Source organism: Bradyrhizobium sp. CCBAU 53340 (genome assembly GCF_015291645.1).
GTDB lineage: Bacteria > Pseudomonadota > Alphaproteobacteria > Rhizobiales > Xanthobacteraceae > Bradyrhizobium.
Map to the genome: position 1 here is coordinate 2210272 of NZ_CP030055.1, position 55977 is coordinate 2266248.

The window sequence follows — 55977 nt, forward strand, 5'->3', positions numbered from 1 at the left end:
GCCTGCGAGCTGATCGTCGGCGTCTATGCAGTCGGTAGCGCCGCCCCGATCCTGGCGGCCTCGCTTGCCGGCGCGCTGACGGCGCAATGGCTCGGCGGCGCGCCTTACTCGCTCGAAATTCCCAAGGTCAGCGCTGTCGGCGTTGAGCAATATCTGGCGCTGATCGGGCTCGCGCTCGTCACCAGCGGCGTCGGCATCGCCGTGATGCGCTCGTCCTCGGTGTTCGAGGGCCTGTTCAAATGGCTGCCGGTGTGGCTGCGGCCGGTGATCGGCGGCTTCATCGTCGGCGGCTTCGCTCTGGTCACACCGCAGGTGCTGGCGGCCGGTCACGGCGCCATGGTGCTCGATCTCTTTCACGACATGGCCATCGGCCTGATCGCGATCATCATCGCGCTGAAGGTGACGGCCTGCCTGGTCTCGCTGGCGTCCGGCTTCCGTGGCGGGCTGTTCTTTGCCTCGCTGTTCGTCGGCAGCCTGATCGGAAAATTCTTCGCCGCGGTGCTGCTGCTGATCAGCCCGAACTTCGCGATCGACCCGCTGGTGGCGATGCTGACCGGCATGGCGACGCTCGGCGTCGCCATCGTCGGCGGTCCCCTGACCATGTCGTTCCTCGTGCTCGAGATGACCCGCAATGTCGACGTCACCGCCGTGGTGCTGGCCGGCTGCATCGTCACCTCGATCTGCGTGCGCTTCATGTTCGGCCACTCCTTCTCGACCTGGCGCCTGCATCTGCGCGGCGAGACCATCCGTAGCGCCAACGACGTCGGCTGGCTGCGCAACCTCACCGTCGAGCGGCTGATGCGCTCGGACGTCGGCAAGGTGCCGTCGACCACCACCATCGCCGCGACACGGCGGGAATTCGCGTTGGGGTCACGGCCCGGGGTCGTCATCGTCAACAATGCTGACGAATATGTCGGCCTCGTTCTGCTGCCGGATCTGTTCTCCAGCGATCTCGATACCATCGCCGACGACATCCAGGTCATCGAGCTCGCGCGTCTGACCGACATCGTGCTGATCCCGGAAATGAACGTGAAGAGCGCGATGGCGGTGTTCGACGAGGCCGAGGCCGAAATGCTGGCGGTGGTCGATTCCACCGACAGCCGCAAGGTGGTCGGCTTCCTGACCGAGACCTTTGCCCGCCGCCGCTATGTCGAGGAGATCGACAAGGCCACGCGCGGCGTGCTGGGCGCGTTGTCATAAGGCTTCAGCCCCCCGGGCAAGTTGACGCCGGCACGCGCAGCGGACTTGCCAGATCGTTCACAACCTCTAGGCTAGGGGCGCGGCAGGCTGTTGCCCTGGCCGCATTCAGCGACGAGGGACGTGCGATGTCGGACACGCTTCGCCTGTTGCTTGCCTTGCTCGAACTCGGGCCCCGGCTGAAGGGCCTGCTGGGCGACAAATGGCCACCTTATGCCGAGGAATTGCAGGCGCTCGCGGGGCGCGCTGGCCAGGGTGAAGATCCGGACAAGCTTCGCCAGTCGCTGGACCTCTTGCTCGTGCGGCTGCTCGCCGAGCCGCCGGCCATGGAATTGGTCGAGCGCGTGATGGCAGACATGGCAGCGCCCGTTGCTGCTCAGGAGACCGTGACCCGTCGCGGGGGGGTGTCACCGCCCGTTGTTCCCGATACCATCAGGCCGACCACCGATGAAACCACCGGTGTTGTCACGATTCCCGTCTTCTACGGCACCGACCGCGCCCGGGGCGACGATACGCCGGCGGCCTATTTCCGTGGCGAGCGCGGGATGCTGTCCTTCGGCGTCGCCGAGGTCGGCGTGCCCACGCGCGGCCGCGACCTCGGCGAGCTCACCAGCCCAAGCTGGTGGCGTCTCGAATTCTCGCCCAATCCCGAAAAGCACGTGATCCTCAAAAGCGTCGGGCCGCTCGGCCGGGACGCCTTCGTCACGAGCCTGAAGGACTCGCTTGCTGCGGCAGACTTGCGCGACGTCCTGGTCTTCGTGCACGGCTACAACGTGACATTTGCGGATTCGGCGCGGCGGGCGGCGCAGCTCGCGGTGGATCTGAAATTTGCCGGCAGGACGCTGCTATATAGCTGGGCGTCGGCGGCGGACACCAAGAAGTACACGGTGGACGAGAGCACGATCGACTGGTCGCGCGATCATTTCGAGGCGTTTCTCCAGCTTGCGCTCGGCGAGGTCGGCGCCGGCAAAGTTCACATCATCGCCCACAGCATGGGTAACCGCGCCGTGATCAACACGCTCGAACGCGCTACCTCCTGGCAGCTGCCGGCCGGCGCCGCAAAGCTCGGCCAGATCATCTTTGCGGCGCCCGACATCGATCGCGACCGCTTCGTCCAGCTCGCAGCGAAATTCAAGGGCTGCGCCGCGCGTGTCACGCTTTATGCCTCGTCGCGCGACGTGGCGCTGCTCGCCTCAAAATTCGTGCACGGCTATTCCCGGGCGGGCGAGGCCGGCGAGGCGTTGACGGTCGTCGATGGGGTCGACACGATCGATGCCTCGCTGGTCGATACCAGCCTGGTCGGCCTGCACCATTCCTATTTCGGCGAGAAGCGCTCGATCCTGAACGACATGTTCAATCTGATCGCGCAACAACTCGCGCCAGACCAGCGCTTCGACCTCCAGGCCGCAGGCGATGCACTCCGGAAATACTGGAGTTACCGGGCCTAGAGGTCACTCCAGCTTGTCCACCTCGCGCAGCACCGGAAACAATGTCATCGCGATGCGATGTAGAGCAGCAGCGGGGGATGTCGCGACAATGCGACGGATGGGGCGGGAAGTGTGGAAGCTTGGTCCAAGGTAGTCAGCAATCATGGAAGCGGGACGGCGCGCGGGAAGCACTGCCGTCCGCGCCGGCTATCGGCCTGGTTGAGGAGGAGATGCGACGAGGCAGGCCACGATCCGGCGGACCAGTGGCAGCACCATCAGCAGTGTTGGAAAGGCGACGAGCCAGGACAGTGCCCAGGCGCCCGGCCAGGTCGCAAGGAAGGCTGGCGTTGCGCCGAGGCTTCGCAGCGTCGAAATGACCGACACCACGGCCGTCATGAGGGTGGACAGCACGAATGGCATCACGATCGGCGCATAGCGCGCCGGCAGTTTGCGAACCGCAATCATTTGATTTCTCGGAAAGAAAAAGACGCGTCAGTCACGTTGAACCCCAAAATGGCATCGATCCCGACGGCGTCGGTTGATGCGTTGGTTCACGTGAACGCTTACGGCGACCGGAAAACCGGCGCGCCTGTTCATTATCCGCCCAGGTCGAATGGATCAAGCCGGATCTGACGTCTCGGTTTACAATCGTTCAAAGCGTGGCAGATTGCCGCGATCGCGAAACTATTCCAATGCCTTGCGCATTGTCCGTTGTGTTCACATCTCTTTGTTTGGCGAGAGTGGAGGACGTTGAGATGAGTGACAGGTCCGTGAATTCGAGCGGTGGCCGCCGCACCGCATTGGCCGCATTCGCCGGTCTCGCTTTGGTCGTCGCTTCCATCTCGCCTTCGACGGCCGCGGCTCCGACACCGGCCAACGCCGTGTCCGCGGCGGGCACTGCAGCGGGGCCGGGCTCATCCAATGCGACCGATTTCAGCGCCGCCCGGCGTCACTATCGGCATTACCGGCGCGGACCGAACGCTGCGGGCCTCGCCTTCATGGGCCTCGCGGCCGGCCTGATCGGAGGTGCGATCGCCGAGAGCCGCCGCCAGGAATATTACGACAACTACTATTATGGCGGCCCGCGCTATTACGGTCCCGGCTACGGCTACTATGGCGGCCCGCGCTACTATTACAATCCGTACTGACCGCTGGCGTAGCCCGGATGAAGCGCAACTCCATCCGGGCGAACAGGCTGTGTCGCCCGGTTGTCAATCCCGTTACGCCAAAATATTCCGCTTTACCGAAATTCGGAAATGGCGTATGTGTTGCCCATCCCGGCTCGATCTGGAGGGGCGATCGTACGTCGTCACTGATTGCGAGCCGGGTTTGCGGTGGACGCGGCAGCGTCGGCACGAAAAGGTGCGGGCAGGGCGGGTAGTCCCTGTGAGCCCGAAACCGCGTGCGGATGAGCGGCGCTGTGACAATCGTCTCGCCAACATTCTTTCGGCGCGTGTGCACACTGCCGAAAGACCCTGTGGCATCAGGCGATACGCGTACGGCAAAACCGTGTGGTCCTGGCCGTCGTCGCTACGGTCAAGCCTGTCGCGGAGGTGTGGAGCGCCCAACCGGGTTAACCGCATCGCCAATCTGCGGGGCGAGGGAGGCCAGAGGGAATTCGGCTCCCGGGAGAGCACGGCATAAGCCGTCAAACCATCGCGCAGGGAAGGCCGTGTGTTCGGCTCCACCTGTATGCTGCTGTGCGGTCTTCTTGCGCTACACTTCGCGCAGCAGACCGTGGGTGCGAGGTCAGCACCCGGCCTTCCCTGCGCCCTCCTGATTTTTGAGGGGGGAGAGATCAAGCAAAGCTCGGGCGAATTGAGCCGCGAGAACGCGAAGGTGTGTCTACAAATTGAAATGCGATAGAGCGATGTCGCTACTTGCTCGCAATGACTATGTGGAGAGAGCCGTCCGTCAAACTTTGTTGTCGTGCCCCGGACGCAGCGCAGCGCCCCGGCGATGCGAAGCATCGTCCGGAGCGGTGCGCTGCAGAGCCGGGGCCCATATCTCCGAGCAATCCGGGTGGCGTGGGTCCCGGCTCTGCGCAGCAGCGTTGCACGCTGCAGCGCGTCCGGGACACGAGAGCCTCGCCGTATCGCTCCTGCCTCACCGTCCCGCCGGTGCCGACATGGCGCCGTTGGCGTAGCGCGACCAGTCGGGGGCAGTCGGTTGCGATGGCCACATGGCCGCGTTGGAGTCGCGCACCGACTGGGTGATGGGGGCGGGCTGTGCCTTGCGGATGTGATGGCGCTCGCCCGCTGCGGCGGTCTGGACGGTGATGACGGTAATCAGCGTGGCGCCGAGAATGGCAAGAGTCTTGTGCATGGTTGTTTCTCCCGTGACGACGTTTCCCACGGCGAGAGGAATGTCTCTTCTGTGCGTCGTCGCAACTGACATGGCGACGCGTCCGGCCGAATATCACCGTCGCCGGCTTCACGATCGGCAACGCCGCTTCACGATGGGGCGAGCAAATTTTTTGGCCTCGGCTAAATATTCGGCATCCGCCGCGCCGGGCCCGATGGACTTGACCGGCGCAATCCGGTTCAATGGGGCAATGAAGGTTTTAGGCGCGACAACGATGTCGAAATATCTGCTGGTCCTGCTTTTGATCGCCTCGCCGGCCGTGGCGCAGTTGAAACCTGCTCCCAAAAGCTCGGCGGCGCATGCCGACCCCTGCGCTCCCATTGGGCGCACCGCGGACGGCAAGCTGGTCTATTCCATGAAATGCGAGAGCCTGCCGGCGCCTCCGCCGCCCCCGCCGCAGGCGGAACTGAAGGAGGCTCCTGCGCCGGCCGCAGAGCCCGAGCCGGAGGTGCGGCGGAGCGGGGTGTTCGGCTGGTCATACGACCGCAGGTGAGGGCACTTTGCAAGTTCCCGGGGGCTATGGCCCCGAGCCAGAGAAATGAGATGAGCAAACTCGTTATCCGCGCCGGCGATTTCACCTTCGACGCCCGCTTCGAGGAGCAGGCAGCGCCGAAGACCGTCGCGGCGTTCCGCAAGACGTTGCCGTTCGAGAGCCACATCATCCATGTGCGCTGGAGTGGTGAAGGCGTCTGGATGCCGCTTGGCGACCTCGACTTTGGCGTCGGCTACGAAAACCACACCAGCTATCCGGCGCCCGGCCAGATCGTTCTCTATCCCGGCGGGATCAGCGAGACCGAGATCCTGCTCGCTTATGGCAGCGTCCACTTCGCCAGCAAGATGGGCCAGCTCGCCGGCAATCACTTCATCACGCTGACCTCGGGCCTTGATAATCTGGCGACGCTGGGCGAGAGCGTGCTGTGGAAGGGCGCGTTGCCGATCCGTTTCGAGGAAGTCTGAGTGACTGATACAAGCTACCCCCGCGATCTCCGCGGTTACGGCCGCAACCCGCCGCATCCAGAGTGGCCCGGCGGCGCACGGGTCGCGGTGCAGTTCGTCGTCAATTTCGAGGAAGGCGGCGAGAACAACATCCTGCACGGCGACCGCGCCTCTGAAGCGTTCCTGTCCGACGTGCTCGGTGCGCAGCCATGGCCGGGCCAGCGTCACGCCAATATCGAATCCATGTTCGAATATGGCTCGCGCGCCGGCTTCTGGCGGCTGTGGCGGATGTTCAATGAGCGGAAGTGGCCGACCACCGTGTTCGGTGTCGCCACCGCGCTGAAGCGCAATCCGGAAATCGTCGCGGCGATGAAGGAATCGGGCTGGGACATCGCGAGCCACAGCCTGAAATGGATCGAGCACAAGGACATGACGGAAGCGCAGGAGCGCGCCGAGATCGCCGAGTCGATCCGTGTCCACACCGAGGCGACCGGTTCGCGGCCGCTCGGCTGGTACACCGGGCGCTCCTCGATCAACACCAACCGGCTGTTGATGGAGGAGGGCGGCTTCCTTTATCTCTGCGATTCCTATGCCGACGATCTGCCCTATTGGGTCAAGGGCGCGAACGGCAAGCAGCTCATCATTCCCTATACGCTTGACGCCAACGACATGCGCTTCATCAACCCACAAGGGTTTGCCGAAGGCGAGCAGTTCTACACCTATTTGAAGGACGCCTTCGACGTGCTCTATGCCGAGGGCGAGACCGCACCGAAGATGATGTCGGTAGGGCTGCACTGCCGTCTCGCCGGCCGGCCCGGCCGGGCCGCTGGTCTGATCCGCTTCCTGGATTACATCGGCAAGCACGAGCGGGTCTGGGTGCCGACGCGGCTCCAGATTGCGCAGCATTGGTACAACAAGCATGCACATCTTGCGGCCGATGCGTTCGAGATTGGGTGAGGCGCGGTGTCGCAGATAGCTCTTTCCGATCTCAATGCCGCAAGCAAGGACGACTTCGTCGCCGCGCTTGCCAATGTCGTCGAATATTCGCCGTGGATCGCCGAGCAGATCGCGGCGCAGCGGCCGTTCGCCGGTGTCAATCAGCTCCATGCTGCGCTGATGGCGGCGATCCAGGCGGCCGACCCGGACGTACAGCTGGCGCTGATCCGGGCGCACCCCGATCTCGCCAACAAGACCCAGCGTGCAGCGGGCCTGACGGCGGAATCGACCGCGGAGCAGAACAGCGCCGGGCTCGACCGGCTGTCGGAGGCCGAATATTCGGCCTTCGAACGCGTCAACAACGCCTACCGCGAAAAATTCGGCTTCCCCTACATCGTCTGCGTGCGGCGTCACACCAAGGATTCCGTGCTGCGCGACTTCGAGACGCGCCTGCGCAACATTGCCAAGACCGAGACTCGCCGTGCGATCGAGGAGATCGGCCGTATCTCGGCGCTGCGGCTGGATCAGCTCGTCATCGCCGACGACAAGCTGAAAGTGCACGGCCGGCTTTCCACCCATGTGCTGGACAATCACGTCGGCAAACCCGCGGCGGGAATCGCAGTTGAGCTGGTCGAGCTTGCCGCGCTCGGCGAGAACCGCATCATCACGCGTAGCGTCACCAACGCTGACGGCCGTACCGACCAGCCGCTGATCGGCGGCCGCCCGCTGCCGGTTGGCCGCTACGAGCTTCGCTTCAGCGTCGGAAAATATTACGCCGAGCGCAATGTGCAGCTTCCCGACCCGCCGTTCCTCGACGAGATCCCGTTGCGCTTTGCGATCAGCGAGCCCGAGGGACACTACCACGTGCCGCTGCTGGTGACACCTTGGAGCTATTCGACCTATCGCGGCAGTTAGTCGCCGAACTTGTCGTGCAGCGCTGGAAACAGCCGGTCCGGCTTGAAGGGCGGTGCCGTGAAGCGGATGCCGGTGGCATCGGCGATTGCGTTGCCGAGTGCGGCGGCGACCGGATTGTACGGGCTCTCGCTCATCGACTTCGCACCTAACGGCCCGATCGTGTCCGAAGTCTCGGCGAACAATACCTCCGTGCGCGGCACGTCCGCGAAGGACGGCAGATGGTAGTCACGGAATTTGGGATTGGTGACACGGCCCTCGGCGTCGATCACCATCTCCTCGTAGAGCGCTGCACCAAGGGCCTGCGCGACGCCACCCTCGACCTGGCCACGGCACTGCATGGGATTGGCAACGACGCCCGCATCCGCCGCCTGCACGCTCCTGAGAATCCTGACCTCGCCGGTGCCCTTGTTTACCGCGACACGGAAGCCCTGCACGTTGAAGCCAACCGAGCGCGGCGTGCCCTCGGAATTGCCGTGCGCTACGAGCGGCCGGCCCGCCTCGCGCGCGAGCTTCGCCAGCTCGACAAAGGACATGCGACGCACGCCGCTGACGACGAACTCGCCCTCGAGCGTGCAACTGGCCGCATCGCAAAGCCACGCGCCGGCGGCGGCGGCCTTCAGCTCGGTCGCAAGCTGTGTCGCCGCGGCCTGTGTCGCCTTGCCGGCGACGAACGTGCCGGTGCTGCCATAGGCGCCGGTGTCGTGACCACCATGGGCGGTGTCGGACTGGCGCAGGCGGATCCTGTCGACGGTGATCGCGAGGGCGGTCGCGGCGATCTGCCGGTGCACGGTGCTGGTGCCGTTGCCGAACTCGGCGGTGCCAACGGTGAGATCGAAGCCGCCATCGTCGTTCAGCGCGATCACCGCGTCCGCGATGTGGCCGGCCGGCGGCGCCGTGTCGATCATGGTCAGGGCGATGCCGTCGCCGGTCAGCCAGTCCGGCGACAGTGCGGCTGGCGGCTGATCCGCCTGCATCGCGCGCTCGACGAGGTCGATGCACTGGTCGAGCCCGTAGGAACCGTAGAGTACGTCGTGATATTCGGGCTCAGGCGGCGACAGCATGGGATCGCCCTCCCTGACGATATTGCGTCGTCGCATGTCATAGGGGGTGATGCCGAGCTGCTTGGCCAGCTCGTCGATCGCGGCCTCCACCGCGATCAGGGCTTGCGGCAGCCCATAACCGCGAAACGCGCCGGCAGGTACCGTATTGGTGTAAACCACGAAGCCGTCGACCCGTTTGTTCGGACAGTTGTAGACGGCGATGGACTCGGACACCGCGTGGAACATCACGGAGCCGCCGTGATTGCCATAGGCGCCGGTGTTGGAGAGCACGTCGAGCTGGAGCGCAGTGAGCTTGCCCTCGGCATCGGCGCCGGCCTTGATGTGGACGCGCATCGGATGCCGCGTCGAGGTCGCGATGAACTGCTCCTCGCGGGTGAGCTCGAGCTTGACGGGACGTCCCGTCTTGAGCGCGGCGAGCGCCAGAATATCCTCGACGAACATCTCCTGCTTGCCACCAAACCCGCCGCCGACGCGCTCGCAGAACACGCGGACCTTGTCCATGGGAAGCCGGAAGATGTCCGCGAGCGCGCGCCGGGTCAGGAACGGCACCTGCGTCGAGGTGCGGACGTTGAGCACGCCTGTCGCGTCGAGCCAGGCGAGGCCGCCATGGGTCTCCAGCGCCGCGTGCTGCACACGATGGCTGTTGAAGGTGTCCTCGTAAGTGACGGCGGATGTGGCGAGTGCCGCGGCGACATCGCCGAACTCGCCATGAATCTCCGCGACGAGGTTGCGCTGCGCGTCCGCGACGCGGTTCGCGCTGGTGCGGTCAGGATGAACGAGCGGCGCGCCCGGCGTCATCGCCTGCTCCGGATCGATCAGCGCGGGCAAGATTTCGTACGCGACCTTCATCCGGCGGCAGGCCTCCTCGGCCGCGCCTTCGCTCTCGGCGACGACGGCCGCGACCTTCTGGCCGACGAAGCGGACGACATCGTCGAGGATGCGGGTGTCCTCGGGATCCATCCAGTCCTTCTCATGCCGCGCGGTCGAGAACAGCACCGATGGCGCATCCTCATGCGTCAGCACCGCATGCACGCCGGGCACGGCCATCGCCGCCGATCTGTCGATCGAAACGATCCTGGCATGCGCATGCGGCGAGCGCAGCAGCTTGATGTGCAGCAGACCCTCGATCTCCGTGTCGAACGCGTAGCGCGCCGTACCGCGAACGACGTCGGGGCCTGCGGGCGCCGGCAGACTGCGCCCGAATGCGCCGCCGGCCTCGACAACCTCGTCGATATTGCTCTTGCCGTGGATTGCGTCCTCGATCGCGCGATAGCCGGTGCAGCGGCAGATGTTGCCCTTCAGCGCGGCACCGAGATCGGTGCGCTGCGCCTGGTTCAGCGAGGCACAGGTCAGGATCATGCCGGCGGTGCAGAAGCCGCATTGAAACCCTTGCGCGTCGAGGAAGGCCTGCTGCATCGGATGCGCCCCGTCCTCACCGCCGAGACCTTCGATCGTGGTGATGGCGTGCCCGTCCGCGCGAAACGCAGGGATCAGGCAGCTGTGCACGGGCTCGCCGTCGAGCAGCACGGTGCAGGCGCCGCAATCGCCGGCATCGCAGCCTTTTTTCACTCCGAAATGGCCGAGCTCCCGCAAAAACGAGCGCAAGCATTGGCCGGCGCGCGGCGCTTGCGGAAACGGCTTGCCGTTGATCTCGAAGCTCATGGCTGCGCGATGTCCAGCAATTCACTGCGAATCTCCTCGGCGAGCCGCAGCGTCATGTGCTTGCGCCAAAGCGGTTTGCCGTGGATGTCGGTGTGGTACAGGTCATCCGTGATCTGCTGCGCAATCGTATCGCGAAGCGCGCTCGCGTCAGGCGGCTTGGCCAAGGAAAGCTGGATCGGCCGCACTGTCGATGCGGTGACCGTGAGCGTCAGTTTGCCATTGGCGTCCAGGCTGCCGATCACAAGCGCCGCGGAGCGGCCGACCGGCGCGAGCGAGATCTGGCGAAGTGCGGAGCGGCGCTTCAGTGCGGCAAGTGGAATGTCGATCTGCCGCAGCAAATCGCCCGGCGACAGGCGGTTGCGCTGGTTGCCCGTGACGAATTCGGCGACGGGAATCCTCTGCTCGCCGCCGCCGGCCTTCCAGATGGTGCAGACGCCGTCGAGCGCTGATGTGAGCGAGATCATCGGTCCCGCCGGCAGCGACATGCAGAGATTGCCGCCCACCGTTGCCGTCTTCCAGATCTTGAACGAAGCGAGAAAGGCGCGGCAGCATTGGCCGATCAGCGGTGCGGCGAGCCAGTCGGGCGGGCAGGTGAACGCATCGAGCTGCGAGATGGTGCAGGTGGCGGCGATGCTGAGATGATCAGGCATGATTGTCAGCGCCGGCCATTTCAGATCGGTAAGATCGATCAGCCGCGTGAGGTGGACCTGCGGCTCCGAGAACAGCCACGTGCCGCCCGCGAGCCAAGCATCACCTGGCGTCCAAACGGGCAGTTCGGAGCGCGTTTGCGGATGGGAGACCGCTGTGATGGTATTCAAGTCCATGGCTGCGAGAATGCCTGCACCGGGTGATTTGACTTAAGGGAAAGTCTTGCAAGACCAGCGCCAAGTGGCAACAACAAGTCGCAGCAATAACGCTCTCGGGATGGCCTCTGGCTTGCAGGTCATTCGTTAACGAGGGCGAGGAGAAACAGAGTTATGGGTGACTCAAAGCCGATCTGGATCAGGGATCCCTTGGCCATCCTCGCTGACGGCGCGGAGCGCGGGATCGTTGTTAAGGGTGGCCGTATCGTCGAGCTCGTGCCTTCAGGCGGAACGCCGGCGACCGCCGATATCACGGTGTTCGATGCGCGTGAGCATGTCGTGCTGCCGGGCCTCATCAACACCCATCATCACTTTTATCAGACGCTGACGCGGGCATTGCCTGCCGCGATGGACCGCGAACTGTTTCCCTGGCTTCAGGCGCTCTATCCGGTGTGGGCGAAGCTGACGCCTGAGGCGCTGGAGCTCGGCGTCACCGTGGCGATGTCCGAGCTCTTGCTCTCGGGTTGCACCACCACGACCGATCATCATTATGTCTTCCCGGCGGGGCTCGAAGAATCCGTCGATATCGAGGTCGCCGTCGCAAAGCGGCTCGGCGTGCGCGTGCTGTTGACGCGCGGCTCGATGAACCTGTCGCAGCGCGACGGTGGCCTGCCACCTGACAGCGTCGTGCAGGACGAGGATACGATTCTCGCCGATAGCGCGCGCGTGGTCGCCAAGCATCATCAGCGCGGTGCGGATGCGATGGTGCAGATCGCGCTCGCGCCATGTTCGCCGTTCTCGGTGACGACCTCGCTGATGCGCGCCACCGCCGATCTCGCCGACAAGCTCGACGTGCGCCTGCACACTCATCTGGCCGAAACCGAGGACGAGAACAAATTCTGCCAGCAGATGTATGGCTGCCGGCCGCTCGATTATCTCGAGCAATGCGGCTGGCTCAATGCGCGGACCTGGCTCGCTCACGGCATCTTTTTCAACGCCGACGAGATGAAGCGGCTCGGCAAGGCGAAGACGACGATCAGCCACTGCGCGTGCAGCAACCAGTTGCTGGCGTCGGGCTGCTGCCCGGTGTGCGAGATGGAGGAGGCGGGCGTCGGAATCGGTATCGGCGTCGACGGCTCGGCCTCGAACGATGGATCGAACCTGATGCAGGAGGTGCGCGCAGCCTTCCTGCTGCAGCGGGCGCGCTATGGCGTGACCAAGGTGAGCCACAAGGATGCGTTGCGCTGGGCCACCCGGGGCTCGGCGGCCTGTGTCGGTCGCCCGGAACTCGGTGAGATCGCGGTCGGCAAGGCTGCCGACCTCGCGCTGTTTAGGCTCGATGAGCTGCGCTTCTCCGGCCATGGTGATCCCCTGGCCGCGCTGGTCCTGTGCGGGGCGCATCGGGCTGACAGGGTAATGGTGGCGGGGAACTGGGCCGTGATCGACGGCGCGATTCCCGGACTGGACGTTCCGGACCTCATCCGCCGGCACAGCGCCGCGGCGCGGGCGATACAGGCGGGATAGGAAATAAATAGAGGGGGCGACCACAAGTGCCGGGTGCTTCTGGCCACCCCCTCCGAACCTCCTCCGGGAGGAGCAGGTGATTTAGTCGATGCAAGAAGCGTGCTACTTGCCCGGCAGCTTGTCGTCGATGCCCTTGACGTAGAAATTCATGCCGAGGATCTGGCCGTCGGCGAGATTGGCGCCGCCCTTGCACTCGATCTCCTTGCCGTCCTGCCCAATGACCGGGCATTTGAACGGGTGCAGCTTGCCGGCGGTGATCGCCGCCTGGGCATCCTCGGCGATCTTTTTCACGTCGTCAGGCATGTTGGTGTACGGCGCCATCGCGAACATATGGCTGTCGAGGCCGCCCCATGTGTCCTCGGACTTCCAGGTGCCGTCGAGCTCGGCCTTGACGCGGGCGATGTAGTAGGGGGCCCAGGTGTCGAGGATCGAGGTGAGCTGGGTCTTCGGACCGAACTTGATCATCTCGGAGTCCTGGCCGAAGGCGAGCTTGCCGCGTTCGCTGGCAATCTGCATCGCGGCCGGCGAATCCGTGTGCTGCATGATCACGTCGGCGCCCTGGTCGATCAGCGCCTTGGCGGCGTCAGCCTCCTTGCCCGGGTCGAACCAGGTGTTGGCCCAGATGATCTTGACCTTGATGTTCGGGTTGATGCTCTGAGCCGCGATCATCGTCGCGTTGATGCCGGAGACGACCTCGGGAATCGGGAACGAGCCGATATAACCGAGCACGCCTGACTTCGACATCTTGGCCGCAATCAGGCCTTGAATGTAGCGGCCCTGGTACCATTTCGAAGAATAGGTCGACATGTTTTTGTCGCGCTTGTAGCCGGTGGCGTGCTCGAAATGCACGTTCGGATATTTCTTCGCGACCTTCAGCGTCGGGTCCATGTAACCGAACGAGGTCGTGAAGATCAGCTTGTTGCCGGCGCGGACGAGCTGCTCGATGGCGCGCTCGGCGTCGGGGCCTTCGGGCACGTTTTCGAGATAGGTGGTTTCGATCTTGTCGCCGAACTCCTTCACCAGCGCCTGGCGCGCAAGCTCGTGTTGATAGGTCCAGCCGAGATCGCCGATCGGGCCGAGGTAGATGAAACCGACTTTCAGCTTGTCGGCAGCGGAGGCTGCGCTGACGCTCCCGGCGAGCAGAAGCCCGGCAGCCAGCGCAAGAAGTGATTTCCTCATCATTAATCTCCAAACATCAGGGGAAAGCCACGATCCGCAACGTGCGCGCCCCATCGCGCACGCTGCGGAAATCAAAACTCTAGCGATCAGGCACGAACACGGTGCCGAGCGCGGCCGGTGCGGTCGAGCCGCCGGTGCGCGCTCGGGAGAGCAAGACCAGCACGATGACGGTTGCGAGATAGGGCAGCGCCGACATGAACTGCGAGGGAATGCCGACGCCCCAGCCTTGCGCATGCAGCTGGAGGATCGTCACCGCACCGAACAGATAAGCGCCGACCACGAGCCGGCCCGGCCGCCAGGATGCGAACACGACCAGTGCCAGTGCGATCCAGCCGCGGCCCGCGGTCATGCCGGGAATGAAGAACGGCGTATAGGCGAGCGGCAGATAGGCACCCGCAAGTCCGGCGCAAGCGCCGCCGAACATCACGGCGAGAGTGCGAATGCGCAGCACGGGATAGCCGAGCGCGTGTGCGGAGATGTGATTGTCGCCGCACGCGCGCAGAATCAATCCCGCGCGCGTGCGGTACAGGAACCACCACACGCCGACGATGAGTGCGATGGAGAAATAGACGAAAGCGTCCTCGCCGAACAGCACGCGGCCCATCAATGGAATGTCGGTAAAGCCGGGAATGTACAAGTGCGCGGCTGGCGTCAGTCGCTCGCCGACGAAACCTGCACCGATCAGGCCTGACAGGCCGATGCCGAAAATGGTCAGCGCGAGTCCCGTCGCGACCTGGTTGACGGCGAGGCCGAGCGCCATCAGCGCGAAGATCAACGACATCAGCATACCCGCGACGATGCCGAACAGCGCGCCGACGAAGATTGATCCGGTCAGCCAGGCGCCGCCAAAGCCGCAAGCGGCGCCGACGATCATCATGCCTTCGACGCCGAGATTGAGCACGCCGGAGCGCTCGGTCACGAGCTCGCCGGTTGCCGCGATCAGGAGCGGTGTCGAGGCGGCGAGGACCGACAGGATGATGGCTTCAACCAGCTCCACGGGTCACCTGTCGGTTCGGGAAGGCCAGCTTGAAGCGGTAGAGAATGAGAGAATCGCAGGCGAGCACGTAGAACAGCAAAATGCCCTGGAACACCTTGGTGACGTCCAACGGGATCTTCATTGCGATCTGCGCCTGCTCGCCGCCGATAAAGGTCAATGCGAGAAAAAGGCCTGCAATTAATATTCCAAGCGGGTTCAAGCGGCCGAGGAAGGCGACGATGATCGCAGTGAAACCGTAGCCGGGCGAGATGCCGGGCTGGAGATGTCCGACGGGACCTGCGACCTCGATGATGCCGGCAAGGCCGGCCAACGCGCCTGAGACCGCGAAGGTCAGGATAATCAGCTGGTTGGCGTTGAACCCACCGAACCGAGCGGCGCGCGGCGCGGCACCCACGACGCGGATCTCGAAGCCCTTGATGGTGCGTCCGAGCAGGATTGCTGCGGCTGCAACGACCAGCAATGCGATGATCGAGCCGAAATGCAGCCGGCCGCCTTCGATCAACAATGGCACCGTCGCCACAGGATCGAATTCAGCCGTGGTCGGGAAGTTGAAGCCGTTCGGGTCGCGCCAGGGACCGCGCACGAGATAATCGAGGAGGAGATCGGCGACATAGACCAGCATCAGGCTGGTCAGGATTTCACTGGCGCCGAATTTCACCTTGCAGATCGCCGGGATCAGCGCAAAGAGCGCGCCAGCAGCGGCAGCAAGCACCAGCATCGCCGGCAGCACCCAGGCGCCGGCGTCGGTGCCTTGCGTCTTCACAGCGATCCAGCTTCCGGCAACAGCACCGATCAGGAATTGCCCTTCGGCGCCGATGTTCCAGGCATTGGCGAGATAGCAGAGCGACAGCCCGATCGCGATCATCACCAGCGGCGTCGCCTTCACCGCGATCTCCTGCAGCGAATAGCCGTCGGCCAGGGGCGCGATGAAATAGGCGTGGAGCGCGAGCAGCGGATTCTTGCCAAGGATCGCGAACAGGATCGTCATCGTGACGATCGTGAGCCCGATCGCGATCAGCGGCGAGACCAGCGCGATCGTGCTGGAGCGCTCGGTGCGCTTCTCAAGCACCAATTGCATGCGCGGCCTCCTTCGGCTCAAGACTGCTGCCGCCCATGAGAAGCCCGAGCTTTTCGCGTGTGGCATCGCGCGTAGCGAGCGGCTCCGACAGCCGGCCGTGGAACATCACGGCGATGCGGTCGGCGATCTCCGTGAGCTCGTCGAGATCCTGGCTGGTCACGAGCACGGCGGCACCTGCGGTAGCAAGATCGAGCAGCGCCTGGCGGATGACGGCGGCGGCGCCGGCGTCGACACCCCAGGTCGGCTGGCTTACCACCAGCACGGCCGGGTTGCGCAGAATCTCCCGGCCGACGATGAATTTTTGCAAGTTACCGCCAGAGAGGCTCGCTGCTTCCGGATCGCGCTTGGCCTTGCGCACGTCGAAAGTCTCGGTGGCCTTGTCCACCGTCTTCAGTGTGGCCGCTGTGTCGATGAAGCCATGATTGACCATGCCGCTGGCGGCATGTCCCGTCAGTAGTGCGTTCTCCGACAGTTTCATGCGCGGCGCGGTGCCGTGGCCAAGCCGCTCTTCGGGCACGAAGGCGGCGCCGAGCTTGCGGCGCTTAGTGATCGAAAGGTGGCCGGCGGCGATGCCTTCGATGACAACGGTGCCGGGATCCTTCGACAGCCGCTCGCCGGATAATGCCGCGAACAGCTCATCCTGACCGTTGCCGGCGACGCCGGCGATGCCGAGGATCTCGCCCCCTTTCAGCTCGAACGAGATATGCTCGAGCCGTACACCGTGCGCCTCGTCGGGTGCGAGCGAGAGATCGTTGACGACCAGCCGCGGGATCGTGGTCTGGCGGCCGGGGGCCGACCTCACTTCCTTGATCTCGCCCCCAACCATCATGCGGGCAAGCGAGGCTGCAGTCTCGACCCGTGGATTACAGGTCTGGATCTTCCGGCCGCCGCGCAGAATTGTGGCGGTATCGCAGAGGCGCTTCACCTCCTCGAGCTTGTGGCTGATGTAGAGGATGGCGCGGCCTTCGGCCTTGAGGCGCTCCAGCACGACAAAGAGCTGGTCGGCCTCCTGCGGCGTCAGCACCGCGGTCGGCTCATCCAGGATGAGGAACTTCGGGTCCTGCATCAGCGCCCGGACGATCTCGATGCGCTGGCGTTCGCCGACCGACAGCTGCCAGACCTCGCGCTTGGGATCGAGCGGCAGGCCGTAGGTCTTCGACACCTGTTCCAGCCGTGCCGACATGTCCTTGAAGGATTCCTTGCCGTCGAGGCCGAGCGCGACATTCTCGGCGACGGTGAGATTGTCGAACAGCGAGAAGTGCTGAAACACCATGCCGATGCCGCGGCTGCGCGCCTCGGAGGGACCGGACAGCACGATCGGCGCGCCCTGCCAGCGGATCTCGCCGGCGCTGGGCTGGATCAGACCGTAGATCGCCTTCACCAACGTCGACTTGCCGGCGCCATTTTCGCCCAGCAGCGCGTGGATTTCCTTCGGCCAGACGTCAATGTCGATGGTGTCGTTGGCGAGGAAATCCCCATAGCGTTTGGTGAGGCCGACCGTTTGAAGCAACGGGGCCTCACCGGAATGCAGGCCGTTAGGCGTCGAATCTAACATTCGCTGATACGCTGGCATGGGACGAGTTGCCTCAATAGTGGGCTAGTTTAAACCGCCGCGTAAGGTGTGAAAAAGCGTCATCCCTTGCTCAACGCTTCGGCAGGAAGCCGGTGTCGCGAGTCGCGGCCGTTTTTGCACGCGAGTTCTCCCCAATCCGCGCCTTGCAGGGCCGTCCCAGGCTCGCCTTCCACGACCTGGCTGTTGCAAATTTGTGACGGCTCAAACCAAATCGGAACTCGCTGTGCAGGCTTGACGTGAAGTTGAGCAGGGTGGCGCCATCGCTCGTATGCACTGGACCGCGGCTCGCCGATCGCTTCGACGGGCGCGCTTGGATCCTGGTCTCAACGCAAAAAGCAAGCAGAATCAAACGGGATAGTTCGGCAATGGCGTCCTGGCGTCGTCGATCGACGGGGAGGGCTCTCGTACAAAATTTCGCAATATTCGGCTGCGCCATGTCGCGTGCTGCCAAAACAAGCGGCATGCCTTGAAAAAAGTTGAGGCTTCTCACCTCGGGACTTCGGCGCAAGTGTCGCACCCAAGGGACGTTCATTTCTTACGCGTCCAAACTTGGGGGTATTCAGGATGTCGTTTCGTTTCAGGGCGATTGCAGCCGCAGCGCTGTCACTTGCTACGCTCGCCGCTGGTGGTCTGGCCAAGGCTGCGGATCTGCCGGTCAAGGCTGCAAAGAAGGCGCCTGACCTCCCATTCTTCCTGGTGATCGACGACCGCGTGTCGTTCTCCTGGATGCCGAAGGGCACCGACCCCGGCATGTGGAGCGTGCGCCCGGATGGCAGCATCAATGGCAAGACGGCCAAGCAGGTGTACTCGTTCACCCACTTCGACCTGTGGGCCTACGGCACCAACTTCTTCACCATCTCGATGTTCAAGTCGGGTCACAACGACCCTGCTTCGCCCTGTGTCGCGCCTGGCGTGACGATCACCGGCGGCGCTGCCGATTGCGCCGGCGCAACCGAGATCTACGGCCTGTTCCGCTCGACCTTCGGCTGGAACGAGTTGTTCAACACTAAGGCCTTCACGATGGGGCCGTTGCACAACATCTCGTTCGAAGTCGGTATGGACGGCAACACCGAGAACAACTTCCTCGCGCCCGCCAAGCGCGACGTCGTTGCCGGTCTGCAGTTCGCCTTCGATCTTCCCTACAAGGGCTACTTCAACGTCGCGCCGTTGATGTACTACGAGTTCCTGAACCACAACGCGTTCACCCAGTGCGGCTTGTTCGGACCGGGCGTGGCGGGCGTGACCTGTAACTCGGACGGCAATGTGAGCTATCGTCCGACCTGGGCTGTCGAAATCAACTACTACATGGATCTCGGCTTCCTGCCGCCGAACATGCAGTTCTGGTCAATCAGCGGCCGTGCTGGCTGGTATGGCCCGAAGGGCGACTCGAACGGCCTGCCTGCGCTCTCCGGTATCGGCCGGTTCTCCACCTCGTCCAAGACCGAACTGAACAGCGAACCGGTCCGCCTGACCTTCGACGCTTCGAAGGCGGTCTGGGGCGACAAGTACTCGCACTTCGTCGACCTTTGGGTCGCCTACCGCTACTGGCAGAACAAGTTCGGCCTCGATCACAACGCCATGCCCGGCGTCTGCACGGTCGCGGCGACTGGTCAGAGCACCAATAGCTGCACCGAGTCCACGGTGTATGGTGGTGTGACTGTGAAGTTCTGATCGTCTGAGGATCTCCAAGGTTTGGATGACGCCGCGCGGAGATGCGCGGCGTCATTCATATTTGCGGAGAGAAACGCTGCCGTAGGGTGGGCAAAGCAAAGCGTGCCCACGCATCTTTTGCGATCAAGAGAGATGGTGGGCACGGCGCAAACGCGCCTTTGCCCACCCTTGTATTAGCGCGATCGCCTATAGTGAGCCGTTCCATGAGGAATGGCCCAGCCCGGGTAGCCGCCCGAGCTGGGTCGCCGTTCGATCGGATCGGTGCCCATCGAAGCCTTGAGGGCTGTCTGACGTAGGAATTACGGTGACAGTGCACTAAATTGACGCCGCCCGCCTTTGCGAGCATGATGCGGCATGGCTCGTCTTGCCCGTGTCGTCATCCCCGGCCATCCCCACCATGTCACCCAGCGCGGCAATGGCCGGGCCCGCACTTCTTCGGCGATGACGACTATGCGCTGTATCGCGACTTGCTCGCGGCGAATTGTAAGGCCGCCGGGGTCGAAGTGTGGGCCTGGTGCCTGATGCCCAACCACGTGCACCTCATCCTGGTGCCATCCGATCCCGACGGGCTGCGCCATGCGCTCGCACGCGTACACCGCAGCTATGCCGGGATCATCCAGGCGCGACGCAAGCGCACCGGCCATTTCTGGCAAGGCCGGTTCGGCGCCGTCGTCATGGACGAACAGCATCTTGCTGCGGCGCTGCGCTACGCGTCGCTCAATCCGGTACGGGCGCGTCTGGTGCAGCGCGCCCAGGATTGGCGCTGGTCGAGCACGCGCGCGCATTTGCGCGGGCGCGACGATGGCCTGACCGCGCAGGCGCCGATCCGCGACCGTTTTCCGGATTTCGCCGATCTGTTGGCATCCGAACCGGAAGCCGATCTGTTCGGCGCGCTGCGTTCCGCGGAGAGTGTCGGGCGACCGCTGGGAGATAGCCGATTTCTCGCCCGTATCGAACGCCAGACCGGACGCGTCCTCAAGCCGGCCAAGCGCGGGCCAAAGCCCTCCGTGGAAGACGAATGATCTATTTAGTGCACTGTCACCGTAATTCCGTAATTCTAGGATAGCAGCGATGATACCTTTTGGTTTCGCTGGCGTGTTGCTCGTTCCTCTCTCTACGTCTGCGCAAGTGTTAGCTCTTAGAGATAAAATTGCTGAAGCGCTTCGTTCCGAAGGCGCGAGAGGCATAGGGGTTGGTGAAACACGGATTGTGTTTTCCGGACTCACTGGCACTCGTACTCTTCGTCCGTTGGTGAACATTCAAAAGTGCGAAATCTGTTTCGAGAAGGAGGCGGAATCAGCGCGTGTTAGCTACATCTGTTCGGTAGAGTGGTGGCCGTTTCTTGGCGTTGTCCTCATTTCATTTGGATTTGCGATACTCGCCGTCAGTGGATCGCCGGCTGCTTACCATGCGGGTATATTCGCATTGATTGCGTTTGTTTTATTCGTTGCCAATTCATTGATTGTGCGTCGGCGATTTCGGCGCTGGCTAGCGAGCATAGTTACCCGTCGTGAGGCACCCTGACCTGCCTGAACTAGGGAATTACGGGAATTACGGTGACAGTGCTGGACCGCACCCCTGAAGTGAGACACGATAATTTCAGTGACAGGCATTCCGAGGATGACCTGTGGCAGCTCTTAGGATGGGTTGAGCCCTTGCGAAACCCATCGCTCCTCCATCACCGCTCTCCGTCGTCGCGGTCATCATCGGACTGCCTTGGCGTCCAGCTCGTGCCGCCCCGAAAACGGCCAGCATGGCATAGTGCCATTGTTTTGCCCGACGGGTCAAACGATATTCGTTAAAAACGAAATTTTGTCCAGCTGAAGTGCTGCCGACTGGCGGTGCGGCTGGTTGCGAAAACGAACCTGTGCCGCGTCCAGGACGATCCTCGCCGGTTCGCTGCGGATTTGCTCGATGCTGCAATGACTTGCCGATCGGATTGCCGATTGACACCCGTGCCGGCCAGCAATCGCGCTTCTACTGTGCATGGGGTTGTTTTCATTTTTTTGCCGGAACGCGAGCCGGCGAGGAGGGAAGGGCGCGTCGCCCTCAAGCGAAACCCATCAATAGCTGTCGCGGAATGATGGGTTTCGCAAGAGCGCAACCCGTCCTGCGGTATCGGCACTTGGAGAACCTACTTCGTCCATGCGCCGTCGTGCAGCGCGGCGGCTTCGTCTTCGAGCAACGGCCCCACCACGTCGGTCGGCCGCTGGCCGCTCGCAAACACGTCGCGGCAAGGCAGGTCGAGTGTCGGATTCTCCGGATGGTTAGCGGTGATGCCGCGCAGGCGGTGCTCGCTGAGACCGTAGACCACGCGGCCGATGCCGGCCCAGTAGATCGCGCCTGAACACATCGCGCAGGGCTCGGCGGAGGAATAGAGCGTCGACTGCGCGAGCACGTCGCGGCTGAGCGTGCGGCAGGCCTGCGTGGCCGCGAGGCGCTCGGCATGTGCGGTGCCATCGTGGTCCGGCATGTAGCCGTTCTCGGCCTCGATCAGCACCTTGCCGTCGGCATCGACGACGATGCAGCCGAAAGGATGGTTGCCATGAGTGAGGGAGCGGCGGGCGACCGCGAAGGACAGCCGCAAGAAATGCTCGTCGCGTTCGCTCACGCCGTCCATCGCTGCTCCGCGGTTAGTGTCCCGCCATGTGCCGGCCGACCTCGGTGAGATCGGCCTCGCTGGTCCGTGCTTCATACACGAATTCGCCGTGGAACATTACCACCAGCCGGTCGGACAGTTCGAGCAGTTCGTCCAAGTCTTCGCTGACGAGCAGCACAGCGGCGCCGCGGTTGCGGGCTGCCATGATCTCGGCGTGGATTTGCGCCACCGCGGCAAAGTCGAGGCCGAAGCAGGGATTGGCTGCGATCAGCACTTCGACATCGCCCGCAAGCTCGCGGGCGAGCACAGCGCGTTGGACGTTGCCGCCAGACAGCGCCGAGATCGGCGTATCCGGCGTGCGGGTCTTGATCTTGTATTGTCCGATCTTCTTCTTCGCGTCGTCGCGAAAGGCGCCGCGGTTGAGCCACCAGCCGCCGCTGGCAAAGGGCGCGCGGTCGAACTCGCGGAAGGCGATGTTGTCAGCAACGCTCATGCCGCCGACACAGGCGTTCTTCAAGGGCTCCTCGGGCAGGAGCGACATCTTGTGGCGGCGCATCTCCTCGCGGCTGGCGCGATAGGGATCACCGGCGACACGAATCTCGCCGCCCTCCGCCTCGCGCTGGCCGGCCAGAACTTCGACCAGCTGGCGCTGGCCGTTGCCGGAGACGCCAGCAATGCCGACGATCTCGCCGGCGCGGACGGTCAGTGAGACGTCGTGGACAGCAACGGCGCCGGCATCGTCGAGCGCGCGGAGCTTTTCCAGCTCAAGGCGCGCCTTCCCGGCTTCTCCGGTGCGCGGGGGCTGGACCGTCAGTTCCTCGGCGCCGATCATGGTGCGCGCCATCGCGTCGGGCGTCAGCTCGGAAACCTTACCGGCGCCGGCGAGCTTGCCGCGGCGCAGGATGGTGACCTCGTCGGCGAAGGCCATGACTTCGCGGAACTTGTGCGTGATCATCAGGATGGTCAGCTCGCCCTTGACAACCATGTCCCGGAGCATGCCGAGCACTTCGTCGGCCTCGGCCGGCGTCAGCACCGAGGTCGGCTCATCCAGGATCAGGAAGCGGCGCTTCAGATAGAGCTGCTTCAGGATCTCGCATTTCTGCCGCTCGCCGGCCGAGATGTCGGAGACCTTGGCAGAGAGCGGCACCTTGAAGGGCATCCGCGCCAGGAAGGCCTCGAGCTCCTTCATCTCCTTCGGCCAATTCACTATGGCCGGCACATTGTCGCGGGCCAGCACCAGGTTTTCGGCAACGGTCATGGCCGGCACCAGCGTAAAATGCTGATAGACCATGCCAAGACCGAGTGCGTGCGCGTCCTTCGGGTTGGCGATCACCTGCTCGCGGCCGCCGATGAGGATGTCGCCTTCGGTGGCGTGATAGTAGCCCATGATGCATTTGACGAGGGTCGACTTGCCGGCGCCGTTCTCGCCGAGCAGCGCGTGGAACGAGCCGGGCCGCACCTTCAGCTCGACATTGTCCAGCGCCAGGAAGTCGCCGAAGCGCATGGTCATGGCGATGGCATCGACGCCGAAGGCGCCGACAAGTGGCGGCGATTCGCCGATAATCACGAAATCGCTCCGATGAAGGCGTCGGAGGTCGAGACCGCGCCGAACACGCCGCCCTGCATCTTGATCATCTTCAGCGCGTGGTCGTGGTTGCTCTTGTCGGTCGCGCCGCAGCAATCGTGCAGCAGCACGCATTCGAAGCCGCGGTCATTGGCCTCGCGCATGGTGGTGTGGACGCAGACATCGGTGGTGATCCCTGTGAGGACGATGTTCTCGATGCCGCGTACGCGCAGGATCAACTCGAGATCGGTGGCGCAGAACGAGCCCTTGCCGGGCTTGTCGATGATGGGCTCGCCCGGCAGGGGGCTAAGTTCCTCGATGATGTCCCAGCCGGGCTCGCCGCGCACCAGGATACGGCCGCACGGGCCGGGATCGCCGATGCCGGCACCGATCTGACGCGAGCGCCAGCGCTTGTTGGCGGGAAGATCAGAAAGATCGGAGCGGTGGCCTTCGCGGGTATGGATGATGTGAAAGCCTTGGGCACGCATCGCCGCGAGCAGTTTCTTGATCGGCTCAATCGGCGCCCGTGTCAGCGAGAGATCGTAGCCCATCTTGTCGACATAGCCGCCGACGCCGCAGAAATCGGTCTGCATGTCGATGATGATGAGCGCGGTATTTTCAGGGCGGAGATCGCCGTTGTAGGGCCAGGCGTAAGGCTCGGACTTGATGTAGCGCTCGGGCATGATTTCGCTCTCTAGCGGGTGATCGACAATTCGGCCGGGGCTCCGGTCAGCGTGCGTTTCGGCGAGCAGGTGATGATCATGATTGCCAGCGTCAGGATGTAGGGTGCGGCGTTGAAGAGGTGATAGCCGGAGGTGACGCCGACCGATTGCAGCGCCGGTCCCAGCGCTGCGGCGCCGCCGAAGGCGAGCGAGGCCCACAGGCAGAGCAGGGGATCCCATCGCGCGAAGATCACGAGCGCGACCGCGGTGATGCCTTGGCCCGAGGAGAGGCCTTCGTTCCAGCTGCCGGGGTAGAACAGCGACAGGAAGGAGCCGCCGATGCCGGCAAGGAATCCGCCGACCATGGTTGCGCGCAGGCGGATCAAAAGCACGGAATGGCCCATCGCGCGGGCGGCGTCCGAGCTCTCGCCGGCAGTGCGGATGAGCAGGCCCCAGCGCGTGGTGCGGAAGGCCCAGTAGAGGATGGGTGCAAGCGCGACGCCGATCAGGAACAGCACGTTGACGCGCAGTGCGGCGCGCACCTGCGGGATATCGCTCCACCAGCCGAAATCGATTGCAGGCAGGCGCGCCGCGGTGGGCTCGATCAGCGGCTTGCCGAGATAGAACGCGAGGCCGGTACCGAACAGCATCAAGGCGATGCCGACCGCGACATCGTTGACGCGCGGCAGCGAGCAGATGCCGGCATGCAGCGCGCCCAGCAATGCGCCGGTGATGCCGGCGGCGAGCACGCCGAGCCAGGGCGATCCCGTCAGATAGGAGATGCCATAGGCGCTCATAGCGCCCATCACCAGCGTGCCCTCGAGGCCGAGATTGATGCGGCCAGAACGCTCGGTGATGCATTCCCCCAGGCTCACGAACAGGAAGGGCGTCGAGACGCGAATGGCGCCGCCGAGTACGGCGAGCGGGACTGTCCAGAGTCCGATCGATCCGTCAGCCATCAGGACTTGCCTTTCAGGAATCCGATGCGGCCGTAGAGCGCATCGCTGGCGAGGACGAAGACGAAGATGATGCCTTGCAACACCAGCACTGACGCATCGGGCAATCCCAGGCGGCGCTGCAGCAGGCCGCCGCTGGCGCTGATGCCGCCGAGCAGGATCGCGACAGGAATGATGGCGAGCGGATTTTGTCGCGCCAGGAAGGCAACCAGGATGCCAGTGAAGCCGTAGCCGGCCGCAAGGTTGGCGTTGGTGCGGCCCTGGACCGCCGCAACTTCAACCATGCCGGCAAGGCCCGCGGCGCCGCCGGCAAGAAAGCAAACGGTGAGGATCAGCTTGCTGACGCCAAGTCCGACGATCTTGGCGGCGCGGATGTTGCCGCCGGCAACACGCGCGGCAAACCCGAACACGGTGTGATAGATCAGGATGTAGGCGGCGACCGCGGCGATCAGGCCGAAGACGAGGCCCCAATGCACGTCGGTGCCGGGGATCGAACCGATCATGTTGGCCGCGCCGATCTCGCGAGTCGACGGCTTGTTGAGGCTGGCGGGATCGCGCATCATGCCTTCGACGAGGTGATTGAGGATTGCGAGCGCGATGTAGACGAGCAGCAGGCTCGAGATCGTCTCGTTGACGCCACGATATTGCCGCAGCGCCCCCGCCAGCATGATCCACAAGCCGCCACCGATCACACCGGCGATCACCATGGCAATCTGCACGAAGAGTGGCGGCATGCCCTGAAGCAACAAGGCGACGCTGGTCGCCGACAATGCGCCGATCAGCAGCGCTCCTTCGCCGCCGATGATGACCATGCCGAGCTGCGCCGGCAGCGCCGTGCAAAGGGCGGTGAGAATGAGGGGCGCAGCACGCGTCAACGTGTTCTGCCAGGAGAACCAGGTGCCGAAGGCGCCGTAGTACATGTAGAAATAGAGGTCGAGCGGGTTCTTGCCGAACAGCATGACGAAGATGCCGAAGACCGCGAGCGCGCCGGCCATGGCTGCGCCGGGGATCAGGACATATTCGATCGTGCCGCCGTGGCGTTGGAGAAATCCAGGGTCGGCGGCCGGGGCAACTGCCCCGACCGCCTCGGCGGAATCCGCGGTCTCCGATGTCACGAAGTCGCTCCGATCACGCCCTCGACGAGATAGTCCATCTTCTCGAGTTCAGGATCCTTCTGGCCGCGATCGGTGCCGGCTGGAATGACGGTCTTGCCCTTGTTGTCGACGAGGCCGCCCTTGAAGATGGCGTAACCCTCTGCCGAGAGGAACTTTGCCTTGACCTCGTCGGCATGCTTGCGTGCCTCGGCCGAGACGGCTTCGCCATAGGGCGAGGTCTTGACGATCTCTTCCTTGAGACCGCCGCGGTAGAAGTTCGGGATGCTTTCGCCGGCGGCGATCATCTTCACGAACTTCGGATATAGCGCTTCCCAATTCCATTCGGCGCCGGTGAGATACGCCTTCGGCGCGAGCGGCGACTGGTTGGTGTGATAACCGCAGACGAAGGCGCCGCGGCGGGCGGCGTTCTCGACCATGGTCTTGGGGCCGTCGACGTGGCAGGTGAGCACGTCGACACCCTGATCGATCAGGCTGTTGGTGGCCTCGGCTTCCTTGACCGGCATCGACCAGTCACCGGTGAAGATCACCTGGGTCGTCGCCTTCGGATTGGCGAGCTTGGCGCCGAGCGCGAAGGCGTTGATGTTACGCAGCACCTGCGGGATCGGCTTGGCGGCGACGAAGCCGAGCTTGCCGCTCTTGGAGGTGTAGCCGGCGACGATGCCCGAGATGTATTGGGCTTCGTCGATATAGCCGAAATAGCTGCCGGCGTTCTTCGGGTCCTTGTCAGTCCAGAGGCCACCGCAGTGCTCGAAGCGCAGCTTCGGGTATTTGGTGGCCATCTTGATCATGTGCGGATTGTAGTAACCGAACGAGGTCGGGAAGAGCAGGGTGGCGCCGTCGAGATTGATCATGGACTCGATCGTCTTCTCGACCGCATCCGTCTCCGGCACCTTCTCTTCCTCGACGACCTTCAGCCCGGGAATCTTCTTCAGCGCGGCGGCGCCCTGCGCGTGCGCCTGGTTGTACCCATAGTCGTCACGCGAGCCGACATAGATGAAGCCGATGGTCGTGTCGGCTGCGAAGGCCGGCCGGGCGCCGGCCGCCGCGCCGAGGGTGAGGGCCGCGCCGCCCTGCAACAAATGACGTCGTGAAATCCTGCCAAAATCCATTGCTTGCTCCCCTTGGCGGAATGGACCGCCCCAATCTCGCGGCTGCGCCGGTCTGGCGGAACCGGGGATAGGATGTCGCAAGCTTTGTGCCAGAGATCAGAGAGGTGGCATGTTCACATAAGTAATTGAAATAACTAGATTATATAAATTGGTCGAATCTTGGTCAGCGATCCAAATGATTAAATTTTGATCATAATATTCGTATTGTATGCAATGGACTTGGGCAGGCTTGCCGCCGAAGGCGCTGCGTCATCGCGGTGAGACACGAATCAATCATCTTCGACATGGCAATCGGCCATTGCCGGGATCACGAGATACCGTCCCAAGTGAGCAGCGATAAATTCCTTGTCGTCACATCGTGGAAATCGGTTTTACCAGGGCGTGGCCGCCACCTTCATCGCCAACGCACTTCAGGCGGTCAATTTTCTAGGTGATCGATTCCTGAGGAAGTCGCATCATTCCTCGACGCTCATCGAGGACCTTTACCGCTACGCGATGGAGAGCGCGTTTTCGGTCACCGAGGCGTTCCTCGTGACGGGCGCGCCGCACGCTTCCGCCTACTATCCGCGCGACTTTGCCTGGTTCTATCCCGATGTGCTCGACCCCGAGACCATCATGGATGCGCAGGACGCGGTGCGGCGGGCGCGCCTGCTCGAAAGGAGCGTCCGCCTGTTGCTGGAGGCCGTTCGCGCCGAGGTCGTCACGACGACCATCGTTCCGGCAGGGCGCGACCGGTATCTCGGGGTGAACTATTTCTCGCGTCCCTCCGATACGCTGCTCGGCATTCTGGCCGGTCTCCAGCAGATGCTCTCTGCCGAAGAGAGGGTGTCGTCCTTTCTGGCGATGTCACAATGCGCCCATGCCGGCCGCCTGCTGCTGGCCGAATATGGCGGCGACCTGAAGCGCGCGATCCTGAAGCTCGCAAGCGAGCTCGAGTCGTTCGACGACAATGGCACCAGGTATCTGTTGTGCGATACCCGCGCTCCGCGTTCTGCGGCGACCGACACGCGTGCGGAGCGCCGGCGTTTCGTCACCAATGCATGCGTCTACACGACCTTCGTCTGGGCCATGCAGTTCGGAATCGTTGATGAAAGCGAGCTCAAGCGGCTGCTCGGGCGCGACCTCGGGCAGTACAAGCAGGACCTGCTTCGGCTGTTCGGCAAGGACGGCTATATCAGGCATTCGCTGGATGGCCCGGCGGGCACACCGGCATCCCAGGTCGCGCTGGATTTCGTCGGCGTGCATCGCGGCTTCTGGAATATGAGCGATGCGAACGAACGCGCGCTGTTCGCGGCCACGACGGATCTGATCATCGCCGAGCCGCGCTTCCGCATCCCCAGCACATTTCACTTCTTCGTCTCTGCGGATAATCCGCGGAACAAGATGATCCACAAGATCGCCGCGCCGGCCTACCAGGGACGCTCTGCCTGGCCGACGTTCAACGTCGAGTTCGCGGATCGCATGCTGGACTTCGACGAGTTTGCAGGGAACGAGACCTACCGGGCCTGCGCGCAAGCAATCTTGAAGGACATCCGCACCGCGACTGAGGTCCACGGCGGGTATCAGGAGTTGATCTCGGAGCAGGGACTGAAATATCGCACCTGGGCCTATAAGGGCGCGGTCGCCCATTCCTGGTTTCCGCGCTTCCTGTCGGTCTGGAGGAGGGCGTATGGAGCGCCGCTCCTCCAGTGGAACGACTGAGCTTCGATCTCGCCCCGCCGGTCGCGGATGGAACTCCATGCCGAAATCTGCAGCAAGCCATTGACAGCGATCCTGAAGCGCTCGCCGGTTGCGACAATCGGCCTCTGCACGTCGTCACAATCTCGTAATGGAAGTGACACGGCCGAGCAACAGGTCTGACAAGCGCGCCCCCTAACCTGACATGCGTCGAAACAATTCTCTGCATTCAGGAAACGAACGGAGGGGTGTGCAATGCTTTCAAAGATCACACGACGTCTGCGTGACCGTACCGTGGTGACAGCCGCGATCCTGTCGCTGATGGGACATGACGTCTATGCGATGGACATGCTCGGCGGCAGCAACAAAAACGGCGACCGTACCGAGAGTCCGATCAAACACGTGATCGTCATTCTCGGCGAGAATCGGACTTTCGATCATGTCTTCGCCACCTACGAGCCGCGTTACCCGGGTGAGCGCGTCGACAACCTGCTCTCCAGGGGCATCATCACCAGGGACGGGCAGCCTGGTCCGAATTACGCCAGGGCTGCCCAGTCTTCCGCGGTCGTCAACAACACCTACTCGATCAGCCCCGGCCAGAAGACGCCATACAACCTGACGACCAACAAGGTGCAGACGCCAGGTACCTCCTACGCGCCGCAATCCTGTTACACCTCCGTCGATCAGGCTGCGCTCAACGGTCCGGGGTGCCTCGCCACGCTGCAGATCGCCGCGCAGGGGGACTATGGTCTCAGCCAACAGGATCTGCCGCTGCTCACGACCGGTGCGACCGGTCTGCCGGGCAATTCGCCCGACACGCGCATCCTGGACTCCGACAATCTGCCGAACGGTCCATATCCGCTCGTGACCCTGGCGCAGGGCGGCGAAGCTCCGACCAGCCTCTACAAGACCTATGGTGGCAGCCCGGTGCACCGGTTCTACCAGATGTGGCAGCAACTCGACTGCGACGTCGCCAAGGCAACTCATCACAACCCGAGCGGCTGCCAGGCCGACCTCTTCACCTTTGTGGAACAGAGCGTCTCGTCGGGCAGCAATGGCAACCCGACCCCGCACGCGCTCAAGGAAGGCGGCATCGCGCTCGGCTTCTATAACGTCGCCAAGGGCGATGCGCCTTATCTGGCTGAGCTTGCGCGCAAGTACACAATGACAATTTCCATCAGAGCGTGATGGGCGGCACTTTCGCCAATCACATGATGATCGGCTATGCCGACGCGCTCTACTATGCCGACGACAAGGGCGACCCTGCCAAGCCCGATCACGTGCTCGTACCTGGTTCCAACCCTCCGCAATATGTCAATGAGATCGAGAACCCGAACCCGGCGCCGGGGACCAACAACTGGTATCTCAATGACGGCTATGGCGGCGGCAGCTATTCGAACTGCTCAGATCCCGGACAGCCGGGCGTGGGCCCTGTTGTCGCCTATCTCAACGCCATCCACGTGTCACCGCGCTGTGCGCCGAACGCCTATTACCTGCTGAACAACTACGTTCCGGCTTTTATCGGCAGCGGTGCCACCGATCCGATCAACAATGGCCCGTTCACTTTGCCGCCTGTCATCAAGCAGCGGCATATCGGCGATGCGCTGACCCAGGCCGATGTCTCCTGGGCCTATTTCGGCGAGCGCTGGAATGACTTCAAGACGGCCCCCGGCGAGGGCACCAATTTCGGTGCGCTGGACCCGGTTGCCTATCTCTATTGCAACATCTGCAACCCGTTCCTGTTCTCCGCGTCGGTCATGACCCATGCGGCGCAGCGCGATGCGCACATGAAGGACACGCTCGATCTCTACGACGCCATCGCCAATGGCAATCTTCCCGCGGTGTCGTTCGTCAAGCCGAGCACCTTTAACGACGGTCATCCATCCTCGTCCCGCGTCGATCTCTTCGAGGCTTTCACCAAGAAGATCGTCGATCAGGTGAAGTCCAACAAGGAGCTGTGGAAGTCGACGGCGATCGTCATCACCATGGACGAAGGCGGCGGTTACTACGATGCCGGCTATATTCAGCCGGTCGATTTCTTCGGGGATGGCACGCGCATCCCGCTTCTCGTCGTCTCGAAATACTCGCGCGGCGGTCACGTGTCGCATGAATATGGCGACCACGTCTCGATCACCAAGTTCATCGAACGCAATTGGCACCTCAAGCCGCTCGGACCCAAGACGCGTGACACCTTGCCGAATCCGATTGCATCGGACGACAACCCCTACGTTCCCGTCAACCGGCCTTCGATCGGCGATCTCTTCGGCAACTTCAACTTCGCCGATCGTCACGACGACGATCACGACAACGACCAGGACTGATCGGAGCTGATAGCCTTCCTCAGCATGACCCGGCGGCTGCCCAGCCGCCGGCTCGATCTCGTCTGAATCGCATGGAGCAATACGCGTGGACGCCACCGGACAGCATATCGCCAGTGCCGCATCGATCGAGGCGGCGCGCCGTGCCTTTGCAAGCGGCGATCTGAGCTCAACCGAAACGATCTGTGCAGGGGTGCTCGCGGGCAATTCGTCGGATTGGCGCGCCTGGGCACTGCTGACCGAGACTGCGCTGATGCGTGATCGCCTCGATGCGGCAACGGTCAGCGCTGAACGTGCCGTCGCTCTCGCTCCGACCAACCCGATCGCGCTGGTGTTGCGTGCGAAATGCCTCTTCGTGAAGGGGGAGGCACGTCAGGCCAGCGCAGCGACGGACGTCGCGGCCAGGCATGCCGGCGAGGAGGCCGACGCGCTTGATGCTGTCGGTGCCATGTTTGGCCTGCTCGGCCTTCAACAGCAGGCCAGGGAGCTTTTCCGCCGCGCTGTCGCGCTCAAGCCCGGCGTGCCGCAATATCTGTTCAATCTGGCTGCCGCCGAGCGGATGATCGGCGTACTCGGCGACGCCGAAGCGCATTGCGATGCCGCGATCGCGTGCGACCGCCGCTACGGATTGGCGCACTACCTGCGTTCGGATTTGCGAATCCAGAGCCGCGATCGCAACCATGTCGACGAGATGGAGGCCGTGATTGCCGACGGGCGTTTGTCGGCGCCGAGCGAAATCATGCTGCGCTTTGCGCTCGGCAAGGAGTGCGAGGATCTGGAGCGCTGGGACCGCGCTTTCACGCATGTCGAGGCGGGCTGCAACTTGCAGCGCCGATCGCTGCCGCGCGATCCCGCCGTCGAAATTGGTGAGGTCGATGCGATCATCCAGACGCACACTCGCCGCTGGATCGAAGCTGCGCCGCGTGGCTACCCCGATGCCGCGCCTGTCTTCGTCACCGGCCTGCCACGCACCGGGACCACGCTGGTGGAGCGGGTTATCGCCAGCCACTCGGTGATGCATTCCGTCGGAGAGACCAGCGCGTTCGCCGCAGAGGTGCGCCGCACCATGGCGGAAAGTCTAAGGGGACGCGACCTCGAGGGTATCGGCAGGCGCTACCTGGATCAGGCCACGGCGCTCCGTGTGCCGGACAAGGTCCGCTTCGTCGATAAGACGCTGGAGAACTACCTTTATTGCGGCCTCATTCACGCGGCGTTACCCTCGGCAAAGATCATCCTCGTTCAACGGCATCCGGTGGATGCATGCTGGGCGATTTACAAGGCGCACTTCCGCAACAAGTTCGCGTTCTCCTACGATCAAATCCAGCTTGCGGAATACTATCTCGCCTATCGCCGCCTGACCCGGCACTGGCGCGGCGTGTTGCCGCCCGATGTGCTCATGGAAATCAACTATGAGGACGTCGTTCGGGACCAGGCTGCGGCGAGCCGGGACATCATACGCTTTTTGGAGCTTCCCTGGGAAGAAGGGGTCATGCGTTTTCATGAAAGCCCGGCGCCATCGGCGACTGCCAGTGCCGTTCAGGTGCGCCGTCCGATCTACGCATCCTCGGTCGGGAAGTGGCGCCACCATGCCGAACGATTAGGACCGCTCCGCGAACGCCTGGCGCGCGAAATTCCGGAGGCGGAGCTGGTATGACGACGCGTCAGTTACTTTTGGTCTCCGTGATCGTGTCTGCCGTTGTTTTGGTCTTCGGTCGAACTGCATCGGCGGAGGTGAAGATCGAAGGCCGACCAGATGCCGTCCATCTCGAGGTGCACGCGGCGTCCCTCCATGACGTGCTGGCCGCGCTGCAGGAGCGGTTCAATCTGCGCTATCGTACGGTCGACGCGCTCGAGGCCCAGATGACGGGCGTGTTCGATGGGCCGCTGCGTCGCGTGGTTGCCCGGCTACTCAGCGGCCATGATTATGCAATGCAGGTCACCGCCGACGGCGTCGACGTCCTGGTGCTGGCCTCGCAGAGGCCCAGCGTCGCCGTCGTTGCTGCGGTGACGCCGGCAAGTGCAGTCCGGCCGCCGCTCACGGCAGCCGAGCGTAGGCATTACGACAGCGGGCACCTGCGCTAGGACGACCGGCTTCAGCCCACCGTCACATCCACCGTCTTGCCGCCTTCGAGCACCTTGGCCGCCTTGGCGCGGTCGAGATCGCCTTCCCAGGCGGCGACCACTACGGTCGCGACGCAATTGCCGATGAGGTTTCCGACTGCGCGGGCCATGCCGATGAACCAGTCGACCGACAGCACCAGCACGAGGCCGATCGCCGGAATACTCGGCACCGCGTTCAACGTCGCGGCCAGGATCACGATCGCCGAGCCGGGGACGCCGTGCGCGCCCTTCGACGTGATTAGGGAGACGCCTAGCACCAGCAGCAGATCGCCAAAGGATAGTGGCGTGTTGGTGGCTTGCGCGATGAAGACAACGGCGAGGGTGAGGTAGATCGAGAAGGCGTCGAGGTTGAAGGAGTAGCCGGTCGGAATGACCAGGCCGACCACGGAATCCTTCACGCCCATGTGCTCCAGCTTCTTCATGATCTGCGGCAGCACCGCGTCGGACGACGCGGTCGCAAGCACGATGGTCAGTTCCTCGCGCAGGTAGGACAGGAATTTGAGAATGTTGATGCCGGCGAGCGCCATCACGCTGCCGAGGACGCCGAGTACGAAGATCCCGACCGAGACGTAGAACAGCATCACCAGCGAGACGAGCTGTTTCAGTGAGCCGACGCCGTATTTACCGACCGTGTAGGCGACCGCGCCGAGCACGCCCAGCGGGGCCACGCGAACGATCAGCCCCATGACGCGGAACAGCACGGTGGAGGCCGCGTCGATGACGGAAGTGACGAGCGCGCCCTTCTCGCCGCCGACGAGCGCAAGGCCGACGCCGAACAGCACGGCGAAGAACAGCACCTGGAGCACGTCGTTGCGCGAGAGCGCGTCGAACGATGTGGTCGGGATCACGTTCATCAGGAAGGCGCCGATGCCGCCGCCGGACAGCTTGTGCGCGTTGTCGGCGTAGGTGCTGAGCGCCTTGGCATCGAGGGTCGAAGGATCGATGTTCATGCCGTGGCCGGGCCCGAAGATGTAGGCGAGCAACAGGCCGACCACGAGTGCGATCGTCGTCATGACCTCGAAATACAGCAGCGCTTTGACGCCGACCCGACCGACCTTCTTGAGATCGCCGGCGCCGGCGATGCCGTGCACGACAACGCAGAATACGATCGGCGCCACGATCATCGAGATCAGTTTCAGGAAGGCGTCGCTGAGAATCTTCAGACTGATCGCAAAGTCCGGGGCGGCCACGCCGAGGATGATGCCCAGGACCAGTGCAGCCAGGACCTGGACGAACAGGGACGTATAGAGCGGCTTGGGATCGGCGGCGGGCGCCGCGGCGATGGTCGACATGTTGGATTCCCCAGGTTTGACGCGTTTTGGGCGTCAAAAAGGAGCAACAACCGTGCCAGATTGTCGTAGTGCAAATCGAAAGAGACCTGAAGCACACCGGGAAGTGTGCGGACGCGAAACAGCGTGTCTTCGGGGCCTCGCATGGCGCGGTCTCATCGCATCGGCGACCTAGTCCAGGCTCAGCAGCGCATCATGAACAGCGCGCCGTTGGAGTACGAAGGGTCACCCCATCGCCTTCATTTTTCACTCGGCAGACATCATGCGACAAGATCGAGGAGGCGACACGATCCCCTCACCAGTACCCTGCGGCCGGTCGCAGTCATTGCGGGCGTGCCCTCATGCACAACGACGAGCCCGAGCTTGACGAGACCTTCGAGGAGATAAGTCTTCGCGAGGCGACCGTTCGACACCGGGTTGCGAAGCGCACGCAGCGCCTCCCACTGGTCCGGCGAGAGATCCAAGTCGATGTCGTTGCTCATGTTGCCTCGAGCGATAGTCACGTTCGCGCGCCCCTGTTAGCGGCGCTGCATGAAGACCATGCGACGACAATGAGTCGGGAATTCGGTGAGCTGTTTAGAATTTCTCTTCACGAATTGCCGCAGTCTGTTGCGCCACAATAGTTAAGATCGACCAGACGCAACTATCGTCCCGATCGCCGATCACTAATTGATGATCTTCATTTGATGCTGCGTTGCGACAGCCGCAGTGCACGGGAAGCGTTGCTGTCTCATTCTGCGTCGCGATATGCACAGAAATGGTGAGACGCTGGGTTCATGACTCTGCTAGGCTGATCCGTGGGGAATGGCTTCACACGGCAAGGAGTGTGAGTGCATGAACAGGCTGGTGGAAATTCGCAGTCAGGAATCCCTGTGCCGGGAACGCGCCGCACTCGATTTCGAGCGGCGGGTTTTCTGGCTCGCGCAAGCCCAGGAATGGGAACAGCGCGCGCTCGACGAAATTGCCTATCACTTTCGTGAGTGCAATGTTGCGCATGCGGAGCTTGCGCGAAACTGACGTTCGCCGCGAGGCCAAGACTTACTGACCAAGACTTACTGATAAGTCGCAACGATATCCGAGACCGCGCGCTCGAGCTGCTGTGCGGTGGCGCATTGTCGCACCACGCTGCAGAACGTCGCATAACGCGGCATCTCGGAATCGCCAAAGCCCCAGGCGAGCCGCCCTTCGGGGTTGAGCCAGACCAGCCGCTTCGAGCGTTCGGAGATGCGGCGCAGGATGTCGGCGCGCGGATCGAGATTGTTGCTGCGGGCATCGCCGAGCACGATCACCGTGGTCTGCGGCGTCAGCGTGCTCATGAAATCCTTTTCGAAGTCGACGAGCGAGGAGCCGTAGTCGGACGAGCCGAAACCGACCTTGGACATGATCTCGGCCATCGCCTCTTCAGGCGACTTCTTCTCCAGGATCCCGCTGACCTCGATCAGGTGTGACGAGAATGCAAAGGAGCGGACGTCGTCCACGACCTCATGCAGCGAGTGGATCAGGAGCAGGAAAAAGTCCGAGACCTGAGCGACCGAGCCGGAGACGTCGCACAGCGCCACGATTTTCGGCCGGTCACGGTGCTTGCGTTTCCACGCGGTGAGGAAGGGCACGCCGCCCCAGGCAGCGTTGCGGCGAAGCGTGCGGCGGACGTCGAGATGGCCGCGGCGCTGGCGCTTGCGCGGTTTTGAATAGCGCTCGCGAAGGCGGCGCGCGATCTGGCGAATGAGGGCGCGCATCTCGGCGACCTGGCGCCGCTCGACGCGGGCAAGAGGCGCGTTACGCAAGATCTCATTGCGGAGGTTTTCGGCCTCTTCACGGGCGTAGAGCGCAAGTCCCTGCGAGACGGTATCACGCACCGCTTCACGCAGAGCGTCGAGTGCAGAACGCAGGCGCTCGGCCAGCGTTGGATTCGTCGCGGTCAACTCATCGAGATCGTCGCGCAGGCGCTGGAGGCCCATGGCGTCGAGGATGCGGCTGGAGAAGATGCCGCGCTGGGTGGAATAGCGGATGTCGGAGAGTGAGGCTGCACCGGAGGCGCTGGCGATGGCCGCTTGGATTGCGTTGCGATCCTGGGATAGCAGCATCTGCGCCAGCGGGCCAAGTCCTTCCGTCGGCTGGCCTCCCCCCGCTTCGCTGGCCGAGCCAGAGGAGGGGGACTGGTCCGCGTCCTGCGAGGCGTCTTCGTTATTGTCGGCCTCAGGTTGAGCCTGCGGTGGTTCGGGCTGGCTGAAGAACAGATCAAAGCAGTCGCCGAGTGCGAGCTTCTCATCCTGCGACTTGGCGAGCGTCAGGAGCAGCGCGTCGCGCAGGATGGCGCGGTCGGTTATGCCGACTTGTGCGACCGCGCGCATCGCATCGATGCTTTCGGCGGGCGAGACGTGAACGCCGGCGCCCCGCGCGGCCCGAAAGAAGCGATGGAGGTTCTCGCGCATCGGTGTCAACCGAAGACGTTGGACCGTGCCGCCTTGGCAATGAAGGTCGTCACTTGCGGCGATGCGGCCTCGATGTCGGCCTCGTATTTCAGGAGCACGTTGAGCGTGTCCTTGACGATCTCGGTGTCGAGTTCGCTCGCTTGCAGCAGCACCAGCACGCGGGCCCAGTCGATAGTCTCGCTGACCGAGGGCAGCTTCTTCAGATCCAGGGAACGGATTTCGTGGATGAAGCCGACCATCTGCCGGCGCAGCGTCTGCGAGATGCCAGGCACGCGGCTCTCGACGATACGCTCTTCCAGTCGCTGCTCGGGGAAGCCGATATGCAGATGCAAGCAGCGCCGCTTCAAGGCGTCACCGAGATCGCGCTCGCTGTTGGAGGTGAGAATGACGGTCGGCGGCGTGATCGCCGAGACGGTGCCGAGCTCGGGAATCGTGACCTGGAAGTCGGAGAGGATCTCCAGCAGCAGCGATTCGAATTCGGCGTCCGACTTGTCGATCTCGTCGATCAGCAGCACGCAGCCGCCCGGCTGCTCCAGCGCCTGAAGCAGCGGCCGCGGCTCGACGAATTCCTTGGAGAAGAACACGTCACCGAAATCGTGAAGCTGATCGAGGGCTGAGTGCAGCGTTTGCGCGCCGCCGAGGACCTCGCCGAGCTTGTCCTTGAGAATCTGGGTGTAGAGCAGCTGCTTGGCGTATTTCCACTCGTAGAGCGCCTTGGCCTCGTCGAGGCCTTCGTAGCACTGCAAGCGGATCATCTTCTTGCCGCGCCAGGCGGCGATCGCCTTGGCGAGCTCAGTCTTGCCGACGCCCGCGGGGCCCTCGACCAGGATCGGCTTCTCGATCTGTTGCGACAAATAGACGGCGGTCGCGATCTGCCGGCTCGCGATGTAGCCTTGCGCGGCGAGGCCGCTCTCCACTGCCTCGATCGAAGTCGAGGCCTTCTGATCTGCCACGAAACGGCGCTCCCAAAGGTCTTGCTTGAGGCTTGTTCTGCCTGCGTTCCCGGCAAAGAACAAGCCTCGTTTGGGACGGCCTGACCCGCGCTGACATCAGCTTTTTCCGTTCAGCGCAAATACTTAAGGGCAGCTGATCGTGCAATCAGTGCCGCAGCAGCTCCGGCTTGCGGATGGTCTGCCTGACCTCGGCGCCGCAATCGGCGCATTCGTAGACGAAGTCGATCTTGGCAAGGCTCCAATGCGGCTCGATCTCGCGCACATACATCGGCAGGAACCCCATGCATGTCGGGCAAATCACAGGCGCGATTTCGATGTCCTGATGATGCTGTACATAAGCTGGCATCTCGGCTCTCCTTCGCAGGCGACTACCAAACCCCGCGCAGAGGCTACTGCCGGTCGCTCCGAGACCGTCATCAACTCTTTCGAACAGAGGCGGAACGATGAGGGTTTGTCGTCCGCTGTGACATTCTTGTTACGGCTTCCATACTGTAACGAGCGGACCAAATGCCTATTTCTCCAGCCGACCCGCTTTTTTCTAGGACCACCAACGCAACAATAAGGGAGCAACGCCCATGACCCATGCCATTCGTTTTCACAAGACCGGTGGTCCGGAAGTCCTGGTTTGGGAGGAGGTCAGTGTCGGCAAGCCGGGACCGGGCGAGGCGCGCATTCGGCATACGGCCGTGGGCCTCAATTTCGTCGACATCTACAACCGCTCCGGCGTGTATCCAGTGCAACTGCCAAGCGGGCTCGGCAGCGAAGGCGCCGGCGTCGTCGAGGAAGTCGGGCCTGGAGTTACCGATCTCAAAGCCGGCGATCGCGTCGCCTATGGTGCATCACCGCTTGGCGCATATTCCGAGGCACGGCTAATCCCGGCCGACCGGCTGTTGAAGCTGCCCGACGGCGTCGACGACAAGACCGCCGCAGCGATGATGCTGAAGGGCCTCACTACGCAATATCTGATCCGTCAGACCTATCGCGTGAAGGCGGGCGACACCATCCTGCTCCATGCCGCCGCTGGCGGCGTCGGACTGATCCTGGGCCAATGGGCAAAACATCTCGGCGCAACCGTGATCGGCACCGTCAGCAGCGACGAGAAGGCCAAGCTCGCCAAGGCGCATGGCTGCGACCACGTCATCATCTACACGCGCGAGGATTTCGTGAAGCGCGTCGACGAGATCACCGGCGGCAAGAAGGTGCCGGTGGTCTATGATTCCGTCGGCAAGGACACATTCCTGAAGTCGCTGGACTGCCTCGCGCCGCTTGGCGTCGCTGCGCTGTTCGGTGCATCGTCCGGCGCGGTCGAGCCGCTCAATCTCGGCCTGCTCGCGCAGAAGGGCTCGCTTTATGTCACCCGTCCGACGCTGTTCACCTACGCTGCCAAGCGCGAGAACCTGGTCGCCATGGCGAACGAGCTGTTCGACGTCGTCAAGTCCGGTGCGGTCAAGATCGAAGTGCACCAGACCTATTCACTGAAGGACGCTGCCAAGGCTCATGCCGATCTTGCCGCGCGCAAGACCACAGGATCGACTGTTCTCACGGTGTGATTTCCGGCACGCGCGTGGCGCAGGCGGCTTAAGCCTGCGTCACGTCCGCTCGTGCTTGCGCAAGTCGCCGGCGTGATCGTGGTGAAGCGCCTGGAGATCGACATCTTCAGTCGGGATTTCGGGGAGGGCGGCCTCGGCCAAAATGGCTTCGGTCACGTCCTCGACCGAATTCTCCGCGATTTCGTGAATGAACGAGATGTTCTGATATTCGCCGGAGCTGACGCGGGAGATGACCTCGCGCCTGGTGATTTCAGGATCGACGACCGCCTCGCGACCGCGTCGCCCGTAATCGATCATCACGACGAAATACTGCATTGAACGATCCTGCCGCGCCCCCAAGTCCGGGTGCGCGGCAGAGTATTTCTGAAAAACGAAATTTAGTCAAGATCCATTTCCGCAAATCGGAAATCGATCGCTTACCGGCTCTTCTTGCGCGGCCGGGCCGACTTGGCGCGCAGCCGCTCGAGCTGGCCTTTGGGCATCGAGAGGCAGATTTCTCCGACCCAGTCGAGCTTGACGCCGACGATTGGCTTGGCATTGAAGCTGACGAGGTTGACGACGGAGGGAGATTTGCCCCGTTCGATGGTCTTCAGATAGCGCTCGCCGGTCTTGAGCCGGACCACGGCCTCTTCGCCGTAGAAGCTCGACAATGGATGACGCTGGTCCTTGTAGACCACGATCACGTCGCCGCTTTCATATTTGGGCAGCATCGAATCGCCGACGATTTCGAAGGCCACGGTCTCTTCCATGATCGGGAACGGCAGCGCGATGTCGCCCAGCCCTTCCGGCGGGACCTGCTCGACATCTGGCTCGATCACCGCGCCGGCGCCGACGCGGCCCATGATCGGGGCGAGGTTCAGCTCAAGGTATTGCATGATCGGAATGATTTCCGAAGCTTTCACCAGGCGTTCGCCGCCGAGGATTTCCGACACCGCACCCGGGCGGACGCCCATCGCCGCGGCAAGCCCGCCCTTGCTCTTGCCCGTCTTTTCCAGGCCCCGCTCGATCATCGCAACGTCCAACATGGTGATTCCCTCGATTGCCCATGGCTCTGCCCCTTGTAATCCGAAATTCGGAATTAATGCAATTATGAATATCAGAATTCCGGCTTGACTTTGCTTTCGGAATAACGGAATGTGTGTTCCGCCTTTGGATCGTGTGATCGGGGCGCATCACAGGACAGCAGCATGGAACCGGGCCATTGGTCGTCGGAGCATTCCGACGCGCTTTGCGACTATTTCTTCAAAGGACTGTCATATGCGGAGATCGGAAGACGGATTAACGCAAGGTTTGGAACGGCTTACACGCGCAACGCGGTGATCGGTCGCGCCAAGCGGCTTGGGCTCGGGATCGGCACGCCCGAACGAATGATAAGCCCGTCGATCGTGCCGTCCTTACCAGGCGAGTCTACTCCGCTGACACCGCCGCGTGCCGCGCCACCCGGCCTGAATCTGCCGCCGCCATCGGCCTTGAAACCGGCCAATCCGGTCAAGCTGCGCTGCGTCGGTGTCCAGCCGCGCCTGATAACGCTGGACGAGCTCGAACGAGGCGATTGCCGCTACCCCTATGGCGGCGACAAGGAGGGCGAACTGATCAGCTTCTGCGGCCACCCGCGTCAAATAGGCTCAAGCTACTGCACGCCGCACGCGCGCCTCACTCGCGGCCCCGGCGCGGCCCGTACGGCTGCTGCCGCCGTGCTGAGGCTCGTCTCCGCCGCCTGATCAGCGCACGACCGTCCATTTTCATGTCAATTCGCAAGGAGTTTCCGAGTGGTTCGTGCCAGACGCAACAAGTCCTACAGGTTGACCGAACTCCACGACCGGCGCTCGCGCGACCTGCCGTTCAATGCCGAGGTCATGGAGGCAGAGGTCGATAACCCGCTCGCGCTTGATTCCGGTGAGAAGATCATGGCAATGCGGTCGATCCGCAACGACCCGCTCGGCCGGCTGCACTCACATCACCAGATCGACGAAGCGCAATATCGGGGCGGGCGCGCCTACCAGAACGACTGGGAAAGGGCAGAGCGCGGTCCTCAGGCCACGGATCCGACCCGCGAATATGTCGACGGCACCGGTTTCCGTGAACCGGTGACCGAGAGCCAGCGCCAGGCTGTACTGCGGCTGAACCGAGTCGAACGCGAGCTCGGAACCGACGGTGCGGCGCTGGTGCATGACGTGCTGGTGCTTGGTTTGACCATGGACCAGATCGGGCAGCGGCGTGCCGTCCGCACCCAGCGCTGGAATGATTATTTTGCCCGGCGATTTCGCGAATGCCTCGACCGGCTGGCGCTGGTCTACGGCTTTGCGACCGACGTATCGGCGCGGCGGCGCTGAACGAAGCTGCCGGTGGCGTTGGCCGCCGGCAGCTCTCCGTCGCGTGTTACGGATGCGGCATGATCTGGTAGGGCGTGATGTAGGGCTCAACGCGGAGCGAGGCGTTGGCCAGCAGGCCGATCTTGGCGGTCGGTGCCTGCTGCATTTCACCGTTCTGTCCGCGGTGCACGTTGTACTGCCAGACGGTGAGATCGCCCTTCTGCGCCAGGGCGTGCGCGACCACGCTGGCGTCATTGCCGCCGAGTGCCTGGAGCTCTTCGGGCGACAGTCCGATGATGATCTCATCCTTGATGGTGACGATCTTGAACAGGTTCATTTTGGTCTCCTGCGCCCATGCGCTCTGTGTCGAGAGTGTGAGAAGCGCAACCGCGGCGCCCTTGATGAGATCGCAGCGAGAAAGCATGCCATGGTCCTTTGGTGCTGACGCGCGCCCGAATCGAACAGTCCATCAGCCATGGCGCCCGTGATCTGCGTGGCTGTTTCGCAGCCGCTTGGTCGCGCCATCTTGAACGAGGGTTCATGGCACGAGAAATATCTGGCAATGATGAACCGTGATGCGGAACGGTGAGTCCAAACCGAGAGATAGAGGGGACTCATCGAATGAAATCGACTGCCATGGCCTGTCTGTTCGCATCGCTCTGCGTGGTTGGCCCCGCGGCGGCGGCTGATCCTTTCTATATCGGAAGTTGGACATTGACCGGGGCCGTGGTGGCACCATGGGCAGATCCGCACCGCAAGCCCGATGATGCCGAGCGCACGCGGTTGATGGGCAAGACGGTGCTGCTGAAGACCCGGGAAATCTCCGGTCCGCGTCCGTTTGCCTGCGCGAAACCGCAATACGAGGTGACAGACTACGGTCCCGACATGATCTTCCAGGGTGCATTCGACGAGATGCAGCGTGCCGACAAGAAGGCCGATCCGCAGGCGCTTGCAGCTTCGCTCGGCTTCACCGGCAGCCGCATCAGGACGCTGGAGACCGGCTGCGAGATCGACGTTCATTTCGTCGACGATACAACCGCCGAGATCGGACTCAACGATTACGTGTATACGCTGAAGAGGCGCTAGTCCGTAGTTGCCGGATTCCGATCATATCAAACGCGAAACGTTGGTCGAATTGACAACATTCGGGGCTGTGTGATCACTGGTGCTGCTTCTTGACGCAGGTGAGTGACGGCGGCGCCTATTCCTGTTATCCGGAATTGCCGTGGCACGATGCCGACGAAGCATCGCTAAGCTTACGGTTTGGCTTGCCCGATGGGTTGTTCCTTGCCATAATTGCAACCTCCCGGGTCGGGCCGAGTCCGCTCATTGCGGAGCTCCGGCGTGCTAGACGTTGGGGCCCGACCTGGGGATGTCGTCGCCATCGCGTTCGGTGACGGCACCCCGTCCTCGATCGGGCCTCCGACGTCTGTCCCGGAAAGGCCGAATCTTGTCATAGGTGCGAGATGAAAAACCTCAATTTCGCGGGCGAACTGCACCTCAAGCTCGGCGCACCTGCGAACAGTACAGTCGAGAGTCTCCGCCTGCTGCGCGCTTTTCTCCAGCTCGCTCCCCGCCAGCGCTTCGAGGTCATCAAGCTGGTCGAGGACCTCGTCACTGACGAAACCGTCCCCGAACATCCCTTGTCTTGAAGCCGGCCGCACCGACATTACGCTTTGCCCATCTTTCAGGCCTGACGTCGACCGCCAGATAGGGGCGGCTGCCACAGCTTGGCCGCTGGAATGCGGTGCGAGAAATGTGATAATTAGTCAGGAAAAAGTGGAGGAGTGCGACCATGATCGAACCGAAGCTCGAAGTGCCGGCTGAACTGCGCGACCTGGCTGAGAAGACGATCGACCAGGCGGAGAAGGCCTTCGGCATGTTTTTCGATGCCGCCACCAAATCCATGTCGTCCGTTCCGGGAGCGGGCGCCGACGTGTCCAAGCAGGCGCTTGCCTTCACCGAGCAGAACATGAAAGCGGCATTCGAACATGCCCGCAAGCTGGTTCACGCAACCGATCTTCAGGAAGCGATGCGAATCCAGTCCGAGTTCCTGCGCAGCCAGTTCACCAATGCCGGCGATCACATGCGCCAGATGACCGGCAACTTCATGCAGCCGGGCAAGGGCAAATCCTGACTGGGTTGGTCCTGGTTGGGCGCGCCGCGGTCTGCTCACAAATTGGTCTTGCGGAGCAGCGCGAAGCGCATTTCAATTCCGACGCAGGTCCATGGTGGGCCACCGGATGTGCGTCATCCGCCGTCCATCATCCTTTCTGCTGATCCCTGTCGGTTCACCCGGCAGGGATTTGCATTTTGAGCGCTTGGCACGGCCTATTGGCGCAGCGATCCGATGTAGGCCGCGATATCGGCGGCTTCGATCCGGCTCAACGGAAAGTTCGGCATTTTCGGATGTGGATCGAGCAGGAAGAAGGCAAGCCTGTCGGCGTTGAAATCAGGCTTGCGTGCAACCGATGCGAAGGAGGGCACGTCGGCGCTGGCTTGGGTCTGGCCGCTCGTCACGACATGACAGCTGGCGCACCAGCGCCGGGCGAGATCGGCGCCATGAGTGGGATCAGCCGCAAAAACAGGCGACGCATTGAGGCCCGAGATTGTCGCGAGCAGAAGCCAAGTTCGTCTTATATGTTCGCGCATCTGATCCCCTGACTGGATTCGACTATGGGTCGGATGCTCAGCCGCAGCACGATCCCGGAAATTGCGAAAGGTCGATGCGGGCAATGATTGACCGCAGCACCTTACGGGCCGAACGATAAAGATGCCTGGCGAATCCCGGCACCCTCGCCGGAGGCAGGCCAAGACTCTGCGGATCGAGCCCCTGAATATGATGCGACATGAGCATCTCCCATGCTGTATGGGCCTTCTACCGCGGCCCGCATGGAGCTGCGTTGATCTGCCGCAAGCTGTCGAGGCTAGTAGTCGCCCGGGTTCATGATCATCGGGGTGGCCGTATTGGCCGGCGCCAGCGCGCTGCTGGCGCTGTCCCGCAGAAAGCGGTCCAGGGTCGCCTGGATCTTTTCCTTGACGGCATCGGGACCGCGGTCGCTCATTTCGGTGTGCTGTGCGCCGGTATGAATGATGTCGATGCCGCGCGCCTTGGCCTCTTCCGGCGTGGGCAGCACGCCGGGGTCAGTCAAGAAATGCGGATCCTTTGAGCGGAACGACAGGATCTTCATATGGTCGTTGAGCACGAACGGCACTCTGAGATTGTCGAGCGTGATCACCTTCGACACGAGCTCGGGATGCTGCTTGGCGACATACATGGAGACGTCGCCGCCGTTGGAATGACCAACCAGCGTGATGTGGTCGTAGTCGGCATTTTCCTGCCGTCCCTTCAACGTGTTCAGCACGAAGAGGATGTTCGCCTCGCACCGCATATAGACCTCGCGCCGGCCGACATATTGCTGGCCGACATGGGTCATCAGAGGCGGATCGCTCGGCAGATCCTGCTGGATGCTGGCGACGAGATAGCCGCGCGCCGCGAGCACGTTGGCGAGAAACGAATACTCGGTGGCCTTGACCGTGTTGCCATTGCTGATGATGGCGACTGGAAGCTTCCAGAGGCCGAGATTGGCCTTCGTCTCGTAGTCGCGCCGCACGGCGATCTCGACCGAAATCGGCCGCTGGCGCGAAGCGTCGAACAAGGACAGCATCTCGTGATGGATCGCGAACTTGCTGACGATGATGTACTGGCCCGCCGCGAGGACGCAGAGAAACGCCAGAATTGCAAACACCCTCTTCATGGTTCCGTCTCAATCACTTTTGACTGAACATGGCTATTGAAAACCCCCGGATCGAGCGAACGTGAGCACGTTACGGGATTAAATTTAGGCAAGTCTGTGAGGGCGGCCCAAAAAGGGCCGCATCAAGGCGAAGGCCGCGCAGCTAGAGGCAGCCGCCTCTACCGCGCTCGGGGCAGAGCCTGAAGGCGCTCGAGAGGGTGAAGAGAAAGCGCGGACTGCGACGCTCATTGTCCGGTGCCCGGTAGCTCAAGGGGACAGCTACGCCGAAATCCGCCTGCAGATCCTGCGGCAGGAAGAACCGCACGCCGACGCCAGCTGACGTCAACGCCAGGCCATCGCTCAGCCGGTAGCCGTCGTTCCAGACGGCGCCGGCGTCGCCGAAGGCATAGAGCTGGTAACCGCTCCAGTAGCGGTAATTGAGCTTTTGGTCGAAACGCAGCTCGAGCGAGCCGGCAAGGCCATTGTCGCCGCTGATCTCGGCTGCACCATAGCCGCGGCCGAAGGCTGCGCCGCCGAGATAGAACTGCTGCGAGATGAATAGCGGCCGCGACGCGGTCTGGCTCGCCGCGGACAGCTTGAGCGACCATGCATCGTTGAGGGTCTGGTACCGCGTGAACCAGAAGTTCAGCACCGAGAAATTCGAGGCTGCGCCCACGTGGGACAACAGATCGTCGCCGAAATGCGATGCGCCGAAGACATCGAGGCCCTGGCGATAGGTCATGGTCGCGTAATTGGTGCCGCCGAAACCGTCCTGGAGGCGATAGTCGGCGGTGAGGCTCGCAGTCCTGATGTGGTCGTTGTACCAGGGGCCGTAAAGATCGTGCTCCGACACGTTGCTGAAGGTCGTCGCGGCAGTCAGGACGAGCGAAGAAGATTGCGACTGCAGGGGGACGATGCTGGCGCGCAGCTCAAACGCTTCGGTCGTGGTGATGTCGCTGTCAAGCCGACGTGCATCGCCCGGCCGCACCGCGCTGTAGAGAACGGACGCACCAAGGCGTACGCCATCGACTCCGACCGGCGTGTCGTAGGAGAGCCGCCCGAAGCCGAGCTCGCGCGGATCGTTGGCAATGGTCGACAGGTTGACCGCCAGCGTGTCACCGGGGGTGAGGTAGGAGTTGAAAGCGCCCGTCGCGTAGGTTTGCCATGGACCGACCGACGATGAGCCGAGATTGTCCAGGCCGAACGAGGTGAAGACGTGCCACGTTTTGAGGTAGACGGTGAGGCGGAAGCGGCCGGTCGCACCGCCGATCTCCTCCAGCGCGGTGTCGGTGATCCGAACACCGGCCGTGCCGTTGATGAGGAAGAGCTGGCGTTCGAGGGTTGCGAGCCGCGACGGCTGCTCGGCCAGGACCGGCCCAAGCATCGGCCTCACGCCGAACTGCTCGGCGCCATCGCCTTTCAGATCGGCCTCGACGATGGAACCTTCAATCACCTGGATCCGGACGCGCCCGTCGGGAACGTCCTGCGGAGGCACGATCGCCCGGCTCAGATGGTAGCCCTGGGTGCGGTAGAGATCGCTGATTGCACCGGCGATTGTGGCGAGGTCGGCCTGTGAGACCTTCTTGCCGAGATAGGGCTGGTAGATTGAGGCGATGCGATCGTGCGGAACGGCGTGGGCGCCGCTGACGCTGATGCCGCGCAGCACGAACTGCGGCCTGGTATCCCCGCCAATATTGGGTTGGCCGACCGAGGGCAGTTTCACCGGAGGCCGACCGAGGGATTCCTGCTCGGTTTGGTTTTCAAAATATTTCTCCGGCTGGCGAGGATCGAACCCTGGCTGGTTCGCCTGTTGTGCGAGCGCCTGCGGAGCTCCCGCGAGTGCGGGCGCGATGAGCGCGAGCACGGCAGCGAGATACCGTGCGGCCGTGCCGCGCACGGGCCGTTCTCCGTAATTAGACGGAGAAGTCTCCAGCCGATGGTGAGGAGTCGGTAGTCGCATGATTTTTCATAGTTTTTTATGGTCAACGATAGGTTAATGCACCCGCGGAACTCCCTGGCTCCTGCTAAGCCAATCTTGAGTGATTTCGGATACGCATCAGGCTCGCAGTAACTCACGCTGGGGGTCCATCATGCTTGTTCGAACTGGAATGCGGTGCGCCTTGATGGCAGCGCTGATCCTGGGAACGGCGTCTGGTGCATCCGCTGCGGATGACGGCGTCTGGTCGGTCAGCAAGTCATCGGGCGAGGTCTGGCTCGCCACCAACGGCGCCCAGCCCGTGTCGTTGAACCAGGAAGAGACGCTGAAGCCGGGCGATACCATCCGCACCGGACGTAACGGGCGCGTGCTGCTCGTTCGCGGCGAGGAGACGATCCTGATCTCTCCCAACTCTGTGGTCGGCGTGCCGGCCGAGAAGAAGGAGGGGCTTTCGACCACCATCATCCAGCAGGCGGGCTCGATCCTGCTCGAGGTCGAGAAGCGCAACGTCAAGCATTTCGAGGTCGAGACGCCTTATCTCGCCGCCGTGGTCAAGGGGACGCATTTCAGCGTGACGGTGGGCGCAGGCAGCACCAAGGTTGGCGTGCTCCGCGGCCAGGTTGAAGTCTCCGATTTCAGGACGGGGCAGATCGCCCAGGTGATGCCGGGACAGGCGGCCGCCGCCTTCGAGCACGGCAAGGCCGGTCTTAGCCTGAGCGGCGCCGGTACGCTCAATCCGATCGAGCAAGGCAAGCCGCGCGCCTCGACGATCGAACGCGTCCCCGTGCCCAAGTCGGGCCTGTCGGCGCCGCGCGATGCGGGAGGCGGCCATGCGATCCATGCGCTTGGTCCGATCGACAAGGGCACCAAGACGGCAGGTATGCCGACGCCGTCGCATCAGGTCACCGGAGCTCACCCGCCGAAGGCCGGCGTCGTGCACATCTCCAGCTCGCTGGGCGAGGTCAAGCTGAACTTCCACAAGGTCACGCACGGACTGGCCCACAGCGCTGCTGCACCGGGGCAAGTCCGCAATGCGAATGCCAGCACCGATACGGTGTGGAGCGATAATAAGTCGAGCACGACGACCACTGCGTCCAACAGCTCGTCGGTCACGGCAGTCACCCTGAGCAGCAGTGGATCCGCAGCCAGCGCCTCATCGGGTGCAACAAATGTTGCGACCACCGCTGGGTCGACCAAGGATAATTCCGGCGCCAATAACGACAACAATGGCAACGGGACCATGGGCAACGGGAATGGCGGTAACGGCAATAACGGTGCCACCGGCAACGGTATCGGAAACGGCGGCGGCAATGGCAACGGTGGTGGCCACGGCAATGGCCACAGACACTAGGGCGATTTCCTAGGGGACGAGGGGGCGCACCTGCAGAAGCGGGTGCGCGGGAGGATCGGGTGAAACGCTATCGGCCACACATCCTTGTCGTGATCGCGCTGGCGGTCGTGCTGTCCACGGGATGGCACGGCGCGCTTCGCAATGCGCTCACCGATCTCCGCTTCGCCTGGGAATCTCGTTCCGCCAGCGGCAACGTCGTCGTGGTGGCGATCGACGCCCCCTCGATCGCTCAGATCGGCGTGTGGCCGTGGCCGCGCCGCCTGCACGCCGACCTTCTGCGCAGGCTCGAGAGCGCCGGTGCGCCGGACGTGGCCTTCGACATCGATTTCAGCACGCCGTCGGATCCGGCCTCCGACGAGGCCTTCGTCACCGCGCTCCGGGAGGTCGGCGGCTCGACCATTCTGCCGTCCTTCAAGCAACCGACGCCCAATGGTGGTCCGGCTCACATCAATCGTCCGCTGAAGCCTTTCGGCAATCAGTCGTGGCCGGCCCTCGTCAATGTCGCGGTCGAACCCGATGGGCTCGTTCGCCGCTACCCGGTCGGCGAGAAGCTCGGGGATGTCCAGATGCCCTCGATGGCCGTCGTGCTGGCCGGGCAGGACGCCAATCGGCGGCCGCCCTTCCTGATCGACTTCAGCATTCGGCCGGGATCGATTCCAGTTGTTTCCTATATCGACGTGCTGCGGGGGAATGCCGCGGCACTCAACAAGCTGAGGGACAAAAAGGTCATTGTCGGTGCTACGGCACTCGAGCTGGGCGACCGGTTCAGTGTCCCGAATGGCCGCATCGTCGCTGGACCCGTCCTCCAGGCCCTGGCGGCAGAATCGGTGCTTCAGAACCGCATGCTGCGCTGGACGTCCGATGCCGGCATGGTCGCCGGTCTCGGCCTGATCTGCCTACTGATGATGTATTCATGGCGCCGTGTCGCGCCGGGCGTCCGCGTCGCGATCCTGATCGCGGCCGGAGCCGGCATCGAACTGACCGCGGTCCTCGTGCAGCAACGATGGCCGCTTGTGATCGATACCTCGCTGTTCCACATCGCGATCGTCGCCTATCTGACGGCGATCGCGCTGGATGAGATCGATTTCCGGAGCCTGCTGGGGCGCATCGCCGAAAGTCGTTTTCATCGTATCGCGATGTCGCTCGGCGATGGCTTGGTCTGCACCGACGAAGATCACCGGATCACGGTCTGGAATCCCGGCGCGAGCGCGATCTTCGGCTACATGCCGACCGAGATGATCGGTCGCCCGTTCGAAATACTTTGCGCAGTTCCGGCCGACGCCGGCACGAAGACTTTCGCCATTCGCGACGCCGCGCGCCAGGCGCTGCTGGTGCCCGGCGGTGCCGTCGTCGTCGAGTTCGAGGGCCGGCGCAAGAATGGCGAGATTTTCGCGGTCGAGGCGAGCTTCTCGGGTTGGCAGGGAACGGACGGCTTCCAATATGGCGCGATCCTGCGCGACATTTCCGTGCGCAAGCGCGAGGCAGAACGCGTCAGGTATCTGGCCGAATATGACGCACTGACGGGGCTTGCCAACCGCAACACGCTGCACGCGGGCCTTGTCAGTCTGATCGCTGCGGCCGAGCGGCGCTCTTCCGAAGCTGCGCTGCTCGTGCTGGGGCTCGATGGCTTTCAGCAGATCAACGACATGCTGGGACACGCGGCCGGCGACCTCGTGCTGCGCGCGGTGGCCGAACGGCTACGGACCGAAGCCGATAGCAATGCGGTCGTCGCCCGGCTCAGCGGCGACGAGTTCGCGATTGCGCTGGATGGCGCAAGCATCGGCGAGCCGATTGCAGCGTTTGCCGAGCGGATTGCGCGCTCGTTCGAGACGCCGCTCGCAACGGGTACGCGCCAGCATCGGGTCAGGATCAGCATAGGTGTTGCGGTCTATCCGGATGGTGGACAAAGCGCCGATGATCTCCTGGGCAACGGCCACCTTGCGCTGAGCAAGGCCAAGCTGACGCGGCGGGGCGGTCATGTGATTTTCAAGAGCGCGATCCGGCAGGAGCTGGAGAATCGGCTGACCTTGGAGAGCGAACTGGCACTCGCCGCCGATCGTGGCGAGTTCGAGCTGTTCTACCAGCCTCAGGTTCGTCTGATCGATGGCGGTCTAATCGGAGCCGAAGCGCTGATCCGCTGGCGGCATCCGGTTCGCGGCTACGTCTCGCCCGGAGAGTTCATGCCGGTGGTCAATACCTCGGCGCTGTCCGAGCGGATCGCGGGCTGGGTGATGGAGACCGCCGTCCGACAGGCGCGTGCCTGGGAATTGTCGGGCAACGCGGTGCGGGTTGCGATCAACCTGTCGCCGTCGCAACTGCACTCCGGCGATCTCGCGCATTCGGTCGCGGAGCTGCTGAAATCGACGGGATTGACCCCCTCGCTCCTCGAGATCGAGGTCACCGAGGACATCCTGCTGCACGACGAGGTCCGGGTGCTCGACATGTTCAAGCGGATCCAGCAGCTCGGCGTCCGCATCCTGTTCGACGATTTCGGAACGGGTTATGCAAGCCTGAGCTATCTGAAGAAGTTTCCGCTCGATGGGCTCAAGATCGACCGCTCGTTCGTGCTCGACCTGCTCGCCGATTCCGACGACGCCGCCATCGTCGGCTCGACCATCGGCCTCAGCAAGCAACTTGGCCTGACGGTCGTTGCCGAAGGTATCGAGAATCGCGCCACGGCGGATTTCCTGATCAGCATGGGATGCGAGGAAGGGCAGGGTTATTTCTTCGGCCGTCCGATGCCCGCCGAGACGTTCGAGAAACAATTTCTGGCGGCTGAGCTTGAAGCCGTCAGCGCTGCGTGAACCTCCTCAGGTTGAGACAGCAGCTTCACTGTCGTACCTCCGGCAGCACAGATTCCCATCACATGTGAAGGGCCGCAATGTGCGGCCCTTCTTGTTCGATCAGGCAGCTCCTATCGGATCAATCGATCTCTTCGATCACGCGGCGTTCTTGCGGCTCGACGATGTAGGTGCGGCTGTCCCGGTTGATGTACCGGTACTCGCGAAGGGTCGGAGCATCCCGATACACCTCTTCCGGAAATGCCTCGATCTCCATGCCCTCCGGCACGCGCTCGCCGGTCCGGATCTCGGTGCGGACCGTGCTGCCGGTCGTCCGGCGCTCGCGCTCAACCGGTCGCGCTTTCGCGTGCTTGCGGATCACCTCACGGTCGTGATCGCTGAATGTTGTCTTGCGCTTCTCGATGGGTGCGGGCGCCGATGCTGTCGAGCGGCCGGAGTAGGGCAGGACCGCCACGATCTTGTAGCTGGACGGCTCTATGATCACGATCTCGTCCTTCACCAGGACGAAGTTGTAGCCACGATACTGCGGCATGATCTGGACGACGTCGGCCGGCAGCGGCTGCAGACGGACATCGCGCGGCACGACCGTACCGACCGATAGCGAGAAGTTCACCTTGGTCAGCGGCTGCACGTTCAGGTGCGAAATCGACGAGCTGATGCGTGTCCGCTGCTGATCGTCGATGTTCGCCGACGCATTCACATTGGTATTCGACGAACGGTCGGCCGTGTTCTGCTGATTGTTCGGCTGCTGGGCCGTATTGGTCGCGTTGCTGCCCGTCGGCGACTGTGCCTGGTTGGTGCCCGATGCCGGCGGATTTGCGCTCTGGGTATTCGAGGGAGGGGGAGGATTGGTCTGTGCCTGGTTCGAAGGCGTCGTGCTCTGATTGGAGGGCTGACTGGTTTGTGCCTGGTTGGTCGAAGTGCCCGAAGTCGGGGCCTGCGTGGTGTTGGTGCCCGAATTTGGGTTTGACGTCTGGCCAGCAGCGGTCTGACCAGTCGACGGCGGAGACTGCGTCTGAGCCGAATTCGTCGAAGGATTGGTCTGCGCAGATCCCGGAGACGAGTTGGATGACGGGGCGGACGTCGCAGGCGACGGCGTCGTCGTCGATGTGGAGTCCTGCTGACGCTGCGCAGCCGACGGGTTGGAGTTCGATGTGCTCGGAGAAGATTGCGCGAGCGCCGAAGTCGCGATCGCGACAGCGGCGGTTGTAGCCAGGAATAGACGCTTGTTCATTTGAAACCTCCTAAATGCGGATGTCGATCAACCCTCGCCGTGCTGCGCGGTTCCGATTCGGGAAGATTCGGCAATAGCGGGAGTTGTGTTTGTTGAGGGAGACCGCGGATTGCTGCTGTAGCGAAAGGACTGAAGCCGCCGCCGGAGCGGAACTTCAATCCCCGCCGGCCATCGGCAGTGGCGCACACGCGCGCATCAGTTGGCGATATCGACCTTCATACTCGCGCGCCATTCGGCTCGCGGCGAACCGCTCCTCGAAACGGGCGCGCACCCTCCTTCGATCGAGTCGACCAACTTCGTTGACTGCGGCGATCGCCTGTTCCTCGCCGTCCACGATAAAGCCCGTGACGCCGTCCTCCACGACTTCCGGCACCGATCCCGAACGGTAGGCGATGACGGGCGTTCCGCACGCCATCGCTTCGATCATGACCAGCCCGAAGGGTTCCGGCCAATCGATCGGAAACAGCAAGGCGGCTGCACCGGCGAGAAACGGCTGCTTGCGAATTTCGTCGACCTCGCCAACAAGCTGGATCTTCTTGCCGTCGATCTCCGGTTCGAGTCTTTTCTTGAAATAGGCCGTCTCCGCGCGGGGTATCTTGGCGGCGATGCGCAGCGGCATGCGGGCGGCGCGCGCGATACGGATGGCGTCTTCCGGCCCTTTCTCTGCGGTGAGCCGTCCGAGAAAAGCCAGGTACGAACCACTCTCGTAGCATGGCTGAAACAGATCCCGGGGCAGCCCGTGCGGAATCGTCGCGAGCCAGTTCGCGTCCGGAAGCGGACGGCGCTGGTTGTCCGAGATGGCAACGAATGGGGCTTTGGAAAACCTCGCGACTACATCGGATAGACCCGGAAGGTCGAGCCGGCCGTGCATCGTCGTCAGAAACGGCACCCCGGTCCGGCTCAGCACGGGCAGGGGCAGCCAGTCCACATGGGAGTGGATCACGTCGAAGTCGCGGGCACGCTCGGCGATGGCCTCAATCAGCAGCGCGCGGGCGGCGCTCGGATCGACGCCCCTCCGCCCCAGGCGGAGAGCCCGCGGCCAGACCGCGTGAAGCCTTCCCTTCGTATTTGAATCGCCGCTTGCGAACAGGGTGACGTCATGACCAAGCGCGACCAGCTCGTCCACCAACCAAGCGATCACCCGTTCCGTGCCGCCGTAAAGCTTGGGAGGAACGCTCTCGGCCAACGGTGCAAGCTGGGCGATCCGCATCCGACTAGGCCCCAAATGCGATGCGCAAGCCGATTACGATGATCGCCGAGATAACGAATGAAATGGCAAGCAACGTCCAACTCGGCCTTGTGCTTCCGCGGGCCACGCGCGCGACGAGCATTTTCATGCTCGTCAACATTCGTCTTCAGAGAGTCGGTGCAGGTAGGCTATCCCGAAGCTGGCGAGTTCTTCGGTATCGCTTTCGCGCTCTTCTCCTCTTCTGTGCAGGTGACGCTCCAGCAGACAGCGCCGGCTGTCGTGAGCGTCGATATCGGGACGCTGGGCCCGGTACACCGTCCATGCGGTCTCCGTTGCGTTCTTCAAGACGACTTCGTCGACCATGCTGTCTCTCCAAGGCGGACCCAGTCGCTGCCAACTCAAGGCACTTCGGAAGGTTTCCAGTTTTTCCCGCTCTTTAGACGAAGAGAGGAGACACACGCGGTCAGCAGCAACCATTGCCTATTTTTCCCGTTATCCACGGGGCGCAAGCAATGTGGATGTGAAAGGAAATTTCGATGAATAGGATCGCAATGTCGACACTGATGGTCGGCGCACTCGGTCTGAGCTCGGTAGCGGCAACGTCTCCCGCCGAAGCTCAGTGGCGAGACTGGGGACCGGGTATCGCCGGCGGCCTTGTTGCGGGCGCCGTGATCGGCGGGCTAGCCTCCTCGGCCTATGGCTGGGGGCCGGGCTACGGCTATTACGGATACGGTCCAGGCTACTACGGTGCTGGCTACTATGGCGGCCCCTACGCATACGACTACGACTATGGATATGATGCGCCGTACCGTTGGGGCAGCGGATACGCCACGACCACCTACTACACGCGGCCGGTCACATACGGCTATCGCTATCGCCGCGTCGTGCGCCCCGCCTATGCCTATTACCGCGGATCCTATCCCGTGGTGCGGCACCGCTGGCATCGCCACCACTGGTGAGCTCCTCGCTCCAGATCATGGGCCGTGCTCCGGATGGCGCGGCCTTTCTGGATCAGACGGCATTGGCCTCGGGCGATGTGAGACAACAAGCTGGCTGCCCGCGTCTTGTCCCGCGGCCAACTCGCTTCAATAAGAATCAAGGCTTCACGCTAATCGTTCGAACGTCCTAGCGCCGGCGCGCAACCGCTACGCCAAACAGGAAAGCCACGAACAGGCTGGCGAGGGGGGCTTCGCGTGTGATCGCCGCCACCGTGGAGAGCGGCCGTCCGGGCTTTCGCGCTTCATCTATGGCGTAGGTGAGCCGATCGACCGCCGCACGCAACCCTCCCGCGACCTCGCCGATCGTGTGGGACACATCGGTCGCTGCATCGATCGCGCGCTCGGTAATGCCGGGCTCGGAATTAGGCTGCGGTATGTCCATGCTCAAGCTCGCGGCTTCCAGACTCGACGAAGAACAGAGGCCGGCACCTTTGGCTATCCGCGCGTGCGCTCGTTTTGAACAGCGGGCCCGTAGACCTTTGGCTATCCGCGACAGGCGCCGTTTTGAACGGCGGGTGCCGACCTTGTAGTGAAAATGCCGCCCGCGGGAATTTGTTCCGGCTCCCCGTGAAACGACGGGTGCGAATCTCTGTTACGCTGGTGCAGCCTTGCTGACCTCAGGAGATTGCCGTGACCGATCGAACCACCATGGATCGAGCCCGGCGCATCGCGTTGCTGGGCGCGCCAATCGACATGGGCGCCTCGCAGCGTGGCACCTTGATGGGTCCCGCGGCGCTGCGCACCGCCGGCC

At 63.0% G+C, this 55977-nt stretch carries 56 protein-coding genes and 1 pseudogene (2 of these 57 cut by a window edge); 28 read left to right on the forward strand and 29 right to left on the reverse strand.

What is annotated here, in order from left to right; all coding sequences use genetic code 11:
• Window positions 1–1200 carry the 3' portion of a chloride channel protein gene (locus tag XH89_RS10360; RefSeq protein WP_194466967.1) on the forward strand. Its footprint begins 588 nt before the window's first position, so 1200 of the gene's 1788 nt are visible here — the last part of the coding sequence; its start codon lies off the left edge, out of view; the stop codon is at window positions 1198–1200.
• Window positions 1201–1325: 125 nt separating this feature from the next.
• Window positions 1326–2645, forward strand: a complete 1320-nt coding sequence (locus tag XH89_RS10365; RefSeq protein WP_194466968.1) for an alpha/beta hydrolase — start codon at window positions 1326–1328, stop codon at window positions 2643–2645.
• 186 nt (window positions 2646–2831) lie between these two features.
• On the opposite strand, the gene XH89_RS10370 is transcribed toward XH89_RS10365, so the two are convergent.
• Complete coding sequence (locus XH89_RS10370; protein ID WP_194466969.1) at window positions 2832–3089, reverse strand: DUF2798 domain-containing protein; 258 nt, start codon at window positions 3087–3089, stop codon at window positions 2832–2834.
• Between the two features lie 290 nt (window positions 3090–3379).
• On the opposite strand from XH89_RS10370, the gene XH89_RS10375 reads away from it, so the two are divergent.
• Entirely contained in the window at window positions 3380–3772 is a 393-nt protein-coding gene (locus XH89_RS10375) for a hypothetical protein (protein WP_194466970.1), read from the forward strand.
• A gap of 958 nt (window positions 3773–4730) precedes the next feature.
• Here the strand turns inward: XH89_RS10375 and XH89_RS10380 are convergent.
• On the reverse strand, window positions 4731–4949 hold the full coding sequence (locus tag XH89_RS10380) for a hypothetical protein (protein ID WP_194466971.1): 219 nt from the start codon (window positions 4947–4949) through the stop codon (window positions 4731–4733).
• 253 nt (window positions 4950–5202) lie between these two features.
• On the opposite strand from XH89_RS10380, the gene XH89_RS10385 reads away from it, so the two are divergent.
• Genes XH89_RS10385 through uraD form a run of 4 tightly spaced genes read left to right on the forward strand, consistent with a single transcriptional unit; the run spans window position 5203 to window position 7775 of the window.
• Window positions 5203–5481, forward strand: coding sequence for a hypothetical protein (locus tag XH89_RS10385; RefSeq protein ID WP_194466972.1), 279 nt, complete (start codon window positions 5203–5205; stop codon window positions 5479–5481).
• 50 nt (window positions 5482–5531) lie between these two features.
• On the forward strand, window positions 5532–5945 hold the full coding sequence (locus tag XH89_RS10390; RefSeq protein WP_194466973.1) for a DUF3830 family protein: 414 nt from the start codon (window positions 5532–5534) through the stop codon (window positions 5943–5945).
• Entirely contained in the window at window positions 5946–6881 is a 936-nt protein-coding gene (gene puuE / locus XH89_RS10395) for an allantoinase PuuE (RefSeq protein WP_194466974.1), read from the forward strand. It abuts the gene before it with no gap.
• 6 nt (window positions 6882–6887) lie between these two features.
• A complete protein-coding gene (uraD, locus tag XH89_RS10400; RefSeq protein WP_194466975.1) occupies window positions 6888–7775 on the forward strand; it encodes a 2-oxo-4-hydroxy-4-carboxy-5-ureidoimidazoline decarboxylase in 888 nt (295 codons plus the stop codon).
• Here the strand turns inward: uraD and XH89_RS10405 are convergent.
• Both XH89_RS10405 and XH89_RS10410 read right to left on the reverse strand, forming a co-directional pair.
• Window positions 7772–10498 (reverse strand): molybdopterin-dependent oxidoreductase, encoded by a 2727-nt coding sequence (locus XH89_RS10405; protein ID WP_194466976.1) that lies wholly within the window; start codon window positions 10496–10498, stop codon window positions 7772–7774. The two genes, uraD and XH89_RS10405, sit on opposite strands and share 4 nt — an antisense overlap.
• Window positions 10495–11322 carry an FAD binding domain-containing protein gene (locus XH89_RS10410; RefSeq protein WP_194466977.1) on the reverse strand — a complete coding sequence of 276 codons (828 nt, stop codon included), beginning with the start codon at window positions 11320–11322 and terminating at the stop codon, window positions 10495–10497. Before XH89_RS10410 ends, XH89_RS10405 begins: the two co-directional genes overlap by 4 nt.
• Before the next feature lie 153 nt (window positions 11323–11475).
• Between XH89_RS10410 and XH89_RS10415 the strand changes: the two genes are divergently transcribed.
• Window positions 11476–12825 (forward strand): 8-oxoguanine deaminase, encoded by a 1350-nt coding sequence (locus tag XH89_RS10415; RefSeq protein ID WP_194466978.1) that lies wholly within the window; start codon window positions 11476–11478, stop codon window positions 12823–12825.
• A 102-nt stretch (window positions 12826–12927) separates the two neighbouring features.
• Here the strand turns inward: XH89_RS10415 and XH89_RS10420 are convergent, their stop codons facing one another.
• The 4 genes from XH89_RS10420 to XH89_RS10435 all read right to left on the reverse strand — a co-directional run bounded on the left by XH89_RS10420 (window position 12928) and on the right by XH89_RS10435 (window position 17634).
• Window positions 12928–14004: a BMP family ABC transporter substrate-binding protein gene (locus XH89_RS10420; RefSeq protein WP_194466979.1), complete on the reverse strand. Its 1077-nt coding sequence runs from the start codon at window positions 14002–14004 to the stop codon at window positions 12928–12930.
• Between the two features lie 79 nt (window positions 14005–14083).
• Window positions 14084–15001, reverse strand: coding sequence for an ABC transporter permease (locus tag XH89_RS10425; RefSeq protein ID WP_194466980.1), 918 nt, complete (start codon window positions 14999–15001; stop codon window positions 14084–14086).
• Entirely contained in the window at window positions 14988–16079 is a 1092-nt protein-coding gene (locus XH89_RS10430; protein ID WP_194466981.1) for an ABC transporter permease, read from the reverse strand. Before XH89_RS10430 ends, XH89_RS10425 begins: the two co-directional genes overlap by 14 nt.
• Window positions 16063–17634 carry an ABC transporter ATP-binding protein gene (locus XH89_RS10435; RefSeq protein ID WP_194468434.1) on the reverse strand — a complete coding sequence of 524 codons (1572 nt, stop codon included), beginning with the start codon at window positions 17632–17634 and terminating at the stop codon, window positions 16063–16065. The genes XH89_RS10430 and XH89_RS10435 overlap by 17 nt, the downstream gene beginning before the upstream one ends.
• A 582-nt stretch (window positions 17635–18216) precedes the next feature.
• Here XH89_RS10435 and XH89_RS10440 point away from each other — a divergent pair.
• The 3 genes from XH89_RS10440 (at window position 18217) to XH89_RS10450 (ending at window position 20847) form a co-directional block, all read left to right on the forward strand.
• Window positions 18217–19323, forward strand: a complete 1107-nt coding sequence (locus XH89_RS10440; protein ID WP_194466982.1) for a hypothetical protein — start codon at window positions 18217–18219, stop codon at window positions 19321–19323.
• A gap of 467 nt (window positions 19324–19790) precedes the next feature.
• The gene (locus XH89_RS10445) at window positions 19791–20345 is read left to right on the forward strand and encodes a transposase (protein WP_246767787.1); all 555 of its coding nucleotides are present in this window, start codon (window positions 19791–19793) and stop codon (window positions 20343–20345) included.
• Between the two features lie 49 nt (window positions 20346–20394).
• Window positions 20395–20847, forward strand: a complete 453-nt coding sequence (locus XH89_RS10450) for a hypothetical protein (protein WP_194466983.1) — start codon at window positions 20395–20397, stop codon at window positions 20845–20847.
• A gap of 610 nt (window positions 20848–21457) precedes the next feature.
• Here the strand turns inward: XH89_RS10450 and XH89_RS10455 are convergent.
• From XH89_RS10455 to XH89_RS10480, 6 genes are read right to left on the reverse strand one after another with little or no spacing between them, the layout of a single operon-like run.
• On the reverse strand, window positions 21458–21943 hold the full coding sequence (locus XH89_RS10455) for a nucleoside deaminase (protein WP_194466984.1): 486 nt from the start codon (window positions 21941–21943) through the stop codon (window positions 21458–21460).
• 13 nt (window positions 21944–21956) lie between these two features.
• Window positions 21957–23489, reverse strand: coding sequence for an ABC transporter ATP-binding protein (locus XH89_RS10460; protein WP_194466985.1), 1533 nt, complete (start codon window positions 23487–23489; stop codon window positions 21957–21959).
• On the reverse strand, window positions 23486–24169 hold the full coding sequence (locus XH89_RS10465) for a cysteine hydrolase family protein (RefSeq protein ID WP_194466986.1): 684 nt from the start codon (window positions 24167–24169) through the stop codon (window positions 23486–23488). Before XH89_RS10465 ends, XH89_RS10460 begins: the two co-directional genes overlap by 4 nt.
• 11 nt (window positions 24170–24180) lie before the next feature.
• The gene (locus XH89_RS10470; RefSeq protein WP_194466987.1) at window positions 24181–25107 is read right to left on the reverse strand and encodes an ABC transporter permease; all 927 of its coding nucleotides are present in this window, start codon (window positions 25105–25107) and stop codon (window positions 24181–24183) included.
• A complete protein-coding gene (locus XH89_RS10475; protein WP_194466988.1) occupies window positions 25107–26219 on the reverse strand; it encodes an ABC transporter permease in 1113 nt (370 codons plus the stop codon). Before XH89_RS10475 ends, XH89_RS10470 begins: the two co-directional genes overlap by 1 nt.
• The gene (locus tag XH89_RS10480) at window positions 26216–27328 is read right to left on the reverse strand and encodes a BMP family ABC transporter substrate-binding protein (protein WP_194466989.1); all 1113 of its coding nucleotides are present in this window, start codon (window positions 27326–27328) and stop codon (window positions 26216–26218) included. Before XH89_RS10480 ends, XH89_RS10475 begins: the two co-directional genes overlap by 4 nt.
• A 336-nt stretch (window positions 27329–27664) precedes the next feature.
• Between XH89_RS10480 and XH89_RS10485 the strand changes: the two genes are divergently transcribed.
• The 5 genes from XH89_RS10485 to XH89_RS10505 all read left to right on the forward strand — a co-directional run bounded on the left by XH89_RS10485 (window position 27665) and on the right by XH89_RS10505 (window position 33405).
• Complete coding sequence (locus tag XH89_RS10485) at window positions 27665–29029, forward strand: hypothetical protein (protein WP_194468435.1); 1365 nt, start codon at window positions 27665–27667, stop codon at window positions 29027–29029.
• A 231-nt stretch (window positions 29030–29260) separates the two neighbouring features.
• The gene (locus XH89_RS10490) at window positions 29261–30193 is read left to right on the forward strand and encodes a hypothetical protein (protein WP_194466990.1); all 933 of its coding nucleotides are present in this window, start codon (window positions 29261–29263) and stop codon (window positions 30191–30193) included.
• Window positions 30193–31326, forward strand: coding sequence for an alkaline phosphatase family protein (locus tag XH89_RS10495; protein ID WP_194466991.1), 1134 nt, complete (start codon window positions 30193–30195; stop codon window positions 31324–31326). The genes XH89_RS10490 and XH89_RS10495 overlap by 1 nt, the downstream gene beginning before the upstream one ends.
• Window positions 31327–31771: 445 nt before the next feature.
• On the forward strand, window positions 31772–32977 hold the full coding sequence (locus XH89_RS10500; protein ID WP_210345243.1) for a sulfotransferase: 1206 nt from the start codon (window positions 31772–31774) through the stop codon (window positions 32975–32977).
• Window positions 32974–33405: a hypothetical protein gene (locus XH89_RS10505; RefSeq protein WP_194466993.1), complete on the forward strand. Its 432-nt coding sequence runs from the start codon at window positions 32974–32976 to the stop codon at window positions 33403–33405. The genes XH89_RS10500 and XH89_RS10505 overlap by 4 nt, the downstream gene beginning before the upstream one ends.
• Window positions 33406–33416: 11 nt before the next feature.
• On the opposite strand, the gene XH89_RS10510 is transcribed toward XH89_RS10505, so the two are convergent.
• Both XH89_RS10510 and XH89_RS10515 read right to left on the reverse strand, forming a co-directional pair.
• A complete protein-coding gene (locus XH89_RS10510) occupies window positions 33417–34736 on the reverse strand; it encodes a dicarboxylate/amino acid:cation symporter (RefSeq protein ID WP_194466994.1) in 1320 nt (439 codons plus the stop codon).
• A 257-nt stretch (window positions 34737–34993) separates the two neighbouring features.
• The gene (locus XH89_RS10515) at window positions 34994–35215 is read right to left on the reverse strand and encodes a hypothetical protein (protein WP_194466995.1); all 222 of its coding nucleotides are present in this window, start codon (window positions 35213–35215) and stop codon (window positions 34994–34996) included.
• 352 nt (window positions 35216–35567) lie between these two features.
• Between XH89_RS10515 and XH89_RS10520 the strand changes: the two genes are divergently transcribed.
• Window positions 35568–35750 carry a hypothetical protein gene (locus XH89_RS10520; RefSeq protein ID WP_128950583.1) on the forward strand — a complete coding sequence of 61 codons (183 nt, stop codon included), beginning with the start codon at window positions 35568–35570 and terminating at the stop codon, window positions 35748–35750.
• 35 nt (window positions 35751–35785) lie between these two features.
• Here the strand turns inward: XH89_RS10520 and XH89_RS10525 are convergent, their stop codons facing one another.
• The 3 genes from XH89_RS10525 to XH89_RS10535 all read right to left on the reverse strand — a co-directional run bounded on the left by XH89_RS10525 (window position 35786) and on the right by XH89_RS10535 (window position 38464).
• A complete protein-coding gene (locus XH89_RS10525) occupies window positions 35786–37165 on the reverse strand; it encodes a VWA domain-containing protein (RefSeq protein WP_194466996.1) in 1380 nt (459 codons plus the stop codon).
• 5 nt (window positions 37166–37170) lie between these two features.
• Window positions 37171–38118 (reverse strand): MoxR family ATPase, encoded by a 948-nt coding sequence (locus XH89_RS10530; protein WP_194466997.1) that lies wholly within the window; start codon window positions 38116–38118, stop codon window positions 37171–37173.
• 145 nt (window positions 38119–38263) lie between these two features.
• On the reverse strand, window positions 38264–38464 hold the full coding sequence (locus XH89_RS10535) for a hypothetical protein (protein ID WP_194466998.1): 201 nt from the start codon (window positions 38462–38464) through the stop codon (window positions 38264–38266).
• Window positions 38465–38693: 229 nt separating this feature from the next.
• On the opposite strand from XH89_RS10535, the gene XH89_RS10540 reads away from it, so the two are divergent.
• On the forward strand, window positions 38694–39668 hold the full coding sequence (locus XH89_RS10540; RefSeq protein WP_194466999.1) for a quinone oxidoreductase: 975 nt from the start codon (window positions 38694–38696) through the stop codon (window positions 39666–39668).
• Between the two features lie 39 nt (window positions 39669–39707).
• On the opposite strand, the gene XH89_RS10545 is transcribed toward XH89_RS10540, so the two are convergent.
• Both XH89_RS10545 and XH89_RS10550 read right to left on the reverse strand, forming a co-directional pair.
• Window positions 39708–39983: a hypothetical protein gene (locus XH89_RS10545; RefSeq protein WP_194467000.1), complete on the reverse strand. Its 276-nt coding sequence runs from the start codon at window positions 39981–39983 to the stop codon at window positions 39708–39710.
• Window positions 39984–40084: 101 nt separating this feature from the next.
• On the reverse strand, window positions 40085–40693 hold the full coding sequence (locus XH89_RS10550; protein WP_194467001.1) for a S24 family peptidase: 609 nt from the start codon (window positions 40691–40693) through the stop codon (window positions 40085–40087).
• Between the two features lie 162 nt (window positions 40694–40855).
• Here XH89_RS10550 and XH89_RS10555 point away from each other — a divergent pair, with 162 nt between their 5' ends.
• Together XH89_RS10555 and XH89_RS10560 are read left to right on the forward strand one after the other, a co-directional pair.
• Complete coding sequence (locus XH89_RS10555; protein ID WP_194467002.1) at window positions 40856–41389, forward strand: GcrA family cell cycle regulator; 534 nt, start codon at window positions 40856–40858, stop codon at window positions 41387–41389.
• Window positions 41390–41437: 48 nt separating this feature from the next.
• On the forward strand, window positions 41438–42001 hold the full coding sequence (locus tag XH89_RS10560) for a hypothetical protein (protein ID WP_194467003.1): 564 nt from the start codon (window positions 41438–41440) through the stop codon (window positions 41999–42001).
• A gap of 46 nt (window positions 42002–42047) precedes the next feature.
• On the opposite strand, the gene XH89_RS10565 is transcribed toward XH89_RS10560, so the two are convergent.
• Entirely contained in the window at window positions 42048–42404 is a 357-nt protein-coding gene (locus tag XH89_RS10565; protein ID WP_194467004.1) for a hypothetical protein, read from the reverse strand.
• Window positions 42405–42601: 197 nt separating this feature from the next.
• Here XH89_RS10565 and XH89_RS10570 point away from each other — a divergent pair, with 197 nt between their 5' ends.
• The 3 genes from XH89_RS10570 to XH89_RS10580 all read left to right on the forward strand — a co-directional run bounded on the left by XH89_RS10570 (window position 42602) and on the right by XH89_RS10580 (window position 44117).
• Window positions 42602–43066, forward strand: a complete 465-nt coding sequence (locus XH89_RS10570) for a hypothetical protein (protein ID WP_194467005.1) — start codon at window positions 42602–42604, stop codon at window positions 43064–43066.
• Between the two features lie 380 nt (window positions 43067–43446).
• Window positions 43447–43632, forward strand: a complete 186-nt coding sequence (locus XH89_RS10575; protein WP_194467006.1) for a hypothetical protein — start codon at window positions 43447–43449, stop codon at window positions 43630–43632.
• 143 nt (window positions 43633–43775) lie between these two features.
• Complete coding sequence (locus XH89_RS10580; RefSeq protein WP_057749686.1) at window positions 43776–44117, forward strand: phasin; 342 nt, start codon at window positions 43776–43778, stop codon at window positions 44115–44117.
• Between the two features lie 194 nt (window positions 44118–44311).
• On the opposite strand, the gene XH89_RS10585 is transcribed toward XH89_RS10580, so the two are convergent.
• Window positions 44312–44632, reverse strand: a complete 321-nt coding sequence (locus XH89_RS10585) for a cytochrome c (RefSeq protein WP_194467007.1) — start codon at window positions 44630–44632, stop codon at window positions 44312–44314.
• Window positions 44633–44926: 294 nt separating this feature from the next.
• Between XH89_RS10585 and XH89_RS42060 the strand changes: the two genes are divergently transcribed.
• Window positions 44927–45070, forward strand: coding sequence for a hypothetical protein (locus XH89_RS42060; RefSeq protein ID WP_371825227.1), 144 nt, complete (start codon window positions 44927–44929; stop codon window positions 45068–45070).
• A gap of 155 nt (window positions 45071–45225) precedes the next feature.
• On the opposite strand, the pseudogene XH89_RS42065 reads toward XH89_RS42060, so the two are convergent.
• Both XH89_RS42065 and XH89_RS10595 read right to left on the reverse strand, forming a co-directional pair.
• Window positions 45226–45738: pseudogene (locus XH89_RS42065) on the reverse strand (alpha/beta hydrolase); the annotation flags it as partial.
• Window positions 45739–45880: 142 nt separating this feature from the next.
• The gene (locus XH89_RS10595; protein ID WP_194467009.1) at window positions 45881–47677 is read right to left on the reverse strand and encodes a ShlB/FhaC/HecB family hemolysin secretion/activation protein; all 1797 of its coding nucleotides are present in this window, start codon (window positions 47675–47677) and stop codon (window positions 45881–45883) included.
• 130 nt (window positions 47678–47807) lie between these two features.
• On the opposite strand from XH89_RS10595, the gene XH89_RS10600 reads away from it, so the two are divergent.
• Window positions 47808–49004, forward strand: a complete 1197-nt coding sequence (locus XH89_RS10600; protein WP_194467010.1) for a FecR domain-containing protein — start codon at window positions 47808–47810, stop codon at window positions 49002–49004.
• A 59-nt stretch (window positions 49005–49063) separates the two neighbouring features.
• A complete protein-coding gene (locus XH89_RS10605; protein ID WP_194467011.1) occupies window positions 49064–51808 on the forward strand; it encodes an EAL domain-containing protein in 2745 nt (914 codons plus the stop codon).
• Window positions 51809–51926: 118 nt separating this feature from the next.
• Here XH89_RS10605 and XH89_RS10610 read toward each other — a convergent pair whose 3' ends face one another.
• From XH89_RS10610 to XH89_RS10620, 3 genes are all read right to left on the reverse strand, one after another.
• Complete coding sequence (locus XH89_RS10610; RefSeq protein ID WP_194467012.1) at window positions 51927–53039, reverse strand: DUF1236 domain-containing protein; 1113 nt, start codon at window positions 53037–53039, stop codon at window positions 51927–51929.
• Window positions 53040–53193: 154 nt separating this feature from the next.
• A complete protein-coding gene (locus XH89_RS10615) occupies window positions 53194–54249 on the reverse strand; it encodes a glycosyltransferase family 4 protein (protein ID WP_194467013.1) in 1056 nt (351 codons plus the stop codon).
• 132 nt (window positions 54250–54381) lie between these two features.
• Complete coding sequence (locus XH89_RS10620; protein ID WP_194467014.1) at window positions 54382–54591, reverse strand: hypothetical protein; 210 nt, start codon at window positions 54589–54591, stop codon at window positions 54382–54384.
• A 173-nt stretch (window positions 54592–54764) separates the two neighbouring features.
• Here XH89_RS10620 and XH89_RS10625 point away from each other — a divergent pair, with 173 nt between their 5' ends.
• On the forward strand, window positions 54765–55187 hold the full coding sequence (locus tag XH89_RS10625; protein ID WP_246767788.1) for a hypothetical protein: 423 nt from the start codon (window positions 54765–54767) through the stop codon (window positions 55185–55187).
• A gap of 166 nt (window positions 55188–55353) precedes the next feature.
• Here XH89_RS10625 and XH89_RS10630 read toward each other — a convergent pair whose 3' ends face one another.
• Window positions 55354–55608 (reverse strand): hypothetical protein, encoded by a 255-nt coding sequence (locus XH89_RS10630; RefSeq protein WP_194467015.1) that lies wholly within the window; start codon window positions 55606–55608, stop codon window positions 55354–55356.
• Window positions 55609–55856: 248 nt separating this feature from the next.
• On the opposite strand from XH89_RS10630, the gene rocF reads away from it, so the two are divergent.
• Window positions 55857–55977: the 5' end (the start) of an arginase gene (gene rocF / locus XH89_RS10635; protein WP_194467016.1), read on the forward strand. Its footprint extends 857 nt past the window's final position; 121 of the gene's 978 nt are visible here — the first part of the coding sequence; its start codon is at window positions 55857–55859; its stop codon lies beyond the right edge, outside the window.

Coding starts and splice junctions, on each gene's coding strand:
- XH89_RS10365 (WP_194466968.1), top strand. CDS start 1,326: ATGTCGGACACGCTTCGCCTGTTGCTTGCCTTGCTCGAACTCGGGCCC.
- XH89_RS10370 (WP_194466969.1), bottom strand. CDS start 3,089: ATGATTGCGGTTCGCAAACTGCCGGCGCGCTATGCGCCGATCGTGATG.
- XH89_RS10375 (WP_194466970.1), top strand. CDS start 3,380: ATGAGTGACAGGTCCGTGAATTCGAGCGGTGGCCGCCGCACCGCATTG.
- XH89_RS10380 (WP_194466971.1), bottom strand. CDS start 4,949: ATGCACAAGACTCTTGCCATTCTCGGCGCCACGCTGATTACCGTCATC.
- XH89_RS10385 (WP_194466972.1), top strand. CDS start 5,203: ATGTCGAAATATCTGCTGGTCCTGCTTTTGATCGCCTCGCCGGCCGTG.
- XH89_RS10390 (WP_194466973.1), top strand. CDS start 5,532: ATGAGCAAACTCGTTATCCGCGCCGGCGATTTCACCTTCGACGCCCGC.
- XH89_RS10405 (WP_194466976.1), bottom strand. CDS start 10,498: ATGAGCTTCGAGATCAACGGCAAGCCGTTTCCGCAAGCGCCGCGCGCC.
- XH89_RS10410 (WP_194466977.1), bottom strand. CDS start 11,322: ATGGACTTGAATACCATCACAGCGGTCTCCCATCCGCAAACGCGCTCC.
- XH89_RS10415 (WP_194466978.1), top strand. CDS start 11,476: ATGGGTGACTCAAAGCCGATCTGGATCAGGGATCCCTTGGCCATCCTC.
- XH89_RS10420 (WP_194466979.1), bottom strand. CDS start 14,004: ATGAGGAAATCACTTCTTGCGCTGGCTGCCGGGCTTCTGCTCGCCGGG.
- XH89_RS10430 (WP_194466981.1), bottom strand. CDS start 16,079: ATGCAATTGGTGCTTGAGAAGCGCACCGAGCGCTCCAGCACGATCGCG.
- XH89_RS10435 (WP_194468434.1), bottom strand. CDS start 17,634: ATGTTAGATTCGACGCCTAACGGCCTGCATTCCGGTGAGGCCCCGTTG.
- XH89_RS10440 (WP_194466982.1), top strand. CDS start 18,217: ATGTCGTTTCGTTTCAGGGCGATTGCAGCCGCAGCGCTGTCACTTGCT.
- XH89_RS10450 (WP_194466983.1), top strand. CDS start 20,395: ATGATACCTTTTGGTTTCGCTGGCGTGTTGCTCGTTCCTCTCTCTACG.
- XH89_RS10455 (WP_194466984.1), bottom strand. CDS start 21,943: ATGGACGGCGTGAGCGAACGCGACGAGCATTTCTTGCGGCTGTCCTTC.
- XH89_RS10465 (WP_194466986.1), bottom strand. CDS start 24,169: ATGCCCGAGCGCTACATCAAGTCCGAGCCTTACGCCTGGCCCTACAAC.
- XH89_RS10470 (WP_194466987.1), bottom strand. CDS start 25,107: ATGGCTGACGGATCGATCGGACTCTGGACAGTCCCGCTCGCCGTACTC.
- XH89_RS10480 (WP_194466989.1), bottom strand. CDS start 27,328: ATGGATTTTGGCAGGATTTCACGACGTCATTTGTTGCAGGGCGGCGCG.
- XH89_RS10490 (WP_194466990.1), top strand. CDS start 29,261: ATGCTTTCAAAGATCACACGACGTCTGCGTGACCGTACCGTGGTGACA.
- XH89_RS10495 (WP_194466991.1), top strand. CDS start 30,193: ATGGGCGGCACTTTCGCCAATCACATGATGATCGGCTATGCCGACGCG.
- XH89_RS10500 (WP_210345243.1), top strand. CDS start 31,772: ATGTTTGGCCTGCTCGGCCTTCAACAGCAGGCCAGGGAGCTTTTCCGC.
- XH89_RS10505 (WP_194466993.1), top strand. CDS start 32,974: ATGACGACGCGTCAGTTACTTTTGGTCTCCGTGATCGTGTCTGCCGTT.
- XH89_RS10510 (WP_194466994.1), bottom strand. CDS start 34,736: ATGTCGACCATCGCCGCGGCGCCCGCCGCCGATCCCAAGCCGCTCTAT.
- XH89_RS10515 (WP_194466995.1), bottom strand. CDS start 35,215: ATGAGCAACGACATCGACTTGGATCTCTCGCCGGACCAGTGGGAGGCG.
- XH89_RS10520 (WP_128950583.1), top strand. CDS start 35,568: ATGAACAGGCTGGTGGAAATTCGCAGTCAGGAATCCCTGTGCCGGGAA.
- XH89_RS10525 (WP_194466996.1), bottom strand. CDS start 37,165: ATGCGCGAGAACCTCCATCGCTTCTTTCGGGCCGCGCGGGGCGCCGGC.
- XH89_RS10535 (WP_194466998.1), bottom strand. CDS start 38,464: ATGCCAGCTTATGTACAGCATCATCAGGACATCGAAATCGCGCCTGTG.
- XH89_RS10540 (WP_194466999.1), top strand. CDS start 38,694: ATGACCCATGCCATTCGTTTTCACAAGACCGGTGGTCCGGAAGTCCTG.
- XH89_RS10545 (WP_194467000.1), bottom strand. CDS start 39,983: ATGCAGTATTTCGTCGTGATGATCGATTACGGGCGACGCGGTCGCGAG.
- XH89_RS10550 (WP_194467001.1), bottom strand. CDS start 40,693: ATGTTGGACGTTGCGATGATCGAGCGGGGCCTGGAAAAGACGGGCAAG.
- XH89_RS10555 (WP_194467002.1), top strand. CDS start 40,856: ATGGAACCGGGCCATTGGTCGTCGGAGCATTCCGACGCGCTTTGCGAC.
- XH89_RS10565 (WP_194467004.1), bottom strand. CDS start 42,404: ATGCTTTCTCGCTGCGATCTCATCAAGGGCGCCGCGGTTGCGCTTCTC.
- XH89_RS10570 (WP_194467005.1), top strand. CDS start 42,602: ATGAAATCGACTGCCATGGCCTGTCTGTTCGCATCGCTCTGCGTGGTT.
- XH89_RS10575 (WP_194467006.1), top strand. CDS start 43,447: ATGAAAAACCTCAATTTCGCGGGCGAACTGCACCTCAAGCTCGGCGCA.
- XH89_RS10580 (WP_057749686.1), top strand. CDS start 43,776: ATGATCGAACCGAAGCTCGAAGTGCCGGCTGAACTGCGCGACCTGGCT.
- XH89_RS10585 (WP_194467007.1), bottom strand. CDS start 44,632: ATGCGCGAACATATAAGACGAACTTGGCTTCTGCTCGCGACAATCTCG.
- XH89_RS42060 (WP_371825227.1), top strand. CDS start 44,927: ATGATCATCGGGGTGGCCGTATTGGCCGGCGCCAGCGCGCTGCTGGCG.
- XH89_RS10595 (WP_194467009.1), bottom strand. CDS start 47,677: ATGCGACTACCGACTCCTCACCATCGGCTGGAGACTTCTCCGTCTAAT.
- XH89_RS10600 (WP_194467010.1), top strand. CDS start 47,808: ATGCTTGTTCGAACTGGAATGCGGTGCGCCTTGATGGCAGCGCTGATC.
- XH89_RS10610 (WP_194467012.1), bottom strand. CDS start 53,039: ATGAACAAGCGTCTATTCCTGGCTACAACCGCCGCTGTCGCGATCGCG.
- XH89_RS10615 (WP_194467013.1), bottom strand. CDS start 54,249: ATGCGGATCGCCCAGCTTGCACCGTTGGCCGAGAGCGTTCCTCCCAAG.
- XH89_RS10620 (WP_194467014.1), bottom strand. CDS start 54,591: ATGGTCGACGAAGTCGTCTTGAAGAACGCAACGGAGACCGCATGGACG.
- XH89_RS10625 (WP_246767788.1), top strand. CDS start 54,765: ATGAATAGGATCGCAATGTCGACACTGATGGTCGGCGCACTCGGTCTG.
- XH89_RS10630 (WP_194467015.1), bottom strand. CDS start 55,608: ATGGACATACCGCAGCCTAATTCCGAGCCCGGCATTACCGAGCGCGCG.